The sequence below is a fragment of the Corynebacterium vitaeruminis genome, from assembly GCF_001054325.1.
GTDB classification, from domain to species: Bacteria; Actinomycetota; Actinomycetes; order Mycobacteriales; family Mycobacteriaceae; genus Corynebacterium; species Corynebacterium vitaeruminis_A.
Map to the genome: position 1 here is coordinate 1 of NZ_JVVM01000021.1, position 57,671 is coordinate 57,671.

The 57,671-nt window shown below is 58.1% G+C and carries 49 protein-coding genes and 2 tRNA genes (1 of these 51 running past the window's edge); 25 read left to right on the forward strand and 26 right to left on the reverse strand.

Annotated features, from left to right (window positions below):
- Positions 1-233: 233 nt before the first annotated feature.
- The 4 genes from ADA16_RS05740 to gyrA all read right to left on the reverse strand — a co-directional run bounded on the left by ADA16_RS05740 (position 234) and on the right by gyrA (position 3,468).
- Positions 234-306: transfer RNA gene (locus ADA16_RS05740), tRNA-Ala, on the reverse strand.
- 31 nt (positions 307-337) lie between these two features.
- Positions 338-411: transfer RNA gene (locus ADA16_RS05745), tRNA-Ile, on the reverse strand.
- Between the two features lie 203 nt (positions 412-614).
- Entirely contained in the window at positions 615-947 is a 333-nt protein-coding gene (locus ADA16_RS05750) for a DUF3566 domain-containing protein (RefSeq protein ID WP_048759990.1), read from the reverse strand.
- A gap of 4 nt (positions 948-951) precedes the next feature.
- Positions 952-3,468: a DNA gyrase subunit A gene (gene gyrA, locus ADA16_RS05755; protein ID WP_239659366.1), complete on the reverse strand. Its 2,517-nt coding sequence runs from the start codon at positions 3,466-3,468 to the stop codon at positions 952-954.
- Positions 3,469-3,740: 272 nt separating this feature from the next.
- Here gyrA and ADA16_RS05760 point away from each other — a divergent pair, with 272 nt between their 5' ends.
- Together ADA16_RS05760 and ADA16_RS05765 are read left to right on the forward strand one after the other, a co-directional pair.
- Positions 3,741-3,968, forward strand: a complete 228-nt coding sequence (locus tag ADA16_RS05760) for a CopG family transcriptional regulator (protein WP_048759995.1) — start codon at positions 3,741-3,743, stop codon at positions 3,966-3,968.
- Complete coding sequence (locus ADA16_RS05765) at positions 3,965-4,303, forward strand: hypothetical protein (RefSeq protein ID WP_048759998.1); 339 nt, start codon at positions 3,965-3,967, stop codon at positions 4,301-4,303. The genes ADA16_RS05760 and ADA16_RS05765 overlap by 4 nt, the downstream gene beginning before the upstream one ends.
- 13 nt (positions 4,304-4,316) lie before the next feature.
- Here ADA16_RS05765 and ADA16_RS05770 read toward each other — a convergent pair whose 3' ends face one another.
- The 7 genes from ADA16_RS05770 to dnaA form a co-directional block, all read right to left on the reverse strand.
- A complete protein-coding gene (locus ADA16_RS05770) occupies positions 4,317-6,269 on the reverse strand; it encodes an alkaline phosphatase family protein (RefSeq protein ID WP_048760081.1) in 1,953 nt (650 codons plus the stop codon).
- A gap of 47 nt (positions 6,270-6,316) precedes the next feature.
- On the reverse strand, positions 6,317-7,204 hold the full coding sequence (locus ADA16_RS05775; protein ID WP_048760000.1) for an alpha/beta fold hydrolase: 888 nt from the start codon (positions 7,202-7,204) through the stop codon (positions 6,317-6,319).
- Positions 7,205-7,306: 102 nt separating this feature from the next.
- A complete protein-coding gene (gene gyrB, locus ADA16_RS05780) occupies positions 7,307-9,346 on the reverse strand; it encodes a DNA topoisomerase (ATP-hydrolyzing) subunit B (RefSeq protein ID WP_048760003.1) in 2,040 nt (679 codons plus the stop codon).
- A gap of 288 nt (positions 9,347-9,634) precedes the next feature.
- Positions 9,635-10,297: a DUF721 domain-containing protein gene (locus tag ADA16_RS05785; protein ID WP_048760006.1), complete on the reverse strand. Its 663-nt coding sequence runs from the start codon at positions 10,295-10,297 to the stop codon at positions 9,635-9,637.
- A gap of 5 nt (positions 10,298-10,302) precedes the next feature.
- Positions 10,303-11,520 (reverse strand): DNA replication/repair protein RecF, encoded by a 1,218-nt coding sequence (gene recF / locus ADA16_RS05790; RefSeq protein WP_048760007.1) that lies wholly within the window; start codon positions 11,518-11,520, stop codon positions 10,303-10,305.
- A 9-nt stretch (positions 11,521-11,529) separates the two neighbouring features.
- Positions 11,530-12,720 carry a DNA polymerase III subunit beta gene (dnaN, locus tag ADA16_RS05795; RefSeq protein WP_048760010.1) on the reverse strand — a complete coding sequence of 397 codons (1,191 nt, stop codon included), beginning with the start codon at positions 12,718-12,720 and terminating at the stop codon, positions 11,530-11,532.
- 501 nt (positions 12,721-13,221) lie between these two features.
- On the reverse strand, positions 13,222-14,964 hold the full coding sequence (dnaA, locus tag ADA16_RS05800; protein ID WP_048760012.1) for a chromosomal replication initiator protein DnaA: 1,743 nt from the start codon (positions 14,962-14,964) through the stop codon (positions 13,222-13,224).
- Between the two features lie 692 nt (positions 14,965-15,656).
- Between dnaA and rpmH the strand changes: the two genes are divergently transcribed.
- From rpmH to ADA16_RS05835, 8 genes are all read left to right on the forward strand, one after another.
- Entirely contained in the window at positions 15,657-15,794 is a 138-nt protein-coding gene (gene rpmH, locus ADA16_RS05805; protein WP_005511646.1) for a 50S ribosomal protein L34, read from the forward strand.
- 20 nt (positions 15,795-15,814) lie between these two features.
- Entirely contained in the window at positions 15,815-16,195 is a 381-nt protein-coding gene (rnpA, locus tag ADA16_RS05810; RefSeq protein WP_048760013.1) for a ribonuclease P protein component, read from the forward strand.
- Positions 16,155-16,487, forward strand: coding sequence for a membrane protein insertion efficiency factor YidD (gene yidD / locus ADA16_RS10975; RefSeq protein WP_082150668.1), 333 nt, complete (start codon positions 16,155-16,157; stop codon positions 16,485-16,487). The genes rnpA and yidD overlap by 41 nt, the downstream gene beginning before the upstream one ends.
- Positions 16,488-16,573: 86 nt before the next feature.
- Positions 16,574-17,722 carry a membrane protein insertase YidC gene (gene yidC, locus ADA16_RS05815; protein ID WP_048760015.1) on the forward strand — a complete coding sequence of 383 codons (1,149 nt, stop codon included), beginning with the start codon at positions 16,574-16,576 and terminating at the stop codon, positions 17,720-17,722.
- Between the two features lie 328 nt (positions 17,723-18,050).
- Entirely contained in the window at positions 18,051-18,686 is a 636-nt protein-coding gene (rsmG, locus tag ADA16_RS05820; RefSeq protein WP_048760083.1) for a 16S rRNA (guanine(527)-N(7))-methyltransferase RsmG, read from the forward strand.
- A gap of 277 nt (positions 18,687-18,963) precedes the next feature.
- A complete protein-coding gene (locus ADA16_RS05825) occupies positions 18,964-19,920 on the forward strand; it encodes a ParA family protein (protein ID WP_048760017.1) in 957 nt (318 codons plus the stop codon).
- A 21-nt stretch (positions 19,921-19,941) separates the two neighbouring features.
- The gene (locus ADA16_RS05830; protein WP_048760019.1) at positions 19,942-21,219 is read left to right on the forward strand and encodes a ParB/RepB/Spo0J family partition protein; all 1,278 of its coding nucleotides are present in this window, start codon (positions 19,942-19,944) and stop codon (positions 21,217-21,219) included.
- Between the two features lie 11 nt (positions 21,220-21,230).
- Entirely contained in the window at positions 21,231-22,184 is a 954-nt protein-coding gene (locus ADA16_RS05835; RefSeq protein ID WP_048760021.1) for a hypothetical protein, read from the forward strand.
- Positions 22,185-22,212: 28 nt separating this feature from the next.
- Here the strand turns inward: ADA16_RS05835 and ADA16_RS05840 are convergent, their stop codons facing one another.
- The 7 genes from ADA16_RS05840 to ADA16_RS05870 all read right to left on the reverse strand — a co-directional run bounded on the left by ADA16_RS05840 (position 22,213) and on the right by ADA16_RS05870 (position 33,509).
- Positions 22,213-23,397, reverse strand: a complete 1,185-nt coding sequence (locus tag ADA16_RS05840; RefSeq protein WP_048760023.1) for an N-acetylmuramoyl-L-alanine amidase — start codon at positions 23,395-23,397, stop codon at positions 22,213-22,215.
- Positions 23,398-23,807: 410 nt separating this feature from the next.
- The gene (gene trxA / locus ADA16_RS05845) at positions 23,808-24,128 is read right to left on the reverse strand and encodes a thioredoxin (protein WP_048760025.1); all 321 of its coding nucleotides are present in this window, start codon (positions 24,126-24,128) and stop codon (positions 23,808-23,810) included.
- 415 nt (positions 24,129-24,543) lie between these two features.
- A complete protein-coding gene (gene trxB, locus ADA16_RS05850) occupies positions 24,544-25,482 on the reverse strand; it encodes a thioredoxin-disulfide reductase (RefSeq protein ID WP_048760028.1) in 939 nt (312 codons plus the stop codon).
- A gap of 163 nt (positions 25,483-25,645) precedes the next feature.
- Positions 25,646-26,245 (reverse strand): sigma-70 family RNA polymerase sigma factor, encoded by a 600-nt coding sequence (locus ADA16_RS05855; protein ID WP_239659364.1) that lies wholly within the window; start codon positions 26,243-26,245, stop codon positions 25,646-25,648.
- Positions 26,246-26,444: 199 nt separating this feature from the next.
- Positions 26,445-30,035: a murein biosynthesis integral membrane protein MurJ gene (locus ADA16_RS05860; protein ID WP_048760033.1), complete on the reverse strand. Its 3,591-nt coding sequence runs from the start codon at positions 30,033-30,035 to the stop codon at positions 26,445-26,447.
- Between the two features lie 27 nt (positions 30,036-30,062).
- The gene (locus ADA16_RS05865) at positions 30,063-32,645 is read right to left on the reverse strand and encodes a hypothetical protein (protein WP_239659365.1); all 2,583 of its coding nucleotides are present in this window, start codon (positions 32,643-32,645) and stop codon (positions 30,063-30,065) included.
- Positions 32,646-32,651: 6 nt separating this feature from the next.
- A complete protein-coding gene (locus ADA16_RS05870; RefSeq protein WP_193387490.1) occupies positions 32,652-33,509 on the reverse strand; it encodes an NUDIX hydrolase in 858 nt (285 codons plus the stop codon).
- A 160-nt stretch (positions 33,510-33,669) separates the two neighbouring features.
- On the opposite strand from ADA16_RS05870, the gene ADA16_RS05875 reads away from it, so the two are divergent.
- Genes ADA16_RS05875 through ADA16_RS05890 form a run of 4 tightly spaced genes read left to right on the forward strand, consistent with a single transcriptional unit; the run spans position 33,670 to position 36,892 of the window.
- A complete protein-coding gene (locus tag ADA16_RS05875) occupies positions 33,670-35,112 on the forward strand; it encodes a CCA tRNA nucleotidyltransferase (protein ID WP_048760089.1) in 1,443 nt (480 codons plus the stop codon).
- A complete protein-coding gene (locus tag ADA16_RS05880; RefSeq protein ID WP_048760035.1) occupies positions 35,112-35,753 on the forward strand; it encodes a YqgE/AlgH family protein in 642 nt (213 codons plus the stop codon). Before ADA16_RS05875 ends, ADA16_RS05880 begins: the two co-directional genes overlap by 1 nt.
- Positions 35,754-36,545, forward strand: coding sequence for an AzlC family ABC transporter permease (locus ADA16_RS05885; protein WP_152680733.1), 792 nt, complete (start codon positions 35,754-35,756; stop codon positions 36,543-36,545).
- Positions 36,542-36,892, forward strand: a complete 351-nt coding sequence (locus ADA16_RS05890) for a branched-chain amino acid transporter permease (RefSeq protein ID WP_048760037.1) — start codon at positions 36,542-36,544, stop codon at positions 36,890-36,892. The genes ADA16_RS05885 and ADA16_RS05890 overlap by 4 nt, the downstream gene beginning before the upstream one ends.
- Here ADA16_RS05890 and ADA16_RS05895 read toward each other — a convergent pair whose 3' ends face one another.
- From ADA16_RS05895 to ADA16_RS05905, 3 genes are all read right to left on the reverse strand, one after another.
- Positions 36,893-38,023 carry a DUF695 domain-containing protein gene (locus ADA16_RS05895; RefSeq protein WP_048760039.1) on the reverse strand — a complete coding sequence of 377 codons (1,131 nt, stop codon included), beginning with the start codon at positions 38,021-38,023 and terminating at the stop codon, positions 36,893-36,895. It lies immediately after the preceding gene.
- A gap of 121 nt (positions 38,024-38,144) precedes the next feature.
- Positions 38,145-39,128: a bile acid:sodium symporter family protein gene (locus ADA16_RS05900; RefSeq protein ID WP_048760040.1), complete on the reverse strand. Its 984-nt coding sequence runs from the start codon at positions 39,126-39,128 to the stop codon at positions 38,145-38,147.
- 87 nt (positions 39,129-39,215) lie between these two features.
- Complete coding sequence (locus ADA16_RS05905; RefSeq protein WP_048760042.1) at positions 39,216-39,827, reverse strand: SdpI family protein; 612 nt, start codon at positions 39,825-39,827, stop codon at positions 39,216-39,218.
- Between the two features lie 60 nt (positions 39,828-39,887).
- On the opposite strand from ADA16_RS05905, the gene leuS reads away from it, so the two are divergent.
- Positions 39,888-42,806, forward strand: a complete 2,919-nt coding sequence (gene leuS / locus ADA16_RS05910) for a leucine--tRNA ligase (RefSeq protein ID WP_048760044.1) — start codon at positions 39,888-39,890, stop codon at positions 42,804-42,806.
- A 155-nt stretch (positions 42,807-42,961) separates the two neighbouring features.
- Here leuS and ADA16_RS05915 read toward each other — a convergent pair whose 3' ends face one another.
- The 4 genes from ADA16_RS05915 to ADA16_RS05930 all read right to left on the reverse strand — a co-directional run bounded on the left by ADA16_RS05915 (position 42,962) and on the right by ADA16_RS05930 (position 46,603).
- The gene (locus tag ADA16_RS05915; protein WP_048760046.1) at positions 42,962-43,378 is read right to left on the reverse strand and encodes a hypothetical protein; all 417 of its coding nucleotides are present in this window, start codon (positions 43,376-43,378) and stop codon (positions 42,962-42,964) included.
- Between the two features lie 43 nt (positions 43,379-43,421).
- Positions 43,422-44,354 (reverse strand): universal stress protein, encoded by a 933-nt coding sequence (locus ADA16_RS05920; RefSeq protein ID WP_048760048.1) that lies wholly within the window; start codon positions 44,352-44,354, stop codon positions 43,422-43,424.
- Between the two features lie 159 nt (positions 44,355-44,513).
- Positions 44,514-45,005, reverse strand: coding sequence for a MarR family winged helix-turn-helix transcriptional regulator (locus ADA16_RS05925; protein ID WP_048760050.1), 492 nt, complete (start codon positions 45,003-45,005; stop codon positions 44,514-44,516).
- Between the two features lie 512 nt (positions 45,006-45,517).
- On the reverse strand, positions 45,518-46,603 hold the full coding sequence (locus ADA16_RS05930; RefSeq protein ID WP_048760052.1) for an inositol-3-phosphate synthase: 1,086 nt from the start codon (positions 46,601-46,603) through the stop codon (positions 45,518-45,520).
- Between the two features lie 245 nt (positions 46,604-46,848).
- Between ADA16_RS05930 and ADA16_RS11500 the strand changes: the two genes are divergently transcribed.
- The 10 genes from ADA16_RS11500 (at position 46,849) to trxA (ADA16_RS05975) (ending at position 56,921) form a co-directional block, all read left to right on the forward strand.
- A complete protein-coding gene (locus ADA16_RS11500) occupies positions 46,849-47,220 on the forward strand; it encodes a DUF5318 family protein (protein WP_414629651.1) in 372 nt (123 codons plus the stop codon).
- Positions 47,221-47,231: 11 nt separating this feature from the next.
- Positions 47,232-49,715: a transglycosylase domain-containing protein gene (locus tag ADA16_RS05935; protein ID WP_048760054.1), complete on the forward strand. Its 2,484-nt coding sequence runs from the start codon at positions 47,232-47,234 to the stop codon at positions 49,713-49,715.
- Positions 49,716-49,907, forward strand: a complete 192-nt coding sequence (locus tag ADA16_RS05940) for a hypothetical protein (RefSeq protein ID WP_048760056.1) — start codon at positions 49,716-49,718, stop codon at positions 49,905-49,907.
- A 352-nt stretch (positions 49,908-50,259) separates the two neighbouring features.
- On the forward strand, positions 50,260-50,547 hold the full coding sequence (gene rpsF, locus ADA16_RS05945) for a 30S ribosomal protein S6 (protein WP_005511978.1): 288 nt from the start codon (positions 50,260-50,262) through the stop codon (positions 50,545-50,547).
- Between the two features lie 123 nt (positions 50,548-50,670).
- Positions 50,671-51,237, forward strand: coding sequence for a single-stranded DNA-binding protein (locus tag ADA16_RS05950; protein WP_048760057.1), 567 nt, complete (start codon positions 50,671-50,673; stop codon positions 51,235-51,237).
- A 100-nt stretch (positions 51,238-51,337) separates the two neighbouring features.
- Positions 51,338-51,790, forward strand: a complete 453-nt coding sequence (gene rplI, locus ADA16_RS05955; protein WP_048760059.1) for a 50S ribosomal protein L9 — start codon at positions 51,338-51,340, stop codon at positions 51,788-51,790.
- A gap of 736 nt (positions 51,791-52,526) precedes the next feature.
- The gene (dnaB, locus tag ADA16_RS05960) at positions 52,527-54,119 is read left to right on the forward strand and encodes a replicative DNA helicase (RefSeq protein WP_048760061.1); all 1,593 of its coding nucleotides are present in this window, start codon (positions 52,527-52,529) and stop codon (positions 54,117-54,119) included.
- Positions 54,120-54,262: 143 nt separating this feature from the next.
- Positions 54,263-55,459, forward strand: a complete 1,197-nt coding sequence (locus tag ADA16_RS05965; protein ID WP_048760064.1) for an acyltransferase family protein — start codon at positions 54,263-54,265, stop codon at positions 55,457-55,459.
- A 90-nt stretch (positions 55,460-55,549) separates the two neighbouring features.
- Complete coding sequence (locus ADA16_RS05970) at positions 55,550-56,398, forward strand: fumarylacetoacetate hydrolase family protein (protein ID WP_048760066.1); 849 nt, start codon at positions 55,550-55,552, stop codon at positions 56,396-56,398.
- Positions 56,399-56,540: 142 nt separating this feature from the next.
- The gene (gene trxA / locus ADA16_RS05975) at positions 56,541-56,921 is read left to right on the forward strand and encodes a thioredoxin (RefSeq protein WP_048760069.1); all 381 of its coding nucleotides are present in this window, start codon (positions 56,541-56,543) and stop codon (positions 56,919-56,921) included.
- Positions 56,922-57,013: 92 nt separating this feature from the next.
- On the opposite strand, the gene ADA16_RS05980 is transcribed toward trxA (ADA16_RS05975), so the two are convergent.
- Positions 57,014-57,671: the 3' portion of a serine hydrolase gene (locus ADA16_RS05980; RefSeq protein WP_048760072.1), read on the reverse strand. Its footprint extends 632 nt past the window's final position; only the last 658 of its 1,290 coding nucleotides appear in the window; the start codon falls outside the window, past its right edge; the stop codon is at positions 57,014-57,016.

Below are 57,671 nucleotides of genomic sequence, written 5' to 3' on the forward strand. Positions count from 1 at the left end.
GCTGCAAATGTGAAACTGTGCGAGTTTATGACACTTTCAAGCCATTTTTCAGGCCATTTTTGACATAAATGCAGTCAGTAACTCGCATTGGGGTAAGTAGCCAGAGGCTGGATCAAATAATCACGACGCACACGGGAAAGACACACTTTTCTTTACTTAACCCCTTACCCCCCCTTTGCATTCCCAGAACGCAAAAATCCCCCGGCCTTACGACCGGGGGATTTTGTTCCTTGTGGAGCTTAGGGGAATCGAACCCCTGACCTCCTGCTTGCAAAGCAGGTGCTCTACCAATTGAGCTAAAGCCCCGTACACCGAGCAATTATACCTTGTTCGGTAGTGGGCCTAGGAGGACTTGAACCTCCGACCCCTTCGTTATCAGCGAAGTGCTCTAACCGCCTGAGCTATAGGCCCCGTGGAACGAGATATAACTTAACCCGTAACCATGACACTTCACAAATCGCCTGGTCAGAGGCCTAAATATTAGGTTAAAAAGCAGTCATTAAGTAGTCATTACAGCTACTCCATGACCATTTCACTAAAAACTCCTCTGAACCAAAGCGACCCCGGAGCCACCGAACGGGGGTGACACCGGGGTCAGCGGGAGGCAAAGCAGCCTAGCTGTCGTCGGCAAGCGAAATCTTGAGACCTCCGACGAGACCGCCGCACGCGTTGTAGATAACCGCGCCGAGGGCCATGAACCCAATCGACAGCACCCACCACAGCGCACCTACAGCGGCCGCCAGGCCAAGGACAAGACCCGCGCTGATGGAATCCTCCCCGCCGATCATTTCACTAATCGGAGCGAGCAATCCCATCCCGGAGAGCAAGAGGTAGAGCAGGCCGATCGCGGCAAGCCAGACGAGGAAGCCAATGAAGCCAGTGGCCGCCGTAATGCGCATGGCGGACCAGGGACTCACCTTGTCGACTACCAAGTTAGTTTCGGCCATGCGCTTACTCCTTCTCCGCCTCCGAGTCACCGGACTCGGCGGCACCGGTGCTCTTGGTGGCGCCGGTGCGCTTCGGGACTACGTCCAGGGTTCCGGCCTCAGAGACCTTCGAAGCGGTCTCCTCACCCTCATCCTCAACATTGCGGTCGATAGCCAGCAGTTCCACGCCGTCAGCGAGGTTGACCAGGCGCACGCCCTTGGTGGCACGCGAGGTGGCGCGAATCTCGTTGACGTTGGTGCGGATGATGTCGCCGGCGGAGGTGACAGCGAAGATTTCATCGTCGTTGTCGACCACCAGAGCGCCCATCAGCGGACCACGCTTCGGGTCGTATTTGAGCGTCAGCACGCCCATACCGCCGCGGTTCTGCGGGGCGTACTCACTGAGCTTGGTCTTCTTGCCGAAGCCGCCGGTCGTGGCGACCAGCAGGTTGTGCTCTTCCTCGACCACGACCATGCTGAGCAGCTTGTCGTCACCCTTGAAGCGCATGCCCTGGACACCGGCAGTGGCGCGGCCCATCGGGCGCAGCGCGTCGTCGGAGGCGGTGAAGCGAATGGCCTGTCCGCGCTCAGAGACAAGCAGCAGGTCATCGTCAGCAGAGCACAGACGAGCACCAATCAGGGAGTCGCCTTCGCGCAGGTTAATGGCAATCAGGCCAGCGGAGCGAGCGGACTCGTAGTCCTCCAGGCGGGACTTCTTGACCTTGCCCTCGCTGGTGGCCAGCACCAGGTACGGGCTGTCCTGGTAGCTCTGAATCTGCAGCACTTCGGCGATACGTTCTTCCGGCTGGAATTCCAGCAGGTTGGCGACATGCTGACCGCGGGCGGCGCGAGTGGCCTCCGGCAGTTCGTAGGCCTTGAGACGGTAGACACGCCCCTTGTTGGTGAAGAACAGAATCCAGTCGTGCGTGGAGCAGACGAAGAAGTGGCGGACAATATCGTCCTGCTTCAGGTCCGCACCGCGCACGCCCTTGCCACCACGGCGCTGTGCCTTGTAGGCATCGACCTTGGTGCGCTTGGCGTAGCCCGTGGAGGTAATGGTCACGACCACGTTCTCGCGGGCGATGAGGTCCTCTTCTGTGACGTCGCCCTCAGCGGCCACGATCTGGGTACGACGGTCATCGCCGTACTTCTCCACTACCTCGCCCAGCTCTTCCTTAACAATGGCGCGCTGACGCTCCGGCTTGGCCAGGATGTCCTTCAGGTCGGCGATCTCGAGCTCAATCTCAGCCAACTCGTCGATAATCTTCTGGCGCTCCAGAGCAGCCAGACGACGCAGCTGCATCGCCAAAATGGCGTCAGCCTGAATCTCGTCGATTTCAAGCAGACCCATCAGGCCCGTGCGCGCGGTATCGACCGTGGCAGACCGGCGAATCAGGGCGATGACCTCGTCCAACATATCCAGAGCCTTGACCAGGCCACGCAGGATATGGGCACGCTTTTCCTTCTCGTCCAGGCGGAACTGGGTCCGTCGGACAATGACCTCAATCTGGTGGGCGACGTACAGCGTCACCATCTGGTCAATACGCAGCGTGCGTGGCACACCGTCGACGATGGCGAGCATGTTCGCGCCGAAGCTGGTCTGCAGCTGGGAGTGCTTGTACAGGTTATTCAGCACCACACGCGGCACGGCGTCGCGCTTGAGCTTGACGACGATGCGCATGCCCCACTTCAGATCGGATTCGTCATCAATGGAGGCAATGCCCTGCAGACGACCATCCTTGACCTGATCTGCGATATTGGCAATCATGCGGTCCGGGTTGACCTGGTATGGCAGCTCAGTGATGACAATCGACTGACGAGTGCCCTCCTGCTCAATCGAGGTCACACCGCGCATGCGAATCGAGCCACGGCCGGTGGTGTAGGCCTCCTTGATGCCCTTGTCGCCGACAATCTGGGCGGCAGTTGGGAAATCCGGACCCTTGATGCGCTCCATGACCGCATCCAGCGTGGTCTTTTCATCCGCATCCGGGTTGTCCAGGCACCAGTTGATGGCATCCGCGACCTCACGAAGGTTGTGCGGCGGGATGTTGGTAGCCATACCGACGGCAATACCGCCGGAGCCGTTCATCAACAGCTGCGGGACACGCGACGGCAGAATAACAGGCTCTGTCGTACGACCGTCGTAGTTCGGCTGGAAATCAACGGTGTTTTCGCGAATGTCGCGCACCATTTCCATGGCCAACGGCGTCAGACGGGCCTCCGTATAACGCATAGCTGCGGGACCGTCGTCACCGCGGGAGCCGAAGTTACCCTGACCGTCGACAAGCGGATAGCGCATGGACCACGGCTGCGCCATGCGCACCATGGTGTCGTAAATAGCGCTGTCGCCGTGCGGGTGGTAGTTACCCATCGTGTCCGAGACCGGCTTTGCGGACTTCACATAACCGCGCTCTGGGCGGTAGCCGTTGTCGAACATGGCGTAGAGAATGCGGCGGTGCACCGGCTTGAGACCATCACGGATCTCCGGCAGCGCACGGCCAACAATCACGCTCATGGCGTAGTCGATATAGCTCGACTGCATCTCTTCATTGATGTCGATCGGGCGAACCTGGTGGCCCAATACTCCACTTCCGAAGGATGAGCCGTCGTTGTTGTTATCGTCGCTCAATGACTGCTTCCTTTACTTAAAAGAGGTTCGCACCCATTCTACAGGGCTTTAGAGCCCGCTTTACGACGCCGTGCGCAACTTTTCGATACCATTGTGGTATCAAATACTCGGTTTCTAAGCCTGATAGCGCGAAACAAACCAGCGCAGTTAGGAAGCGCGGCTAGGTAGCAAGGAGTAAATGCGCGATGGCGATGACCTTGAGGCTCACGAAAGAACAGGACACCGCCCTGGCACTGCTGGCGCAAATGGAGGGCGTATCCAAACACGAAGCAGCCATTCGCGCCATTGAATCCGCCGCCCGGAGAGCCCTTCAACAAGGCCAGGCCAGGGAAATTACGGCAAGCGTGATTGATACCGACATGGCGCTGCTGCGAAACTTGAGCTCCCCGAGGGCCCGCGGAGGACAAGAATGAGCGCACCTCAAATTCAACCTCTCAGCGAGGCCGCAATCCTGGCGGCTACCGACGAACTGGTGGTCAAAGTGTCGGAATTGACCGACGCTACACTTGCGCGACCATGGGCGATCAGCGCCATTGCCGCCGCCAGCTCAGGAGTCATCGCTGGTCACCATAGTTTCCCCACAGTCTCTGCGGCAGCACAGGCGGCCGCTTACGCAACGTTTCACGTGAAACCACTGAGTTTCGGCAACACCGCGCTGGGCACATTACTCGCGCATATACTCCTCACCGCCAACGGGGAAGAAGTGTCATTCGCAGAGACCTGGGAACTGGTCAAAAGCGGCATCTAGCCAGAGACGCGGCCTAGTCGATTTTTCGGGTGAACGGGCTCGTCGGAATGCGATTGCCGGACTCCAACCGACCCGTGTAGTACGCCGTGGCCTCACCTTCAGTCAGCTCGACCTCGTACCAGCCATCACGGACATAATCAGCCGTGCGGTCCTGCCCGCCAACTAGAACACGTCCCGCCGCGTGCTCCAAAGTAACCTCCGGCAACTCCTTCGCCGTCTTGCTGAAGACACGCAGGAAGCGGTCCGGGCCGCACACGGTAAGTTCGCGCTCCAGGAGCCCAACTCGCAGCTCTAACGTGCCGAGCACTGTGTGGTGCTCCACCCTGTTGCCACTATAGACAGCGAAAACAGCCTCGCGGGAACCGTCGTTGACCAGCACAAGGTTGCCGTCTTTAAGGTAGGCGTGGAGCCGGTACGGCGTTGGCAGCGCGGTCGCCTGCTCGGACTCCTGCACCGGATAGTCACCGGCCGGCTCCGCCTCCCAGCGCTTCACAAACTCCGGGGCTGGCCCCGGCTGCTCCGGAAGCTGCATTCCCGCCGACGCCGAGAAGTCCAGCGTGGATACCAAATCACCACAGACCCGACGACGCCAATCAGTAATGTTTCCACAGCCCACACCAGTAACCTGCTCCAGGAAACGGATTACCGAAGTGTGATCGAAGACCTCCGAGGACACCAGGCCACCCACCGACCACGGTGAAATGACAGTCATCGGGACGCGGAAGCCGAGCCCCTTCGGCTTGCTCAAGTACCACTCCCCCGGCTCATTCTTTGGCGGCAGCGGCGGCACCACATGGTCGAAGTAACCGTCAAACTCGTCAAAGTTAATCAGGAAGACCGTCTTGGCCCACACCTCCGGGTTGGAGGCCAGCGCATCCAACAGACGGTAGGTGATATTCGCCGACTGAATTGGCGACGACGCTCCGGGGTGCTCACTTTCCGCAGCCGAAGGCACAATCCAGGACACCTTTGGCAGCTGCCCGGATTCGATATCCCGTCGGAAAGCGTCGGCTAGTGTACCCGGCTGGCGGCGGTGCAGCGCGCGATTGAAGAGATCCCGTTCCGCATCAGGCAGCTTCTCCACAGCGGCATTCAAACGATCGACCATCTCCTGCTGCTCTGCAGTTGGCGGCATCCCATCGCCCAGCTCCAGTAGCTTCTCATGAAAACCCGTCATATCGAGCCCCGGCAGCCCGGCCTCACGAATGACCTTGCGGCCAATATTTCGAAACGCGGCAAAGAAATCCAGGTTGTTGTCCGTGTAGTTATCCCACTCCTGGTAGACGCGCCACGGCACCCCTGCCTCCGTGAGCTCCTCGGCATAAGTGCGCCACTTATACCCCGGGTGCGTCGGCTCATACGCCGCGTTGCCAACCGCTCCAGTCCCCCACGGTTCCTTTCGGGTGTCACCCGAAAACAGGTAGTTGCGGTTCGGGCTTGTCGACGTAGGCATCGAGGAAAAGTAACCATCACAGATGGTGAACGTCTCTGCGAGAGCGAATTGGAACGCGATGTCCTGGCGGTCATAACAGGCCATCGTGCCCTTGCCCTTGGCTTCAATCCAGCCGTTGCAGCGGCCGCCGTTTAGTGCAACCTGCCCGTCTTCCCAACCGTGAGGCAAACTTGCGATGTACTCCACCGAGAGATCACCGCGATTGGCAGCATTGCGAATCAAGTACGGAGTGATCCCGCTCTGGTTGAAAACACCCGGTAAAGCGGAATTGTCGTTGTACCCTCGCACCCCTCGGAGCGTGCCGAAGTAGTGATCAAAAGAGCGGTTTTCCTGCATCAACACGACGACATGCTCAATCTGGTCAAGAGAGCCAGCCGGTCGGGGCTGCGCGAGCGCGTGACGCAGTGATGGTGGCAGCAGCGTGCTCGCAGCGGTGACGGCACCGACTCCTGCAGCGGTCTGCAGGAAGTGTCGACGGGAAAACTCAGATATTTTTTTAGGTGATGTTGCCATAAGCATCTACGTTAAGAAGCGCAGATTACAGGTTGGAAAATTGCGGTTTAAATTTCTTCAAGGAACCGCTCGAAGCGGTCAACCACAGCCTGCGGCTCACGTGCCCACCGGTTATGTCCTAGGCGCTGCTCAATAAACTCGTATTTCGCCGAATTCGGCAACATCCGCGCCAACGCCTGCGCCGATGCCGCCGGGCAGTCACGGTCACCGCCACAGTTCAGCAGCAGCGCCGGGGTGGTCACCTTAGGCATCTCAGCGGCATAATCGATGTCCGCACCGCGCGGTCGCAGGAGACCCGTGCGCGAGAATCGCGCCCACTCCACCACATGGTTACGGGCCTGTCGGCCGTAGCCGGCCACATCAAACCTGCCCGCTGGCCAATAACCCAGAATCTGGGACACTACCTGCATAAACGGTGCGCCGTAGCGAAGCCGCTTGTACTCGTTGCCAGTAAAACACTTGTAGTGCGGAGTACCGGAGCCGACCATCACTACGCCAGCCACGTCCGCTTCCGGTCGAGCCAGATACAGCGAGGCAATCTGGCCGCCCATGGAATGACACAGCAGGTAGACCGGCAGCTTCTCCCCTGTGCTCTCCCCTGCCGCGAGGTGGTCGAACTCCTTACGCGCACGCGCCACGGCCAACGGGTAATCCACCGATGCAAGATCCTGGTAGCCCCAGTTGTGGCCACGAGTGGCCACCGCAGTCTGGTTACCCTGGCCGCGCAGCTCCGAGGTCAGGACGCAAAAACCTCGGCGCTGCAACTCTTGGGCAATCGGCCGGTAATAGCGAGCCCCCATGCCAAAGCCCGGCCAAATAACGACGATGCCCCGAGGCGTACCTTCGGGAGTCCGAAGCGCCATCGGGGTCACGGAGCCATCGGGCAATGTCTCCTGCACAATACGTGGCTCAGCCGGCGGTTCCCCGTTGACCATGCTTCCTCGAGTATCTTCCATTTCATAAACATTAATGGCTGAACTGAGGTTTTGTCAGGGGAACTGACAAGCCGATAACCAGACTACAAACCAAATACTGGTTTAGACGTCGAGGAAGCGAACGTCCTTCGCATTACGGGTGATGAACGAACGTCGTGAAGCAACGTCATCGCCCATCAGAATGGTGAACAGTTCGTCGGCCTTCTGCGCGTCCTCAAGAGCGACCTTACGCAGGACGCGGTGATCCGGATCCATGGTGGTATCCCACAGCTCAGCAGCATTCATCTCACCGAGACCCTTGTAGCGCTGGACGCCGTCGTCCTTGTTGATCTTGCGGTTGGCAGCCAGGCCTGCTTCCAGCAGCTGATCGCGCTCGGCGTCGGAGTAAGCGTAGCCCGGCTCACCCTTGGCCCACTTGAGCTTGTACAGCGGCGGCTGGGCGAGGTAGACGTGCCCCTCGTCAATCAGCGGACGCATCAGACGGAACAGCAACGTCAGCAGCAGCGTGGCAATGTGCTGACCATCGACGTCGGCGTCGGCCATCAGCACAATCTTGTGGTAGCGCAGCTTCTCGATGTCGAATTCATCGTGAATACCGGTGCCCAGCGCCGTAATAATGGCCTGGACCTCGTTATTCTTCAGCGTCTTATCCAGGCGCGCCTTTTCGACGTTCAGGATCTTACCGCGTAGCGGCAAAATGGCCTGGAACAGCGAGTTTCGGCCCGCCTTTGCGGAACCACCTGCGGAGTCACCCTCCACGATGAATAGCTCGGACTGCTTCGGGTCCTTCGAACGGCAGTCAGCCAACTTGCCCGGCAGGCCTCCGAGATCCGTTGCGGACTTACGACGCACCAGGTCACGGGCTTTACGAGCCGCCTGACGGGCATGTGCCGAAGCAATGGCCTTGTTAACAATGGCCTTAGCCTCAGCTGGGTTGGCCTCCAGCCAGTGACCGATGTGCTCATTGGTCATACGCTGGACGAAGGAACGCACCTCGGTGTTACCCAGCTTGGTCTTCGTCTGGCCCTCGAACTGCGGATCGGCGACCTTCACCGAAATGACGGCGGCAAGCCCTTCACGGCAGTCCTCACCGGAGAGGTTATTTTCCTTCTCCTTCAGCAGCCGGTGCTCACGGGCATAGCGGTTCATCAACGACGTCAGCGCAGAACGGAAGCCCTCTTCGTGCGTACCGCCCTCGATGGTGTTAATGGTGTTGGCAAAGGTGTGCACCGACTCGGAGTAGCCCGAGTTCCACTGCATTGCAATCTCGACCTCGTGGCCCTCACCTGCAGCATCGAAGGAAATGATGGTCGGGTGGATGATGTTCTTCGACTTGTTCAGAGACTCGACATAATCGCGCAGACCATTCGGGTAGTGGAAGACCTTGCGGCGCTCCTTCGGCTTCGTGGTCTTCTCGGCCTTTTCCTGCTCGGCAGCGGCCGCATCCTTGGCGACCTCAGCAGATTCGGTCTCCGCCTGCTCCGCCAGAGCCTCGGCCTCGAGCTCCTCCTCGGAGACGCGCTTGTCCACCAACGTGATGGTCAGGCCCTTGTTCAAAAACGCCATCTCGCGCAGACGGCGAGCAATGGTGTCGAACTTGAAATCGGTGGTCTCAAAAATCTCCGGATCCGGCCAGAAACGCTGCGTGGTACCCGAGCCGCGAGTCTTCTTACCGCGGATAATTTCTTCCGGAACTGCGTGGTCGAAGTTCTGGTACCAGATGTAGCCATCACGGATGACTTCGGTTTCCATGCGCGTCGACAGCGCGTTGACCACCGAAATACCCACGCCGTGCAGACCACCGGAAACGGCGTAGGACTCCGAGTCGAACTTGCCGCCGGCATGCAGCTGAGTCATAACTACCTGCACCGTCGGCATGCCCGACGGGTGCATTTCCACCGGAATACCACGGCCGTTATCGCGGACCTCCACGGCTCCGTCTTCCAGCAGCGTGACCTCAACATCGGTGGCGTAACCCGCCATGGCCTCATCGACGGAGTTATCTACAACTTCCCACACCAGGTGGTGCAGGCCACGCTCACCAGTCGAGCCAATGTACATACCCGGTCGCTTACGCACGGCCTCGAGGCCCTCGAGGATGGTAATCGATGAGGCGTCATATTGATGTTCGGTAGCAGCCACGGTTCGGCGCGTCTCCTATTCTTGGTTCTCTCCCCGCGCAACATTCGTCAGCGCGCGAAAAATAGGCCGGCGGTTAAGCGCTATCAGTGCTAGACAGAACTACCTAGGTCTACTAGATAGGACTGGCTAGTTAGGCGTCGATAGCGTTCCAAGAACCGCCTGCCGATATTCTCCTGCCCATCTTACCCCAACGTAGTCCCCTACTGTGGATATAGCTGATGCGCTCAAAGGACCAAATTTCGCAGTTTTACGCATACTGACGGTTATTCGTAGACCATTTACCGACCTTTACCCGTAAGTATCACGCGGACCTCGCCCCTCGATGTGCAATTTGCCCTTGCGCCAATTCGGCGCCTTCGGGCCCAACACCTTAATTTCCTCAACCACGCCATCACCGACACGCTCCGCAATCGACTTCAGCACCTGCCGCTGCGCCAACCGCAGCTGTGTTGCCCATGCCGTCGATTGGCACTCGACCACCAAAGTGCCGTCCTTAAACTCCTTGACCTGGGAGTGCTCCGCGACAACCTTGCCGACCATCGAATCCCACTCCGTCATAATCACACCGTGGGCAATGTGAATCTGCCAACCTCGATCAACGACGGCCTTATTCAGCACCGCACCAATCGGCGCAGGTCGACGGTCATATTTCCGATATAGCCGAATCCCCGATTCCTTCAACAGGCTCGGCGAAATCACCGTGCCGGCGCGATCTCGCACCACTGCCTGCACTGCACGCTGCTTATCGACGTCCGCGACAATCCCCTCCGCGGCCTTCACAGGCACACGACTATCGAGACCCGCCCACGAGCCCTTCTTCTTCGGTGGCCGCTGGAGATTCGGTAACTTGTGACCACCCTCTTTAGCGGCAGTACGCATGCGGAAGAAAGCGTCGCTGATTAGGTCGTTTTCCTCTTCCGGCGAGTTATCCGGTGCCATGTTCTCGACCATACCCGTCACTCTTCCGCGACTGGGGTTATGTCTGGGTCAGCATCAGCATCCAGCAGCGAGATTCGCCCCTCCTCAGTCTGCGTCACCGTCACCGTGTGATGGGTCACCGACGAGTCCTCCACCAGTGCCTGTGGCAACTCCTCTCCCACCGCCGAGGTAATCAACACCTGCTCAGCCTGCTGCGCAATGTCCATGAGTGCTTCCCGACGGTGCCGGTCGAGCTCCGCAAACACGTCGTCAAGCACCAAAACCGGGTCGGGCCCATCGGCGCGGAGCAAAAAGTACGCACCGAGGCGCAGCGCGAGCGCAAAAGACCAGGTCTCGCCGTGACTGGCAAAGCCCTTAGCGGGGTCGTTGCCGAGAATGAGATCGAGATCATCACGATGCGGACCGACAAGGCAGGAACCGCGCTCAATCTCCGCGGTGCGACGCGTGGCCATCTTAGTCAGCAGCAATGCCTCGAGCAGCTCCGGTTCGCTGGGCAATGGCCCGCCGTCCAGGCTGTCGACCTTCGGCGCATAGGCAATCGTGGCCGGCCGCGAGTGCGGTGCAAGGGTGGCATACGCCTGGCTGACATGCTCGGAGAGCTCGGCAATCAAGTCCATGCGCGCAGCCATTAACGCTGCTCCCACCTGGGCTAATTGCGCATCCCAGGTATCCAGTGTGCTCAGCGCGGCCTGCCCCTCCGAGGAAGAATAGCCACGGCGCAGCGTCGAGCTCGCCGACTTCAGTAACGCATTCTTCTGACGCAAAATCTTGTCATATTGAATGCGGATACCGGCGGACGGTGGCCGTCGTAAAGCGAGCAGATCGTCGATATAGCGGCGACGCGCGGCGGGCTCGCCCTTGACCAGCGTGAGATCCTCGGGCGAGAAAAAGACCGACTTGACGATTCCCAGTAGCTCCCGCGGGGACTTCAGCCGAGTGCGATTAATCTGCGCCTGGTTCGCGCGATGCGGATTGATGAGCAAATGCGCTGTCAGCTCGCGGCCGTCATTGACCGCCGTCGCTGAAATGCGTGCCGACGGGCTACCTGAGCGGACCAGCGGAGCATCCGTAGAAACTCGATGTGAACTGAGCGTGGAGAGATACCCAACGGCCTCGACGATATTGGTCTTGCCGTAGCCATTTTGCCCGGTAAATACGGTAATTCCAGGCGTGAACTCGACTTCCAACTCCGGCCAGGAGCGGAAGTCACGCAAGGACAAATACCGAATGTGCATAGTCGCAGACTAGCCCGGCAGGCGCACAGGCATCAGCAGGTAGGTGAAGTCAGTCTCCGGAGTTGGGTAAAAGCCGTCCTCACCGAGCTCCGGGATTTCCTCCGGTTCCGGAATGAGGATCGCAGGACGCGACGGCTGCGTGAAGCCCAGCAGAACGCGGTGGGAGCGAACAGCGCTGAGCCCCTCCAGCAGGTACTGCGGGTTGAAGGCAATCAGCAGCGGTTCCCCGTAGAAATCACAGGCCACGGTCTCTTCCGCATGGCCGACCTCGTCACCGTGGGCGGAGAGAACGACCTGACCGTCGGAGAAGTCCATGCGAATCTGCGCACCGTGATCTGCCATCAGGGACACACGGCGGATGGCATCCTGCAGCTGGTCAACACGGGCAACAGCCATGGAGGAATGCTGCTTCGGCAGCAGCGGACGGAACTTCGGGAACTCGGCATCCAGCAGTCGCGTGGTGGTGCGACGCGGATCGGCGAGAATCGCCAACAGACCTTCCGATCCGACCTCGCGGTCATCGGAGCCGTCGCCGAATGCCAAAGTCACGGGCTCGCTGGAGCTGGTGTCGAGAGTACGAGCAGTCTCCGCGAAGGTCTTGGCCGGGATGAGCAGCTTGGTCTCGCCCTCCGGGATCTGCTCCCACTCAAAACTGCGAACCGCCAGGCGGAAACGGTCGGTAGCGGCGAGGGTGACCTCGTTGCCCTCGGTCTCCATCCGGATACCGGTCAGCATCGGCAGCGATTCATCCTTGCCGGCAGCGACGGCGACCTGACCGATAGCCTCAGCCAGCAGAGAGGCGTCGACAGTACCGGTGGCGGCCGGAGCTTCTGGCAGCTGCGGGTAGTCCTCCAAGGTCAGGCTTGGCAGCTCGAAGCGGGAAGAACCACAGCGAACGATGACCTTAGTGCCATCAAAGTGCATCTCTACCTGCTTATTCGGCAGCTTAGAGACAATGTCAGAAACCAACTTGCCGTTGACGGCGAAGCGACCGGGCTCATCGACCTCAGCGCTAATACGAATCTGAGTGGAGACCTCGTAGTCATAGCCAGCGAGCTGCAAACCATTGTCATCCGCGAGAAAAATCATGCCACGCAGAATCGGCTGAGTCGGGCGTGCAGGCAGGTTACGAGCAACCCAGCTCACCGCACCCGCGAGATCGTCCTTAGCCGCGCGAATACGGACTTCGGTCTGCTCCATCGTTCCTCCACCGGTATTGGATGTCTGTTATTAGCCGTCTTTTGTATTGTCAGCGCGCGATGTCAGCACACATGACTGGAGTTACAAATATTCCATCGTACAACTCTACTGCAGACTGCCAAAGAGCTCATTGAGTTTGTTGCAGTCCGTTGAGTGCTTAATCGTAGGTCTTAGTCGTTCTTGGGATTTTCGAAGTTGTGCGCCAGAGGTTGTTCGCCCGAGGTTGTGCGCAGGCCTCCTTTTATCTAAAAGTTTCTAGAGATTTTTAACGTTGGGAGGAGTAATAGGGGGTGTGCACATTGTGAAATTACATGATTCCCGCTGGTCTTCAGGGGTTTCAGACTGTGGATAACCAGTGTGTCTAGCTGTGGATAACTAGAGGTGTCTGTGGACACTGTTCGGACTCCAACTTTTATCCACAAAATTTGCTAGTTGTCCACAGCTCTGTGCACGGAAAAACCGCAGTTAATAACAAGAATTCCGCACTCCGAGCTCGAGGTATTAGGCCGTCCCGCGAGCTCGATCCCGAATGCGCGTGGTCAGGTCGTTGACCTGGTCCTTTGAGGGTTTCTTTTCCTGGATTTCCTTAACGATCTTGCGTTCAGCGTGCAAAACCGTCGAGTGGTCACGATTTCCGAACTCTCGCCCAATCGACGGCAGCGAAAGCTCAGTAAAGGACCTCGTCAGGTACATCGCAATCTGGCGTGCATGGGCAACCGGGCGAGTCTTGCCTGGGCCCACCAGATCCGCAACTGTGAGGTCGAAGTACTCAGCCGTGGTGGAGATGATGATCTCTGGGGTAATCTGCACCTCAATCTCATCAGCGCCGAGAATCTCCTGCGCAAACTTCAAGGTCACAGGCTCATGAATCATGGATGCATGAGCGCTGATCTGCAGTAGACGCCCTTCGAGCTCACGAATAGAAGACGAAGTGTTTTCCGCGATGTACTGGAGTACATCATGTGGAACTACCAGGTCAGACAGCTGCGCCTTCTTTGACAGAATTGCGATTCGGGTCTCCAGATCCGGGTACTGCAAATCTGGGTTGAGGCCCCATTGGAAGCGGGTGCGAAGGCGATCCTCCAGGGTCTTGAGCTCTCGTGGTGGGCGGTCGGACGACAGCACAATCTGGTGATTGGACTGGTGCAGGGCATTAAAAGTATGGAAAAACTCTTCCTGCGTACCTTCCTTGCCCTCCAAGAACTGGATGTCATCAATGATGAGCATGTCCAGATCGCGGTAGCGACGCTTGAAGGATTCCTGGGCGTCGTCACGCACGGAATTAATAAAGTCGTTGGTGAACTCTTCAGAGGAAACGTAACGAACCCGCAGGTTAGGGTACAAATGCTTGGCGTAGTGACCAATGCCGTGGAGCAGGTGTGTCTTGCCGAGACCGGAACCGCCGGAGATAAACAGCGGGTTGTAGGTGCGCCCCGGGGACTCGGCAACAGCGACAGCGGCAGCGGCGGCGAACTTATTCTGCGGACCGATAACAAAGGTCTCGAAGGTGTAGTTCGGGTTGAGCGTAGGCTCCTCGAAAGGCATGCTCATTTCCGTCGGAGTGCCGTGGCTTTCAGATTGGAAAGGGCTTGTGACCTGGCGCTGATCAGCAATAGTCATCGGATTTTCGGCCGATGAGTGCGAAAGTCCCTGTGCCATGGAATCGACGGCATCCATTGGACGACGCTGTGACTGGGCACCCTGCTGACTGTGGACATTCGGCTGGTGCACCTGGTGAGTCGGCGCCGATCCCTGGTGCTGCTCATGGAGATTAAAGTCGTTCGAACCAGCGTTGGGGAACGGGTAATTACGGCCAGACTGCTGCTGATTTGGCCGCTGGCGCTGAGCTTGCGGTGGACGTGAGGCTGTAGATGAGACCTGTTCGGAGTGCTGTGGAGACTGCTGTCCAGATGGTTGGACAGCCTCTGTTGCCTGGCCCTCATCTGCATCATCGGCAGGATCGGCAACGGTGATGACCGTTTCCAATTCTTCGCCGGTCAACGAGGTTAAAACAGTCTCAATAATGCCTTTGAGCTCTTCTTTTACCAGGGCTTGGACAACTGGCGATTGGGTACTGAGCAGGAAAAAACCCGGAAAGTCACCAGTGTGCGTTACCGACCGCAGCAGCGCCTTGTGCGGAGGGCGGAGCGGTGCAATACCTAACTCCGGCGCACCTTCTGGTGAAGTCAGGATGGAAACTACCTGCTCCCAGAGTCCGCCTGGCAATTCTGGTTGTTCGCTCACTGTGTGAATGTCCTTTTACATGTTTACGTTCGTCAAATTTATCGTGGCGACCTGTTTTGTGGAGTGCTTTGGGCATAGCAAAAGTGCCATGGATTCCCATTTGGGGGCTATTTTTTGTAATTCGCCCTGTGGGGTGTTTCTGCACAAGGCGGTATAGGCCCCGAGCAGGACTTCCACATGTTTGTCCACACCTGTGGATAAACCTTGTCGCTAATTGACTAACAGCTTATCCACAGTTTGCCCACAATGAAAAACGACCCCCTAGTCTGCGTTTACCTAGGTAAACGCGATATTTCCCCTGCTCGCTGTGATTCCTGGTGTGGAAGTTATCCACAGCTCAGTTGATACATGGCCTGTGGATTGCGGTGTATTGACTAGCATTTCCACAGGTCAACATCGGTACTGTCGAAGAACTTGGAAAAAGTTAGTCCAGGTAATTCCGGCGTGTTGATTTGAATTTTTCGTTCGATTCGACGTACCCTATCTGGGTGTTTCATATCCATTGAGATATGAGTCCGAGCTCGTGCTTGGACCCGACAGAACGCTTGTAGCTTTTAATCTGTCGGCAAGTAATTTTTCCGTGCATCACGGGAATGCGTCAGGCGCACTACTGCTTCGCACTCAAAGCGAGGGGTTACTGCGGTGTGCTCAGCGTGGACTCGTGGTCGTTTGAGTTTCAAGGAGTGTCAACCGTGTCGAAGCGGACGTTCCAGCCGAATAACCGCCGTCGTGCACGCGTGCACGGCTTCCGTACCCGTATGCGTACCCGTTCCGGTCGCGCCGTTGTGGCAGCACGCCGCAGCAAGGGCCGTGCCCGCCTGTCCGCTTAAGTAAGAGGACGCCGATTTCGGTGCTCCCTCAGAGCAACAAGCTGCGTTCTTCGCGTGACTTCACGGTCACTGTACGACGTGGACGCCGAATCGGACGCAAGACCTTAGTCTTGCATATTCGTGACACCGCCATTCTTGGCGGTGAAAACAAGACCGACACACAGATTGCCAGGTTTGGTGGTCCGCGTGTCGGTCTTGTCGTATCTAAAGCTGTAGGCAACGCAGTGACTCGTCACGCAGTATCTCGCAAGCTTCGCCATATCATGGCCGCGGCTGCGCAGGATCTTCCGTCCACCATGGACATTGTCGTTCGCGCGCTGCCCGCATCTGCCACAGCCACCAGCCAGGAGCTGTCCCACGATGTGCAATCGGCACTCGCCGCCTACGAACGCCGGCGCTAATTCGCTTGACGACGGCCCCCTTGCCCAGGTCCCCGGTGCACGTGTGGCTGAGAGGGCGATTCTCTTCTACCGCCGTCGTATCTCCAATCTGAAGCCAACGAGCACTTGTCGTTTTGAACCGACATGCTCCGCTTACGGTCTTGAGGCCGTGCGTCGCTTCGGAGCGTTCCGCGGTTTGTGGCTGACTTTATTGCGTATCTTTCGTTGTGCACCCTGGCATCCCGGTGGCTGGGACCCGGTTCCTTCCACATTCCCCGGCCTGGGTTCGTGGTTGAAGCGAATGCACAGGTAACCTCTAGTAATGCTTAGCCTTTGACAAGGCTTCGTAGACGAAGGCGCAAGTGCGCTGTCCCCTAAAGAACGGAGTGATCTTAGACCGTGCTCAATTTCGTGTATTGGCCGATTTCGGCCATCCTGTGGTTTTGGCATAAAGCCTCAGGATTCCTATTTGATCCCTCCTCGGGTATCTCATGGGTGTTGGCCATTATTCTGCTTGTGGTTACCATCCGTATCCTCCTGTTTAAGCCGATGCTGAACCAGCAGCGTTCTGCCATTAAGATGCAGCAGCTCGCTCCTGAGATGCAGGCAATCAAGGAGAAGTACAAAAACGACCAGCAGGCTCAGGCTCTTGCTATGCGCCAGCTGCAGAAGGAAATGGGTGTCAACCCGCTCGGTGGCTGCCTGCCGATTCTGGTTCAGATGCCTGTGTTCATTGGTCTGTTCCACGTGCTGCGTTCGTTCAACCGAACCGGTACGTCCGGTAATGCGCTCGGGATGTCGGTGGAGCAGAACTGGAATACGCCTAACTACATCTTCGGTGTAGATGAGGTTCAGTCCTTCCTTCTGGCTCGTGTGTTCAACGCTCCCCTGTCCAGTTCGGTTGGCATGGGTGAGGATCAGTACGCAGCTTTTACGGTGCCTGGTACGCCTGCGGACTTCACCCGCATGGACATCATGGTCGTTGCCATCCCGCTGATTATTATCGCGGCACTGGCGACGCACTTTAACGCGCGCATGTCGGTCGAGCGCACGCGTGCTCGCCAGGAGGCTGGTCTGGTAAAGCGCCAGGAAGGCCCCATGGGTCAGCAGATGGACATGATGAACAAGATGATGCTTTGGTTCTTCCCAATCATGATTCTTGTTACCGGTGCTTTCTGGCACATTGGTCTTCTGGTCTACATGGTGACTAACAACGTGTGGACCTACTTCCAGCAGCGCTACATCTTCGGCAAGCTAGACGAGGAAGAGAAGGAAGCTGTCGCAGCTAAGAAGGCTGCTAAGCGTGAGGCACAGGAGAAGCTCGCTCCGAAGGTTGGCCAGAAGCCAATCAACCCGAAGAAGGGCGGCAAGCGCCAGGGAGCGCAGAACGCGCAGCAGTCGCAGTCTGGTCAGGCTTCTACCGCGAACAAGGCTTCTAACCACCTTCCGGATGGAAACTCAGCGAAGGGACAGCAGGGTCCGGCTTCTAAACCGGCGCCGGGACAGAAGCCCGCGAATCGGAAGAAGCGGAAGCGCAAAAAGAAATAACTGAAGTCGCACCGCGCTTCGTCTACATAAGTTAATAGAACCAAAACGCCCCGCACTGAGTGTGGGGCGTTTTTGTTTGCCTTGGTCCGTGCCAACGAAAACAACGTCGCTGGTATTACATAGGTGTAATTTGATTTTGAGCGTGTGGAGCTTGGTGCCCATCTGCAGCCAATGTTTCACGTGAAACATCGATGTCGCACTGTCGTACACTAGGTGTGTTGAAAGCTCGACGGGTGGCGGCACTGCTGTCCCCATTGCGCAAGAAAGGTTAGTAGAACTGTTGAGTAACACCTCTAAAAACGTCGATAAGCAAATTGATTCCGCGCAGGTGGGTGACGCCAAGTTACCTTCGGTTATTGAGTCGCTGTTTGGAGAGAACGCTGATCGAGCGTACCGGTACCACACATGGTTGGCTGAGGAAGCTACCGTCCGTGGCTTGATTGGTCCGCGTGAGACCCCGAAGTTGTGGGATCGGCACATTATCAATTCCGCAGTGGTCGGCGAAGCTATCGGTAAAGGTCTTGAAGTCGCCGACATTGGCTCGGGGGCGGGTTTACCCGGGATTCCGCTCGCTCTTGCGCGTCCCGACCTGAAAGTGATTCTTGTAGAGCCGTTGCTCCGCCGTACTACTTTTTTGAATGAAGTTGTGGCAGATCTGGATCTGGACAACGTGAAGGTGGTTCGCGGGCGTGCGGAGGAAAAGGCGGTTCGTGCAGAGGTTGGTCAAGTTGATGTCGTTACCTCCCGCGCGGTTGCCCCCCTGGGAAAGTTGGCTGGGTGGTCACTTCCATTAGTGAAATCTGGCGGTGCGATGGTTGCGTTGAAGGGCGGGACAGCCCAAGAGGAAATCGATCGCGACGCAAAGTTAATTGCGAAAGCTAAGGGACTTAATCCTCGAGTCGTAGAGGTCGGCGGTTCTGTGTTGGGCACCCCGACGTACGCCGTGATTATTCAGAAGAAGTAGGTTTTAGCTCCCACTCCCCTAGCCTGTTCTGGACGCTTCTGTTTTTGATTTCGACATTGAGCAGCATAGTGCCGACGGGCTAGAGTGGGATAAGTATCGCGGTATGGCAAAAGCCTACCGAACAAAGTGGATGTTTCACGTGAAACAATTCCAAAATCGTCGGTGCCTGGCGGTGGTTGGGGCTTGACGATTACGCTTTTGCAGATAGTTACTAAGTTTTTATCCGCACTCCAGTGGCCATAATTGGTGATTGCTGTGCTTGTAAGGGGAATAGTTAATGAGCCGGAAATCCTGGCAAGACACACCCATCGCTGCGGCAGCTCAACGGGCAGCGCAAGTTAAGGCCCCGAACCGCTTATCTCTTCCACGCCCCGAGCGCCCCCGGCGTATCACCATCGCCAACCAGAAGGGTGGGGTCGGTAAAACCACGTCGGCAGTCAACATTGCTTCGGCGCTCGCGCGACATGGGCTCAAGGTTCTAGTCATTGATAACGACCCACAGGGCAATGCTTCTACTGCTCTGGGGATTGAGCATGTTTCCGGGACTCCGTCGACGTATGAACTGCTCATTGGCGAGTTGCAGATTGATGACGTCATTCAGCGCTCCCCTGAGTCTGAGAACCTCTTCTGTGTGCCAGCAACGTTGGACTTGGCTGGCTCCGAGATTGAATTGGTCTCGCTGCTCAACCGTGAGCGTCGACTGCTTGATGCTGTCCCGGATCAGTATCTCATCGACAACGGCTTCGACTTTCTCATTATCGACTGTCCTCCATCGCTCGGTCTGCTGACGCTGAATTCAATGACCGCTGCCAACGAGGTGCTAATCCCAATTCAGTGTGAGTTCTACGCTTTGGAGGGCGTGACTCAGCTGATGAATAACGTGCAGATGATCCGTCAGCATCTCAATCCGGAACTTCATATTTCCGCAGTGCTGCTCACTATGTTCGATGGTCGTACCAAACTTTCGGAAGAAGTGGCCAACGAGGTTCGTAATTACTTCGGTGAAGTTGTTCTACGTAACCTCATTCCTCGATCCGTGAAGGTGTCGGAGGCACCCGGTTACTCGCAGACCGTAATCTCCTACGATCCAGGTTCTCGCGGCGCAGTTGCCTATCTCGATGCTGCGAAGGAATTAGCAACGCGCGGCGACTATTCAGCAGTTTCGGGCGGAAGCGCCATTGGTCGAAAACCAGCTTCCTCCCCTACCCCATCGAATTCCACTGAGACAAACTAAAGCCACTAGGAGTAGTAAGCGATGTCGAATCAGAAAAAGGAGAACCGCAAGGGAGGGCTCGGCCGCGGTATCGCCGCGCTGATCCCAACTGCTCCGGCGGCTAACCCATCGGTAGGCGAGAGTGCTGCGGATATTATCTTTGGCCCGCGCCGTACCCTGGAAACGGAAAAGTCTGGAAACAGCGGAGCTGCCGACGTATTGGGCGCTGCGACGTCGGGATCCGGTACCCCTTTGTCTCAGGGGGAAAAGGCCGGAAAAACTGCAAAAGTTAGTCAGAGTAAGTCTTATGAGAATGAGGCATCAAAACGTCACAGTGACAATAGGAACATCGGTAAATCTAGCAATGTTTCACGTGAAACAATTTCTCCGACAGAGCCGCGAGTAGCCGGTCATGCTAGCGCTGAGACTACCGATGTAGACGCTGTGGCCGCAGCTGAGTTCGGGGCGACCTATCGAGAGGTTGACCTGAAGCTCATCACACCGAACCCGAAGCAGCCACGTGAGGTGTTCGATGAAGAGCCGCTGAATGAACTCGCACATTCCATTCGTGAGTTCGGTCTACTGCAGCCGATTATCGTGCGACCAATCCCTGAGGATAGTCGTGCGGAGGCACTTGAAGCGGCGCGCAAGGAGGACCCGAACGCACCGCAACCCGAGTTTGAAATCATCATGGGTGAACGTCGCTGGCGAGCTTCCCAGCGAGCTGGAATCGACACGATTCCTTCTATCGTGCGCGACACTCCAAACCAGGATATGCTTCGCGACGCCCTGCTTGAGAACATCCACCGCGTCCAGCTGAACCCACTCGAAGAGGCCGCTGCATACCAGCAGCTACTCGAGGAGTTCGGTGTCACTCAGGCAGAGTTGGCCGATCGCATCGGTCGCTCACGACCCGTTATCACCAACATGATTAGACTCTTGCAGTTGCCGGTGGAGGTGCAGCGTCGAGTAGCGGTTGGTGTCCTGTCGGCGGGCCACGCGCGTGCATTGCTTGGAATCAAGGCCGGTAAGGAAGAACAGCAGCGCCTGGCGGAGCGGATCGTCGCTGAAGGTCTATCCGTCCGCGCGACTGAGGAAGCCGTCACGCTACTCAATGCCGGCGAGCGACCGAAGAAGCAGCACCGTGAGCCGACTCCGCAGCCAGAGGTTCTCCATGATTGGGCTGACCGCCTGTCCAATTCATTCGATACAAAGGTTACTGCCCAGATGGGTAAGCGTAAGGGCAAGATTGTTATCGAGTTCGGTAACCTCGAGGACTTTGACCGCATCATGTCATTGATGAACCTCGAAGAAGAATAACCTCGTTTATCGTGACTGAACCATACATCGAGAAAATCTCGCTGGCCGACATCGATGGCATCTACCCGGAGACGATGTTGAGCTTGTTTTGGGAACAGGGCATGGAGCACATTCATGCCGCCACTGCCCTATCCCACTTCCCGACTGACCCACGGGAAGCTGATTCGGGCACCCTCAGGCTTGGTGAGGATAAAGCGCTCAATGGTGATTTAAAGCATTCGGGAGAGCAATCCCCTACTGAGCCAGGAGAAGTTAGTGAAAGGCCCTTAAATAGCGATTTAAGCCCTGATTTAGCCGCTCAGGTACGCCTGGAGAAAGAAGCGTGGCTAAATACCGTCTACCTTTCCTGGGGGCCATGCGGATATTCGCTACGACGGAAGCCACCCGCGTCGCTTATCAATGGGCAACCTGAGACCGTCGGCACGCTGCTGTTCGCGCCCCCGCGCTTCTGTCCGACAACGTTTTCCATGCCCTCCGGACCAATTTCGCCGGATGCGATTGCACTGACGAGTTTGCACTACAACGCCCTAGAGGTCGACGACGACATGCTCCGCGTGCTCATTGTGACTGCCTTGCACAAGCTCGCGTTGCGCGGAATTTCAGCGGTGGAAGCGTTCGGTTGCAGTGGCAACGCGGACTCAATGTCGGCGCCAATGCCGTCGTCGGACGCGCCTGACGACGGTGCGGAGAATCTAATCGCCGATTTCGAAGCGCAGCTCGAAGAAAAGTTAAATCCAAAGCCCTGTATCTCAGACTCATTGGCGGCGATTAACCATAATGCCGGTGATTTAATTCGCACGCGGACACTTCTTAACTCCGGATTTCGGGTTGTGACGCCCCACCCAATCCACCCGAAACTCCGCATTGAGTTGGATGCGGAACTCGACTGGGATGAAGAGATGGGGCACGCGCTGGATTTAAGCGCGAAGGAGCCTTTTATGCGTTCAAAACTGTTCAGCCTATAGCGACAGGTTTAATTGAACGGGTGTTTCTTTACGCCTTCTCTTCTTCAATGAGCTGGGCGAAGCTGTAAGCACCGGTCATTGGCTGCTGCTCCTCCTCGCCCAGGTATAGGCGCTTAACCGCGACAACAATGGATTCGGCAATGATGTCCCGCTGATCGGGCGAAGACAGGATTGCCACGTCATCCTCATTGGTCAGGTAGCCAACCGCAACTTCTACAGTGGGCATCCTTGTCAGACGCAGGAGATCCCACGTGCGGGCGTGCGAGCGGCAGTCCACCAACCCAGTACGAGCAACGATCTCGCGTTGAATAAGGCCCGAGAGCTGCTCACCCAGAATTGAGTTGGACCCCTTCATGGAGCCGAAGTAGAAAGTGGCGATACCGCTCGCACGGTTGTTGTGATAGTGGTCAGCCTGCAGCGAAATGAGTATATCGGCACCGAATGCATTAGCTATCTCAGCGCGATTCTCAATCGATGGATTGTCAGTACGAGGACGAGACAGAATGGTCTCGGCACCGGCAGCAACAAGGCGACCTTCAATGCGCGAAGCCAAATCCCACAGAATCTCTTCTTCAGAAATTTGGCCATATGGGCCGTCGACCACGATGCCCGATTCCCCTGCCCCGAGACTGGGATCGATGACGATGCGCTTACCAGAGAGCTTCGGACCCATCGAACGGAGTACTTCCTTTTCGTGGAAAGCATTTACCGAGCCGCCAGTAACCCTTCTACCCAAGTAGCTGAGCGCACGAAGGGTAACGGGGCCACAGATACCGTCAGGTTCCAACCCGTAGTTGAGCTGGTATTCACGCACAGACGCATCGGTCTTCGGACCAAAATGTCCGTCAACTCGCGCATCGTGAAAGCCAAGTTCCTGCAGGGTAGCTTGGAGGACGCCGACGTCCTCCCCAGTCATCTGTGACAGCGGGTCGTAAGACAGTACGCGGGCACCTAGAGTGTACGAAGCTTCCCGCAGCAGCCGCAGTGTGTTGTCTCGGATAACGCCATCGGCGTAGACACCACGAGATTGCTGGAACGCTAGGAGCGCGTCGCGCAGGTCCTCATCGAAGAGGTCATCATCACCAGACCATTGAGGTGAGTCTTCCTCGGCAGCTGAGCCCTTCCAGTTAGGCAGAAGACCAAGACGGGCCAGGGTAGAGCGTACCTCGGCGACTCGAGGTGACCGATCGCCCACCTTCAGAAACTCTGGCACGAAAACTCCCTTCCGAACTCCACAATCATACTCAGGGCATTGTGGGAACACACCATCCTTAATCGGTACTACCGGCCAATGACCCAAACGGAACGTCGAGTAAGAAAAACCCGAAACTTCCTTAAGGGCTTGATCGGCAATAACTCCTAAGTTGGCGGTGACGTGGCCCTTTCACAATATTTATGAAGGCGTAAATCGCCTTTTCCAGCCAGAGTACCAGGTCGCTGGCCCAAATTGATTGTTACGGGCGCGCGTCGGTCAGCCCGACAGCAAAACCCCAGGTTTAACACTAAATCACAAACACAACTTCCGTCACATTCTAATGGAGCGTGCCCGGCGGAGTCGGAAGTAGGGAACTGACGGGTGGATAGTCGCGACCTTGTATCAAAAAGGAGCAACCCTAAGTTTTTCTAAAGGTGCTTTTCAATAAGCTTCACGATCTCGCCCTTCGGGCGAACACCGCGAATCTCTTCAACCTTCTTGCCACCCTTGAACAGGAGCAGGCTTGGGATGGACATAATCTGGAACATGCCGGCCAGTGCACGTTCCTCATCGACGTTGACCTTGGCAATGACGGCCTTGCCGTCGAGCTCGGCCGCTACTTCGTCGAGAACGGGAGCAATCTTCTTGCACGGGCCACACCACTCTGCCCAGAAATCAACGAGTACCGGCTTATCGGATTCGATGACATCGGACTTAAAGGTGTTTGCGGTCACGGTTACTGGAGCCATGAAGTACTTCTCCTCAGAATGAGCTCGGATGAGTTCTTAGTGGTTTTGGTTTGTGGTCTTGATTCTAATTTTTCAACCTAGTTTCTTCAGCTTCGCGTACCGATTAGAGCACTAGGAGCACTAAAAATTAGGGCTTCCGATGGTGCGAATGAAGTACTAAATTGTTAATTAATGGTGTTCTTGAGGGCACTGCGAGGGCACTGCGAGGACACTGCGGGGGCACTGCGAGAACACTGCACGTATCGCATCGTTCCGCTTCGCAATGCGCCTATTAAGTCCGAGTAGCCAACAATTGAGATGGCCGACTATCGGAAACCCCAACGATTGGATGCTGTCAACCATTGGGTGTAGCCAACAATTGGCGCTATCCAATTATCGGGTGTTCACGCAGCTAAATAAGGTTTCCAAGCGTCAGCTACCGCGCAACGGTTTCCAAGTAGTGCTCAGCATCCAGCGCAGCCTTGCAGCCGGAACCGGCGGCTGTAATCGCCTGCTGGTAATGCGAGTCAACGACATCGCCCGCTGCAAAGACGCCCTTGAGTGACGTCTGCGTACTCGGGGATGCGACCTGAATGTAGCCATTCTCATCGCAATCCAGCTGATCGCGAACCATCTGCGAACGTGGCTCGTGGCCAATTGCTACGAACATGGCAGTCACATCGAGGACGGACTTCTCACCGGTAACAGTATCCTCCAGCTCGAGGCCAGTAACCGATCCTTCGGCTTCACCAAGAACCTGGGATACAACCTTGTTCGTCGCAAAGCGAATCTTGTCATTGTTCTGAGCGCGGTCGACCATAATCTTGGATGCGCGGAACTCATCGCGGCGGTGGACAATCGTCACCGAACGGGCGAACTTGGTAAGGAAGGTCGCCTCTTCCATCGCGGAATCACCGCCACCGATGACGGCGATATCGTGGTCGCGGAAGAAGAAACCATCGCAGGTAGCGCAAGCGCTGACACCGTGGCCCAGCAGTGCCTGCTCACCCGGAGCGCCGACATAGCGCGGAGCGGCACCGGTTGCCAGGATGACGGCGTGAGCCTTGTGCTCTTCCTCGCCAACCCAGACGGACTTGATATCGCCGATGAGATCCATGCGGTCGACAATCTCCATACGCAGGTCAGCGCCAAAACGCTCAGCCTGTGCGCGCATCTGATCCATCAGCTCTGGCCCCATGATGCCCTCGGAGAAACCTGGGTAGTTCTCCACGTCGGTAGTCGTCATAAGCAGGCCGCCAAACTCGATGCCCTCGAACACCACAGGCTTCAGGTCGGCGCGGGCTGCGTAGGTGGCAGCCGTGTAACCGGCGGGACCGGAACCGACAATTATCAGGTCGTGAACGATATCGCTCATGAAGACTCCTATAACTTTTATTTCTCACATCACATCGCGCACAGTGATGCTCAGTAGTAAGCAAATTTTTCAGCTCCGGCAAAGAAACTACCGGAACCAGCTACCTCAACCAACATGAGCCCAGCTGTTCCTATTCCCCCAACCTCTCCCTACCCCGCCTTTCTTAGACCACCTGCACTTCTTCCAACTGGCGTCGAAGCGTACGCCGCGCCCGCGCTCGCCGAGACTTCAACGTTCCGCTCGGTTGCCCAATGCTCCGAGATGTCTCCTGCAGTGAATAACCGAAGATGTCCAAGTACAACAGGGCGTCCCGCTGATCCGAAGGCAACTGCTCCAGTGCTGCGGCCATAGTCACACGTAGCGGGACATCTGGGCATGGCACGGCCCGCGAAGTCAGAAACGTCTCAAAATCTTCATCCTTATCGCAGAGAGGGACCTCGCCGAAGCGACCGCGATTGTGGTCAATGCAAGCATTCTTCACGATGCATGTCAGCCACGTCGCTACCGTCGAACGGCCGCGAAAACTGGCAGCCCCCGCAATTGCTCGTGCCAACCCCTCCTGAACCCCATCCAAGGGGTCGAAATCATCTCGACGATAACGCCGCGCCATAGCTACCAACTGCGGGTAATAGCGCTGTGCCAGCACCGCAAACGCTCGCCGATCCCCCGCTAGGTGCGCCTTCAACAGTTCACGATCAATCTCGTCTGCCGTTGCATGCTTTCGCGTGCCGACGACGCCATAGTCCCCCAGTCGCCGACCCATGTGGGCCTTGCGGTGACTGTCCCCAATTCGTTTTCTTCCCCCAAAGTTCATGGCTCCTATGCAAACACGAAACCCGCACTCTCCGCTCGGCAAAACTGCCGTGGAGACCGCGGGCTGTGGATGAATTTCAAAACGTCCCAGTAGTTGTGGATAACTTGGGACAACTTAAACTGTTGCCGCTTAAGGCGAGTTCAGAACGTTATTCCGTACCACGCACCTGGATGTCGCCAATAGCAACTGGCAGCAACGAATCCGGAGATTGCTCAGCCAGATCTCGGTTACCGATAAGTGGGTTGTCGGCATCGGAATTCTGCATTTCAGCATCAGAATCAGTGTCGGAGTTGCTGTCGGCTACTGACTCCGCGGCCGTCGGCAAGCCGGAAATCCAGATAACAAGGTTCTCCCATTCGGTGTCATCGCTATCGATGTCGATGGTCGTCGTACCCGAGGTGGCGGTTGCGCTTCCGAGAACCGTGGTGTCGTCCAAGTTCGTTGTGCCAGCATCGCGAAGACCGCGGACCTCAATCTGTGCGCCCGGGGTCGCTACGACCTTGAGCTCACGGATGGTTGCCGGTCCATCCAAAGTGACCTGAATACCGACACCCGGTTTGAAGTCCTCCGGGCGATTGCCGAACTGGCTGAGGTAGTTGGAGGAAACCCAGAAGCTGTTCTCGTCATCATCGATGGTCAGCTTAGCCATGTCGGGATTGTCCGGACCGGCTGCCGGGTTATCGGTATCGGCTTGCCACTCGCTAGCGTCGGCAAGCGAAAGCGTCGTGACTGGAGCTGGGCCGCGTCGTACGGACTCGGAGTTAATCGGTGCGTCGGAGGAACGGTTGACCAGACCGAAGATACCGGCGGCGACAAGCGCGCCAACAATGACTACACCAACAACGATGGCGCCAGTGCTGAATGCGCTGGTGCGATTTTGGGTGCGGCCAGTAGGAGCCTTGGCTGCGGCGTTGGCATCGACGGATTCGCGCGCACCCGTGTCAGTGTTGATGGCGGGGAACTCCGAGGAATCGGGGCCGAGCGCTGCAGCGCGCAAATCCTCCGCAAGCGTGCGAGCTGGAGACACCTGCCCATGGAAATCCTCCGGACGTGTCTGCTTCGCGTGGTCGATAGCAGCAGAAATATCGGAGGGGATGTTCGGCACGTTGCAGAACAGTTCATCGATGACCGAGAGCAGCGCGTTGTAGTCCGAACGCTGCGAGCTATTGGGCAAAACGATGGGGAAAGCGTTGTAAATGTGGCCATCGCTACTAATGCGTAATTGTCCAGGCTTGTTTGTAAGGCCGAGGCAACGTCCGGATTCGTGGGCGTCGGCAATTGTCTCGGCAAGCGATGCTACTGCGAGTGCCAGAGCATCCGGGTGGGCGGCCTGATCGAACCGTTCAATACCGATACTGCTGGTCCAGTCGGCGACGATGAGCACTTCGGTGCGCGTCTTCGCGACACTGTGAATCCGTGACATACCGGCGCCGGCCAGATCACGCAGCTCATTGGTCGTCGTCGCAATTTTCTGAGCAGCGACCGACGGCGAAGTGTCGTAGTACGGCAGTGCAATCGTGTCGACGAAAACAAGGGCGACATCTGTGTTGTCGGGATCGCCCATATCCATGGCGCGCCACAGGCGCAGACCGGGATAGGTCGCGATTTCGGAACGCAGGCGGAAACGACCAGCTGAGACCATCTCGCCCGGCACATAGCGGGTGGGGCGAGAACCCTGCGTCGGCATCGGTGGCAGCAGCGGCGAGGCGGTGAAGCCCTCGTTGGCCAGACCCGTGGCCTCGCCGATGAGGTTCGACGGGGCAATCGAGAAGGCGTCAGCGGCGAAGCCACGCTCGCGCTCCATGTCGTCGCGGTCGGCGACGGCATTGTCAGCGGCATGGGGCTGTGGAGCAAAGCGACGAAGACCCGGAATGCGGCCGAGGAAGCCTCCCAGAACGCGAACCTCTTCCAATGGGGCCTGAGCGAGCACCACACCGGTACCAATGAGGAAGACCACGCCGGTGACGATGGTCTGCAGCAGCACGCCAAAGGAGCCGAAGAAATCGAACAGCCCGAGGTCGGTCAATGCGAATGCGCCCCAGGCAACGACGACACCGACAAGCGATGCCCCCAGCGCCCACAGCACGGTGTGAATGGTCGCTTTACTGTCCAAGTGTCCGAGTGTGCGGCGCAAGAGCAAGAAGCCAATTACTGCACCGGCGACGAAACCGAAACCGTTGGCGGCACCGAGCAACACGACGACGGTCTCGTCGTCAGAAGCCAGACGAGGGGCGAAGAACGAGAGAATTACCTTAACGGTGGTAATTCCGAGGATGATGAAGGTCGGTGTCCAGGCCTCTTCACGGGCGTAGAAAACGCGCAAGTGCAGAAGCACAATGGCGTATGGAATAAGCGAGAACGCCGAGAACGACAGCGTCCAACCGAGAATCTCCGCAGTTTCGCGGGGGAACTCCAGGTACGCGAAAAGACCGACGGCGATGGGGCGGCCGAATGCGGTGAAGAAAGCGACAATCGGCACCAACGCGATCATGGTCAGGCGAGTACCGATGGACAGATCGCGCACCACTGCTTCATCGTTGCCATCGGCTGCATTGCGGGACAGGCGCGGCATGATGGCGGTCAGCAACGTGACGCCGATGATGCCGTAGGGCACCTGCAACAGCAACCACGCCTGCTGGTAAATCGTCGGAGCTGCCTTGGAGGCGGTCGAGGCAATGTTGGTGGTGATGAAGTAACCGGCCTGAGAAATTGCCACGTAGGTGATGATCGCGACACCCATGCCGGTGAACTGCTTGATGCGGTCGTCGATACCCCACAGCGGACGCAAATCAATGCCCGCGCGTTTGAGGTACGGAATCATGATGGCTGCCTGAATGACGACACCCAGGGTGGTACCAAGACCCAAGAGCAGAATGTGCGGATCGGACAGGGAACCGTCCGAATCCGGACTCAATTGGCCGGGCAGGAGCAGATACAGCAAGAGCGTGGCAATGGCCACGACGTTATTGGCGACAGGTGCCCACGCACCGGGTTTAAAGATTCCCTTGGTGTTTAGCACCGCCATGAGCAGCGCAAATATGCCGTAGAAGATGATCTGCGGCAATAATAAGAACGCAAATGACGTCGCCAGCGGCACGTTGACCTTACCGGCCTCATTAAGGCTCAATCTGGTCAACAGCGGTGCACCTATCACCGCCAGCACCGTCACCACTGCCAGCAGTGTCATGGAGACGGTCAAGAGACGTCTAATGAAGGCGGCACCGTGATCCGGATCTTCCTTCTCCGCACGCACCAACACCGGCACCACCAGAGAAGTCAGCACCGCGCCGAGGACGATTTCCGTAATCAGGTTCGGCAGTGTGTTGGCGACGTTGAAGGCTGAAGCGACAGCCGGACCCAGCGTCGCTCCGATAAGCAGGTTTCGCAAAAAGCCCGTAATGCGCGAGATCAGGGTAGCGACCGCCATCGAGCCCGTAGAGGCGACGATGTCCGAGTTCGACTGTCCCTGATTTGCGTCCGGCGTCGAGCTCGCGGAGGAATCGCTGGAAGCGGTTGCTGTCGCAGTCGCTGCCTTTGCTGCCGAAGGTGACGTTGATTCCGTCTTCGCGTCAGCGGCGACACCGGCGTCTGTCTTATGGCCGGATACGCGAGTCAGATCCGGGGCTGCTTCGGCCGGCTGAGATTCAGCCGTTGGCCGCGCCGCCGGAACCGGAGCCGGTGGCGCAGGGCGCCGAATGCGGCCTCGAAGTCCAGATTTATGCGCGTCTGAGTCAGTCACATGTCCTATTGTTGCTTAAAAGGGGGTCTATTTCCGAAAGTACTGTGACCGTTTTGCGGCAAAAAACCCACCAACAGTGACGATGACGAGGGTTACGATGGCCAAAACCCCGACTGAAGCGCCCGATTGAACAGAAATACTCACTGATTGAGAAATGGGCGTGCCATTGGGTGATTCGAGCCACAGCAACAAGTTGTGGGAATTTTCCCCACTATCCCGTGGCCGATCCCCCTCTGGCGCATTGGTTGCCGGAGTGGATTCTGCATCATCCCCCGACTTCGGAGTGAACTGAATAGTCACCGCCCCCTTGGCGGGGATGGCGGCCTCATACTTCTCCTCCATCACCGAATCTCCAACGCCGACGCGCACGAATGCGGGAACCGGCAGTGGCAGGCCATTGCGTGCCAGCACCGCAATCGGTGACAGCTGAGTTGCGCGGGTGTAGACACCGCCGGGAGCTACCAACGTCACTGAATTGCGCAGGCGTCGAGTCATAATCAGTGTCTGGTCGCTGAGCTCTTCGCTATGCCTCTGCACGTCAGTTGACTGCAGCTGATTTCGACGGCCGAGAGTCGTAAACGAGCGCAGTAAGTCGTGTCGCAGTGGGCGGGTGAATTCATACCGTGTCAGCGCCACGTTGGAATCATTGGACATGATCGTGGTCAGGTCAGTGATTTCGCGGGAGGCCATCTGAGCCTTCTCCACGAGCGTCTCACTCACCGGAGCGGGATCGGCAATCTCGTCAGTTGGGGTGACAGGACCCGCATCCAGGTCGCGAGCAGCAGCGGTGATGGAGTCAGTCAGCGGGGTCGGCTCCGCCAGGTTGGCGTCCACTGCGTCCCGAATTGCGGCCATGAAATCCTCAGCGTCGCCTGCGCGTGGATCCCAGCCCGCTGGTGGGGCTGCCACGACAGCCGCGCGAGGGTCACTCGAATCGGTCAGTGATTGAAACAGAGTGCCAATCGCTGTTTGCATCCGCGCAGCCTCCGAGTCGATTCGGAAATCGTAGCGTCCGAGCAGATTCGAATACGCCACTGTCTGTGGGGAGCGTCCGGTCGCAGCCAGCGAGGCCGCCAATGTCCCGGGGAGAGCGAAGGCGCGGCTGCCGTCGACAAGCACGCCGCTGTGACCGGGCTGCAGTGTCTGACCATCGGCGGTGATTGCAGTGTTGTCCGCGACTAGCACGGTGGTGCCGTGTGCGGCCTCGGGTGGAGTGGGCGGAGGCGGGGTCGTTTCGCCGGTGTCTACGCGGTCTTCGAACGCGCGCTCCGGAGAGGTCCCGTTCAGAGCCGTTGCCGCTGAGTACAGCGGGGTGCTTTCCGACGTCACGAATCCCTCGGCCGGCAAATAGACACCCGGCAGTGCCTGGACGTTCAAATGCTTGCCGATAGTCTGCTGACCAGCGGCGAGTGCCTCCATGGAAAGCTCTCGATCCCCCACGCGAGCCACGGCGCTGGTATCAGTGCCGCCCCACGGCAGCGACAGTGTGCAGGTGTCCTGCGTGAGATTGTGCAGTCGATTGAGCCAGGCGGCGGCACTGTCACTGGCGGGCATATGCGTGAGATCGGTGTCGTCCGTGCTGCCCCAGGAATCACGCAGTCGCGGAGAAGCCTTCACAGGACTTGGACGACTGGTGCCAATCCAGTAGTCGCGGGTCATTCGGGAGATTGCATCAAGGGTCTCCGGATCGATGGCGATGCAGGTCGATTCCCGCAGCCTTTGCCCATCGGGACCGGCGAAGCCCTTTTCCAGCGAGGTGAGCAGGCCGTCAAGGCGGCCACCGCGCTCGAGAGAATCGGCCAAAGAATTGTCGGTGAGGATCAGATTCGGCGACGCGGGTGCGTCACCGGTCTCACCGCCGACCAGTGGCACTGGCTGGCTAATGGGCCAAATCAGAGAAAACGGCACTGGGCCGCGGCGGGTGGGCCCGTCGGAGTTGTCAGTACTGTCCTCGGCACCATCGCTGGAACCGTCTCCATCACCAGCTTCGGTATCGCCGTCAGTCTCATCATCGGCAGGTGGCTCCGGTTCGGCATCCGTGGCCTGCGGATCTGTCACGGGCAGTAACACACGCGTCTCTGCCAGGAGGCGGTCGATGTCATCGACCGGCCGACCATTGGCATTGATGAGCAAGGGAAATGTCCCGGCCTCCGTGATGTCGAGGCCTTCTGGGGTCGGTGCGGAAATAGGAACCTTCAGCGTAATCTCGCGTGTCTCCCCAGCCTTCAGCTTGATGGGAGCACTGAAATCCCCGGCCACATCGAACACCGATTCCGGCTCGGCGAGAATCGTCCGCGCATCCGCGGACGAAGCCAGCGCGTCGGCTCGCTGCAGGCGCAGGGAAACATTGCTGATATCCGCATCGGAGGTGTTGTGCACCTGCACCTTGATGGTCAGCGTCGAATGCAGAGCTGCGACACGCGGGCTGAAATCGGTTATCGAAAGCCGAAGGGGACCCTGTTCACCGACGCGATTGGTGGCACTGCCCCACAACTGCTCATCCTGCGCAAGAGCTGGGGGCGCAGCGGCCGTCGGCAAGCATAGTACGAGCGCTGCGGTAGCGGCCGTGACCTTACGAGCAACAGTCCTTGGCAATTGCAACCTGAACATGTGCAATCACCTCGGTGTCTGCCGACCTGCTCGCTTTTCCGCGCGGGCGAGATCGGGCAGCAGATTATGAGCGCGCCGGGCCAGTTTACGTTCGTCAGCGTAGGCCAACCGTTCCACGAGGGTATCCACAGGAACCCACATAACCTGGGTGACCTCGGGGTCTTCGTCGTTCAAATCGCCATCGACGTAGCGCAGAAGGTGATGGTGCACGGTCTTGTGAATCCGCGTGCCATCGGAGACAAACCAGTAGTCAATAACGCCGAGCTCTTCGATGACTTCGCCGCGAATGCCCGTCTCCTCCCAGACCTCGCGTTCGGCGGTGGAGTCGAAAGCTTCGCCGGGCTCGACATGGCCCTTGGGCATCGACCACAGCAGGCGCCCGCGGCGGTCGTGACGACCAATCAGCGCGACATAAATCCGCGACAGGTCGACCTTGCCGCCCTCGCCGACCGCCTCGGCCAGACCCGAGACGACCAGTCCGCCCGCCGAAGTCTCAATCGAGGTCTGCATCGGCGCTGCGTTCTGGGAGCGCGATGACTGCGCGCGGCGATTGTTCGTGCGCTTCGGCTGTGCCTTACGACGGCGATTGTGCCTATCCTGACCGTGTTTGCGGCCACCTCGATTGTTCGACTGCTGCGAGGCGCGTGTGGACTTAGGTGACTTGGAAGATCGCTTGGCATCGCCAGAGTTTGGCTTGGCCTTTTTGGAGCCCTTGGCGCCGGAGCCACTGCGCTTTGCGGAATTTCCGCTGGTAGTAGCGCTATTGGTGTTGGTGGACGCGGAAGCGCCACCCCCTCTGCGCGGTCGCCGACGACGTCGACGGTTCTTCGCCGCCGAGTTGTCATTGCGTACCACGTTGTTCATTCCCCTTAGACTACCGGGTTTACAGGTATAAGCGGGTATTGTGTCGGTCGTGACACAATCGACTCCTTCAACGACAAATGGTGACCAGCCCGTGGACACTGCGTCCCACGGCGCTAATTCGGCAGCTGCCGACGTGGATCCACAGGTGCGCAGGACCGCAATGCTGGCAGTGGCTGATCAGGCGATTGCCAAGGAGTCGGAGATCCTCGATTCGCTGGCGGCTGCGTTTAGTGCAGCCGGCCATCGCCTGTACCTCGTGGGCGGTTCTGTGCGCGATGCGCTTATGGGACGCCTAGGCGTGGATCTAGATTTCACCACTGACGCGCGCCCGGAGGTGACGCGCGCGATTCTCGATGACTGGGCCGACATCGTCTGGGATACCGGTATTGAATTTGGCACGCTGTCCGCAGAGCGCCATGGTCGTCAGGTGGAGATCACCACGTTCCGTGCGGATACGTACGACCAGGTCAGTCGCAATCCGGAGGTCACTTTCGGCGACACGCTGGAAGGCGACCTAATCCGACGCGACTTCCGTTGCAATGCCATCGCCGTTGAACTGCATGGCGACGGCACCCGCACCTTCCTCGACCCGCTTGGAGGTTTCGAGGATCTTGTCGCGGGTGTGTTGGATACCCCGGGTGCGCCGGAGGTGAGCTTTGGCGATGATCCCCTGCGTATGCTGCGTGCCTGCCGTTTCGCGTCCCAGCTCGGGTTCGATGTGGCACCGCGTGTGCTCAAAGCGCTGAAGGAAATGTCCAGCGAAATTGACCGCATCACGGTTGAGCGCATCTCCACCGAGCTGAACAAGCTCATCCTGGGGGCAGATCCCAGCCGCGGTATCGACCTGATGGTGGAATCCGGGTTGGCCGACCGCGTGCTGCCGGAGATTTCCGACATGCGCATGACGCAGGATGAACACCGCCAGCACAAGGATGTCTACCAACACTCCCTGCAGGTCATGCGTCAGGCAATCGACCAGGAAGAGCCCGGTGAACCGGACCTCGTGCTGCGCTGGGCGGCACTACTGCATGACTGCGGCAAACCAGCCACCCGCGCCTACAACGAGCAGGGCAATGTCACCTTCTACCAGCACGAGGTCGTCGGTGCGAAGCTGGTACGTCGCCGCCTGCGCAAGTTGAAGTTTCCGAAAAAGATCAGCCATGAAATCTCCCAGCTGGTTTACCTGCATATGCGCTTCCACGGCTATGGCGAGGGCAAGTGGACGGACTCGGCGGTGCGACGCTATGTCAACGATGCCGGAGATTTGTTGGAACGACTCAACAAGATCGTGCGGGCTGACTGTACGACGAGGAACCGTCGTAAAGCAGCACGCCTTGCGCGAGCCTGCGACAGTCTGGAAGCGCGAATCGAAGAGCTCGCCGAGCAGGAGGACCTCGCGCGCGTCCGCCCCGACCTGGACGGTAACGAAATCATGGAAATTCTGGACTTGAAGCCCGGCAAGGAAGTCGGACAGGCCTGGAATTACTTGAAAGAGCTGCGTCTGGAGTCCGGTCCGCTGGAGCGCGAAGATGCTATCTTGGCCCTGAAGAAATGGTGGTACGAGCAGTCCGGTGAGCAGGCTGAGAGCGAAAGTGAGAGCTAATGGCATCGATTAATCCGGAAAACCTCTATGGCGACCGGCTCTTTACCAGCCTCGAGCGCAACGACCCAGCCGCCGGTATGCTGCTGCTCGCAGCACCCGGCATGCTCTCACCGGAGTTTGCGCGCTCGGTGATTTTCCTCATTGAGCACGACGAACACGGCACTCTCGGTGTCGACCTCACGCAGCGTTCGCAGACGCCTGTGCACAATGTGCTCGAGCCCTGGGCACCGCTGATGGCTAAGCCGCCGGTGTTCTACGTCGGGGGGCCGGTCAACCAGACGCAGCCAATCTGCATTAGTGTGGTGCGAAATGGCGCTACCCTTCCTGATGAGACGGACAGTATTACTGGGGCACCGTTGATGGAACGCATCGCCCACCGGTTTGCGCTGGTCAACCTCGGTGTGGAGCCGGAGGACGTGCGCGACCGCATTGATGGCGCGCGTATCTTCGCCGGTTACGCAGGCTGGGATCCGGGTCAGTTGGAAGACGAACTCGACCGCGGGGATTGGTACGTCGCCCCTGCCCTGCCCTCCGATGTACTTGCCCCTGCTGCCGCTGACATCTGGGGTGATTGCATGCGCCGTCAGCCCTGGCCGCTGCCGTTGTATGGCACCTATCCCGTAGATGTCCGCGACAACTAAATGGGTGAGAACATCAATATAGAAGGAAATAGCGCCGAGGTAAACGCCACTGCAACTAGCGACCGCAGTGACATAGCCGCCGGTATTCGGCAGACACTGCCCGTCGGTATGGGGCTTATTCCGCTGGGGCTCGCATTCGGCCTGCTTATCGCACAGACTGGTTTTAGCTGGTGGTGGGCACCAATTTTCTCCATCGTGGTCTATGCCGGGTCGATGGAATTTCTCGCTGTTGGCCTGGTTATGGCCCATACGGGTCTGTTCGGCTGTGCCGTGACCTCGTTTATGGTCAACTTCCGCCACGTCTTTTACGGGCTGACGTTCCCACGCGACCGGATACGGTCCCGTCTCGGCCGCGCATACTCGACATACGCGCTAACCGACGAGTCGTATGCCATTGTCTCTGCAGCGAATCCAACCGAAAAGATGTCGGGCCGTCAACTGTTGACGATTCAGATTCTCTGCCAGTTACTGTGGGTGGGCTCCGGCATTATCGGAGCGCTGACGGGTGCAGCACTGCCCGAAGGTATCCGCGGTGCCGAGTTCGCACTGGTTGCGCTCTTTACGGTGCTGGCCATGGACGCCTTTGAGACCTCCAAGGACTGGTCACTACCCCTGACCGCTATCGTTTGCACGTTGGTCGGGTGGCTGATTAACCCGAACCAGATGCTGGTCATCGGGTTGTTGATGTACTTCGGCATGCTGCTATTGCGCGTGTGGTCACCACGAGTGGATCAAGTGATGCGCATGACGTCGGCAAGCGAGCAGCGTACGACGGAGGGAGAGCGAGCATGACCGCGTTGCCCGATACCGGATATGTAATTGCCGCGCTCTTTGCGATGGGTACGGTGACTCTCGCGCTGCGCGCGCTGCCGTTTGCATTCGTGCGTACTCTGAAGGGGTCTCCCCTGTTCGAGTTCCTCGGCACGACCATGCCGGTGGGAGTCATGGTTGCGTTGGTTGCCTACACCGTCTTTGGACGGTTGGGGCTCAGCGGCGAGGGTGGCGACCCCGGGGCTGCCTGGGCCGTGCCTGTGGCGCTGGTGGTCACCATCTTTTTGCACTGGTGGCGGCGCAACACCGTAATCTCGATATTTGTAGGCACGGCGCTGTATATGGTCCTCGTGAACCTTGTCGCGTGACTACACGCGCAGGTGACCGACGCGCTGCCAAGCTGGATCGTAATCGGTATCGACGACGTACTCGCCCTCGGTCCACGTCTCTGCAACAGCTCGCAGACCCGTCTCCGCATCAGATGCCGGGTCAATAAAGAAGTGCATCAGAGCCATACCATCGGACTGCTCAGTCGCGACAAAAATACCCTTGTCCTCAGCGATGACCTCAGCGGCAGCGGTATTGAACTCGGAGAGGGATTCCTTCGACGCGTCCGTCGGCAAGCCCTTGTCATCAATGTGAGCGAGCATAAGCTGAATCAGCACGTGCTGCGTCATAGTCGGGCTCACCAGCTGCGTAATCGGTGCGCGAGTGGCGACGAGAAGCGGCTGGCCGTTGGCTTCGGCATCAATGGTGAGCCACTCCGGGCACTCTTCCGCGAGCTGCCCGATGACGCCGCCCAGCTCCGGCAGCGGAATGGCATCCTCTGGCTCTTCGCCAGCGAAGGCGAAACCGCGCAGCCACAGGCCGAAGTCCTCTTCACCGAGAGCCAGCTGCAGCAGCGTGAAACCGAGCTGAGCAACCAAGCGCTCGCCGTCCTCCAACTGAGCAATTGCCGGGAACAACGGGTGGAACAGGCGAACGTCCACTGCCCCATGGCCAGTACTAACAGCGACGCGGGCATCTGCCGGATCGACCTCGGCCGGAGCGTCGGCGTCGAGAGCACCCTGTGCAACCAACGTGGCCGCGACATCTCCCAGCGACAGCTTCATCGTCGGATCCGCCTGGCGGAGGTCGGTGAAAGACCACACCGCGCCGTCGTCAGGCGCGGCCTCCAGCCAACGGCGAGCGACCGGGCGCAGCTCCGGGTCACCCGCAGCGCTCACAGTCAGAAGATGGCGAGAGTACGGAGCGCCGGCCTCAAAACCCCAAATGAGGCGGTCATTAATAGCGGCGATGCGGCCGCCGACTTCCTTCTGGACGTCAATAATTTCTACATCGGCAGCGTTCGGAGCGCCATCGACACCGAGCTGCACGCTAAACATTGCGTCGAGTGCATCGGCGCCAAAAGAGTTCCACCACGACCAGAACTCATTGATCGCGGTCTCTTCTGCGGCGCGCTGCTCCGGGGAGAATGGAGCCGGATTCTCATTAGCCATACTGGATTTCACACTTTCGTTTGCTCGTTTAAAACCGAACCTTATGTTGTGCGCCCCAGTATATGTGCGAAGCCGGATTCGTCTTCCAGCTATGTGTCTCGGCTATGTGCCCAAAACCGCGTTAAGCTGGCTGGCGCTCCGGTTCGGCTTCGGCTTCCTTGCCCCAACGAGCGGCGTAGACCGCACAGATCATCAGCTGAACCTGGTGGAAAATCATTAGCGGCAAAATGTAGAGGCTGGCATCGGTGCCGAAGATAACTGCGGCCATTGGCAGGCCGGTGGCCAGGGACTTCTTCGAACCGCAGAATTGAATGGCAATGCGATCCTTGCGGTCGAAGCCCATCTTCTTTGCGACGAAACCGGACAGCCGCAAAACGAACTCCACCAGCACTACCGAGAGCACACAGAGGATGACAATGTCGCCGGCCGGCACCTTCGACCAAATGCCCTGCACCATGCCCTCGGAGAACGCGGCATAGACAACCAGTGCGATGGAAAGTCGGTCGACGTTCTTGGTCGTCTTCGCTGCGGCGAACTTGAAGGTCCAGCGACGAGTGAGCTGGCCGATTGCAAATGGCAGCAGCAATTGCAGCGAAATATCCAAGAACACCGACGAATCAACGTGGATACCACCGCCGGTGGCCATCAACAGCATCACCAGCACCGGTGTGACTACGATACCCAGCAGGTTAGAAGCCGAGGCGCTGACGATTGCGCCGGCGACATTGCCCTTGGCGATGGAGGTGAAGTTCACACTCGACTGCACCGTTGACGGGGCCAGCGTCATGTACAGAATGCCCAGGTAGAGGCCAGGAGAGAGAATCCAATCCAAGGGTTTCATCAGCAGGCCGAGGATTGGGAACAGCACGAAAGTGAAAGCCAGAATGGTTATGTGCAGCCGCCAATGCTTAACACCGGCCAACGCATCCTGCGGGCTCAGGCGAGCGCCATAGAGGAAGAATAGGAAGCCAATGGCGATCTTCGTGGCCCAGCCGAAAACCTCAGCGGTAGTGCCGCTTGCAGGAAAAATAATCGCCAGTATCGCTGCAGCAACGATACCGACGATGAGGGGGTCTGGACGCCAATTCACAATTCGTTGCCACATGAACAAATAGTTTAGTTGGCAGCCAGATGTTGTCTTACTGTTTTTCTGTTTTACCGTTTTGCAGAAGCTTTTCTCTGCAATAACGTTTTACTTCTGCTGTTCAGCTGCCTTGCGCAGCGCATCCTTGTCCACAGGCTTGAAAGAGGCATTCGCGGATGAGCCCTTGTCCGTGCACAATCCTTCCAGGCCACAGGAGCTACAGCCACCGGAGACACCGCAGTCTGCTGCCGGATTGTCGGAGCAGCAGGCATCATCAGTCGCAGCGTCGGCGGCATCAGTGGCGGCGGAGCCACAGCCACAGCCGGCGTCACCGTCACCGCACCCACAACCGGAGTCGGACTCGGCGGAGACCTTGGCGTCGTAAAGCGCGATGGTGTGCGAGCCGATAGCCGCACCAACGCCGAGCATGGCGATACCGGCGAGCAGCGCGACGGCGTACCACAGCCACATCCAACCCGAGGCCTCCGGGCGGATGGCGAGGAAGCCGAGCATGGCGGCGCCGAGGAAAGCGATAGCGGACACAGCCCACGGCGGACCGGCAACGCGATGCGTAATATCCCAGTTTTCCTGGGACTTTCGAGCCTCGGGCGCGCGAATTCCGATCCAGTTATTACCCGGCAGTTTCGCCGACCATGCCAAACCAGCGACAACGGCTATGCAAACAGCCAGAACCAGGGTAATTACAGGGATGACAACCATGCCTCCAATTTATATAGGTGGTTGGGCACGTGCCAAACGCACCTATTAGACTGTGAGACCATGACCAACAGCGAAAAGTCCTCGTCCTCGGCAGAAGCCACCGACTACCGCTACTCCCCCGAGCTGGCGACTCAGCTAGAGGGAAAGTGGCAGGCGTATTGGAAAGATAACGGCACCTTCTACGCCCCGAACCCGGTGGGCGATCTAGCAGCTGCCGATGGCTCGACTCCGCCGAAGGACAAGCTTTTCGTCCAGGACATGTTCCCGTACCCGTCCGGTGTCGGCCTGCACGTAGGCCACCCGTTGGGATACATCGCGACTGACGTCTTCGCGCGCTTCCACCGCATGCAGGGTGCAAACGTACTGCATACCCTGGGCTACGATGCCTTCGGTCTGCCGGCCGAGCAGTTCGCCATCCAGACTGGTACGCACCCGCGCGTGACGACGGAAGCGAATATCGCCAACATGGAGCGCCAGCTGGGACGCCTGGGTCTCGGCCATGACCGCCGTCGTGTTTTCGCGACCACCGATTTGGACTACTACAAGTGGACGCAGTGGATTTTCCTGCAGATTTACAACGCCTGGTTCGATGAGGAGCAGAAGAAGGCCCGTCGCATCGATGAGCTGATTCCGCTGTTGGAATCCGGCGAGATGGCTACCAAGGACGGTCGCGTCTACGCCGAGCTCAGCGAGACTGAGCAGCGTGCAGCCGTCGATGAGTTCCGCCTGGTCTACCAGTCGAATTCGATGGTCAACTGGTGCCCGGGCCTCGGCACTGTGCTGTCCAATGAGGAAGTGACCGCCGAGGGCCGTTCCGAGCGCGGTAACTTCCCGGTTTTCCGCAAGCGGCTGGGCCAGTGGATGATGCGCATCACCGCTTACGCGGACCGCTTGGTCGACGACCTGGAGCTGCTGGACTGGCCGGACAAGGTCAAGTCCATGCAGCGCAACTGGATTGGTCGCTCCCGCGGTGCTGAGGTCGACTTCGCAGCCGAGGTTGGCCCGAAGGTCTCCACCAAGATCACGGTCTTCACCACTCGTCCGGACACTCTCTTCGGCGCCTCCTACATGGTGCTCGCTCCTGAGCACGAGTTGGTCGACAAGCTGGTCGAGGCCGGCAGCGGTTCCTACGAGGGCGTGGATGAGCGCTGGACCTTCGGCAACGAAACCCCAGCCGAGGCCGTCGCCGCTTACCGCGCCGCAATTGCCTCCAAGTCCGACCTGGAACGTCAGGAGAACAAGGAGAAGACCGGCGTCTTCCTGGGCGCTTACGCCACCAACCCGGTCAGCGGCGAACAGGTGCCGGTATTCATTTCCGACTACGTCCTGATTGGCTACGGAACCGGTGCCATCATGGCTGTCCCGGCCCACGATGAGCGCGACTACGAGTTCGCCACTGCCTTCGGCCTGCCAATCCGCGAGGTTGTCGCAGGTGGCAACATCGAGAAGGAAGCGTACGTCGGTAACGGCACGTGCGTGAACTCCGCTAATGACTCCGGCCTGGACATCAATGGCCTGGACAAGAACACCGCCATCGCCACCGTTATTGAGTGGTTGGAGAAGGAAGGCGCAGGCCACGAGAAGGTTCAGTACAAGCTGCGCGACTGGCTGTTCGCCCGCCAGCGCTACTGGGGCGAGCCCTTCCCCATCGTCTACGACGAGGACGGCCACGCCCATGCACTGCCCGAGTCGATGCTTCCGGTCGAGCTGCCAGAGGTCGAGGACTACAAACCGGTCACCTTCGACCCGGATGATGCCGACACCGAGCCAAAGGCTCCGCTGGACAAGGCCACTGACTGGGTCAATGTCGAGCTCGACCTTGGCGACGGCAAGAAGAAGTACCGCCGCGACACCAACGTCATGCCGAACTGGGCAGGTTCCTCGTGGTACCAGCTGCGCTACATCGACCCGAACAACGCTGAGAAGTTCGTCGACCTGGAAAACGAGCGCTACTGGACTGGCCCACACCCGGAGACCCACGGCAAGGACGACCCGGGTGGCGTCGACCTCTACGTCGGCGGCGTCGAGCACGCAGTGCTGCACCTGCTCTACTCCCGCTTCTGGCACAAGGTCCTCTTCGACCTCGGTTACGTGACCTCCAAGGAGCCGTACCGTCGCCTGTTCAACCAGGGCTACATCCAGGCCTACGCCTACACCGATGCCCGTGGTGTCTATCAGCCGGCGGATCAGGTTGTTGAGCGCGACGGTAAGTTCTTCATCCCCGGCGGCGCCGAAGACGGTTCTGACCTGGAGGTATTCCAGGAGTACGGCAAAATGGGCAAGTCCCTGAAGAATGCCGTCTCCCCTGACGAAGTCTGCGACAACTACGGCGCCGACACCCTGCGCGTCTACGAAATGGCCATGGGCCCGCTCGATACTTCCCGCCCGTGGGCAACGAAGGATCTGGTCGGTTCGCAGCGCTTCCTCCAGCGCGCTTGGCGCCTGGTAGTCAACGAGGACACCGGTGAGCTCGCCGTCACGGACGCAGCGCTTACCGACGACGACCTCAAGGCCCTCAACCGTACCGTGGAAGGGGTTACCTCTGATTACACTGAGCTGCGTGACAACACGGCCGTCGCAAAGCTCATTGAGTACGTCAACTACCTGACCAAGACCTACGGATCGGCCGGTGCACCGCGCGCTGCCGTGGAGCCGCTGGCCCTCATGCTTGGCCCGGTCGCGCCGCATATTGCGGAGGAACTGTGGAGTCGCCTCGGACACACCGAGTCCCTGGCACACGGTCCGTGGCCAGCAGTTGACGAGAAGTGGCTGGTCGACGACACCGTCGAGCTGCCGGTTCAGATCAACGGCAAGGTTCGCGCCCGCATTGACGTGGCAACCGATGCCTCCCGTGAGGACATTGAGGCCGTCGCGCGTGCCGACGAAAAGGTGGGTGCAGCCGTGGAGAACGCAGGTGGCAATATCGTGAAGGTTATTGTCGTTCCGGGCAAGATGGTCAACCTAGTTGTGAAGAAGTAGCCAAGGAGGCTAGTGCGGACAAGAAAGTGTCTGGGGTTATGGCAGTTTGAGGAATAAAATCGGCTCGAATTTGCCGTAAACCCGAGCACTTTCTCGCATAAGGCTTTCGCCAAAAAGCCTCAAGGAGTGGCAGCGAGGCTGGCGGCCTCTTGTCCCTACTTCACGCCCAGAATCAGGACGCCGAATGTGGAGAGCATCCACATCAAAGTGAAGGGCATGAGCACCCAGCACATGGCGAGCCACGGGCGCCAGTTGCGGAAGTTCTTCCACTCCACGTAGGTCTGCCAGAAACCAAAAAGGCAGCCGACCAGGGAGATTACGCCCGGGACGACGGGAAAGAGGATTTCCCAAGTGCGGGAGCAAATAAAGCTGGACTTGCCCGCATCGCAGGTGGGACCGCCAACGATTGCACCGGCAATGCCGATAATGAGGCCCGCGAGCAGGGTCGTAAGAATCACACCCGCGGTGTAGATGTAGGCGCGCTTGCCGGAATACATCTTGCGCTCAAGCTCGTCGAAGATTTCATCCTCGCTGCGCTCTGGTGTATTGCGCTCAGGTGTGTTGTCGACCATCTGCTCCCCTCGCCTCTAAATCCCTTCTGATGTGCCTGCCATACTAGGCCGGAGTGATCAGCATTGGCACCGGGCTATGACGAACAATGTGGTTAGTCGACGAGCCGATAAAAATTCGTCCGAATGGGCCAAGAGTAGACGAACCCAAAACGAGCAAGTCCCCCTTCTTCCATTTGATGGACTGAATGGCCTCTTCCCAACCGTTGCCGGAGGCCACGTCCGCATCGATGGACAGATCTGGGTAACGGGTATGCGCGCGGTCGGTACCGCGGTCGAGCAGCCCCATCGCCTGCTCGCGCCACTCAATCATCAGGTCCGAGGACGGACCGTAGCCGTTCTCCGTCGGGTACATGGTCGCACCGCGGGGCGTAAACGAGACCAGACGCAGGGGAACTTCCCAACGGTGTGCCAGGTCAGCAGCCTTATTCAATGCGTGGTGCGACTGCGGAGTGTCAATGTAACAAATGCTGACGCGGGTCACACCGTGCTTCGAAAGTTTCGCGCCGGGGATAGCCAGCCCCAGTGGAGTTGGCGAGTAGTGCAGCAGCGCATCCGAAGTCGATCCCGCGGTAAAGCGACTGCGGTTCTTGGCGGCCCAGTCCTTGGTATTGCTTCGGCGCGTGCCAAGCAGAACCATATCGGCTTCGAATTCTTCGGCCTCGTTACAGATAGTTGTAGATTCGCTGGAGGATTCGATGATCCGCACGGCATCGTCGTCAAGCATGCCCTTGCGCAGCCCTGCGAGCTTCAGTTCATCCTTGATGATTTTTTCCAGAGACTCGGTTTCGTGGGAAACCCAGGAGTCATTGGTGCTCAGCCGAGCTAGTGAGGTCAGCGGCCAGCCGCGCGACAGTGCGCTGACGACGCGAATCTGCACCTTCGTGGTGCGAGCCAACCAGGCGGCGTAAGCAAGCGTTTCGGTGCCGTACTCGCCTGGACGCCACGCAATCATGATACGAAGCGGGCGGGAAGCCATCGCTAATCCTCCTGTGATTAACCAGAATTATCCAAGTGGTGCTTCTGGGTAATAGCCTACGTGGATAGGCGGGCATATATAAAACGGCACTGATGACGTGTAAAAGCTATGTACCCTGCCTGTGGGCTTAAAGGGGGTAGGGCTAGCGGAGAAAAAAGGTTAGGCGCCTGGGTTTGCCTTCGGATGCTCCGGGTAGTTGTCGAGAATTTTGGACAGAATCGTCTCAAGACCAGCGCCAAATTCCAGCTCTTCCTGAGTCAGCGCGCTGAACATCTCAGCCATCTGCTGGTTGCGCTCTTCGGAAACACGGTGCAGCTCTTCACGGCCGCGATCGGTCAGTTCAACGCGGACGCCACGGCGGTCCTTGCTGTCACGCACGCGCTCCACCATGCCGGCGACCTCCAGGTGGTGCACGGCGTTAGAGGCGGTGGGCATGCGGATGGCCTCGGCCTCAGCCAACTGGCTGATACGGCAGGCACCCAGTGCCTCCAGGGTCATCATGATGGACAGCTGCGCACGGCTGAGCTGGGACTCCGACGAGCGGCGACTGTAGAGCAGCTCGGCGCGAGTCAGGAGAGGGCGAATGCGCTTTGCAAGCGACAGAGGAGTAACGGCATCAGGATTGCCAATCGAGCCCGAAGATAATGTCATAGCGACGATGTTATATGCGAACAGCGCTAGTTGCCAATACGAAATTTCTTTGGGGTACTATTTATTTTTCTACAACTGGTGATTTCGACAATAAAATCAACAGCAAATTGTCGACAGCCACCTAAAACCCCAGTACAAAGGGGTAAACCCATCGGTGTATGAGGTTTTTTCAGCGGGTGTAGAGCCCCCTAAAGTGTCACTTCTTCTGTACTTAGAACATTGGAATGGAGGTAGCCATATGGCTACTCGCGCGAACACTTTCGGTGTGTGATATATCTCGCAGCTTTATTCCCTCGGATGCTTTGCTGTCAGCTTTACGACGACGGCAGCGCACGTATCCATGTGGGGCGGCATTCGCACAACAGCGAATGGGGCGGGGAGGGGCACGGGAGGACAGGGGATAGGGAAGCATAAAAAGCGCCAGCGGCTACCGCACGGGTAACTGCTGGCGATTTTTGAAGGAGCATGCTCTCAGAGCTGCTCGCCTGTACTTTTTGATTGCTTGTGACTTTTTAGTCTTCGCCCTTGATGAACGCTTCGAGCTGTGCTCGCGCAACATCGTCGGCAAGCTGCTTTGGAGGGGACTTCATCAGGTAGGAAGAAGCGGCGTAGACCGGGCCGCCGATGCCGCGATCTTTGGCGATCTTGGCCGCGCGAACGGCATCGATGATGATGCCGGCGGAGTTCGGAGAATCCCAGACCTCGAGCTTGTACTCAAGGTTCAGCGGCACCTCGCCGAAGGCCTTGCCCTCGAGGCGGACGTAGGCCCACTTGCGGTCATCCAGCCAGTCCACCCAGTCGGATGGGCCGATGTGGACGTTGCGGTCATCGATTTTGCCGGCCAGCGGACCGTTGAGGTTAGAGGTCACAGCCTGGGTCTTGGAGATCTTCTTGGACTCAAGGCGCTCACGTTCGAGCATGTTTTTGAAGTCCATGTTGCCGCCGACATTGAGCTGCAGGGTGCGCTCGAGGCGGACACCGCGATCTTCAAACAGCTTGGCCATGACGCGGTGGGTGATGGTTGCGCCGACCTGACTCTTGATGTCGTCGCCGACGATCGGAACGCCTGCGTCTTCGAACTTCTTGGCCCACTCTGGGGCGGAAGCGATGAAGACCGGCAGGGCGTTGACGAAGGCTACACCAGCGTCAATGGCGCACTGTGCGTAGAACTTGTCGGCCTGCTCGGAACCAACCGGCAGGTAGGAGACCAGGACGTCGACCTTGGCGTCCTTCAGGGCTTGAACTACGTCGACCGGTTCAGCCGGGGACTCGTCGATGGTGTCCGCGTAGTACTTGCCAACGCCGTCCAGGGTCGGGCCGCGCTGAACCTCGACGCCGAGAGTCGGGACATCGGCAATTTTGATGGTGCAGTTTTCGGAGGAAACAATGGCCTCGGAGAGGTCCTTGCCAACTTTCTTGTCGTCAACATCGAAAGCTGCGACGAACTCGACATCGGAGACGTGGTAGTCGCCGAAGACGACGTGCATGAGGCCAGGAATGGTCTCGTCGGGCTTTGCATCGCGGTAGAACTCGACACCCTGCACCAGGGAGGAGGCGCAGTTGCCCACGCCGACGATAGCGACGCGAATTGAACTCATTTGGTAATTCTCCTTGAAACTATGTGCTCGGAGGCTTTGACCTCGCACCGGGAACTCGCATCAGGATCTCGCACCAGGCCTTGCGCCTGCGGTGCGGCCGTGAGTGGGTGCACGCATTGAGGTAACGAGCGTGACGTTATACCTTTATCCGTTTTTTGCCGATGCCCAAACCGCGAGGGGGCATGTGTTTACCGATCAAGCGGGGGTAAAATCCGCGTAGGTGCGCCTGCTAATCTGTCCTCGTGATGACATGGCAGGGCGAGATTGATCACTCCTTGCTCAAGAAGCAGTTATTGGAGCAGTGGCGTACAGGGGAGATTTCACGGAAATCGCTCTGTGATGCCGATGCTCGGTTGGTCGCTGCCGCGCGGTTTCACGGCAGAAAGTCCCAGGAAGAGTGCCCGGTATGTCGCAAATTTGACCTCCGACTCGTATTCTGGGTGTTCGGAGAAAACTTGGGCCGTCGTTCCGGCTCTGCTTGTACTGAAAACGAATTATCCGCAATAGTTAATGAGTATGGTTCGTGCACCGTCAAAGAAGTTGAGGTGTGCCCCGACTGCAAGTGGAGTTTCCTGACCCGGACACTTCAGGCAGCTCGAGAAGAGTCAGAAAACTAGGGAGAGCACCCGTGAGCAATGATCGACCCGATAGCCCAGGCGGTCCTAATAGCCCTCACGAGGGCCAGGGTTCTAATTCATCAGGCGAGTGGTGGGATCAGCCAGATGCTGATCTCTTCAACACGCCACGCTCCGACGACGCATCGCTGGACGACGATCCCAGCGACAGTATCGATGCTGTTTCGGTCGGTAACTATGACGAGAATCCAGCTACCGATTCAGAGATGACGTCGGCAAGCGAATCGGAGCCGGCGAAGGGGCAGGATGCTCCAGATGACGATGGACCAGATGACCATGAAGAGGAAAGCTCGATGGCGCAAGAAGAACAGCCGACTGACACTAAGCGGCGGATTTTAGCGTGGCTTGGTCTGGCCGTGGCGTTGGTCGTTCTGTTGCCGGTAGTCGTGTTCGGCGTTGCTTACGCGACAACGGACGTGCCGGAACCAGAGGAATTGGCCAATAGCCAGATTGCGGTGATTTATGACCGTAGCGGTGAAAAGGAAATCACACGCATCGTTCCCGAGGGCGGTAACCGAAGCAACATCACTATCGACAAGGTGCCGGATTCTGTACGCAATGCAGTGCTGGCAGCTGAGGATCGTGACTTCTATACCAACCCGGGTTTTTCCTTGACCGGTTATGGCCGTGCGGCGCTGGGACTTGTGACTGGTAATTCCAGTGCTGGTGGCGGCTCGACCATTACGCAGCAGTACGTCAAGAATGCTGTGGTGGGCAATGAGCGCACGATCACTCGTAAGGCCAAGGAGCTGGTGATGTCGGCGAAGATGGCGCGAGAGTGGACCAAGGACGAAATCCTCGAGGCCTACCTCAACACCATCTACTTTGGTCGCAATGCATACGGTATCGCGGCTGCGTCGAAGGCCTACTTCGGTAAGGAAGTCAGCGAGCTGAATGTTGAAGAGGGTGCTGTGTTGGCAGCCTCGATTCAGCGCCCATCCGCACTGGATCCGTGGACTAACCGTCCGGAGGCGGAACACCGTTGGAACTACGTCCTTGACGGTCTGGTCGAGATGAACATCATTTCGCCGCAGGAACGCGCAGGAATGAAGTACCCGGAGACCATCGATCCGGCGCTGGCGCCGAAGCAGGCTCCGGAGCCCGGTCCGGTGGCGATGATTAAGAATCAGGTGCTGGCCGAGTTGGAGCGCGAGGGAATCTCCGAGCAGGAAGTCAACACTGGCGGTCTGCGCATTACGACGACCATTGACCCGACAATGCAGCAGGCTGCCCTGGACGCGATGGACAACTACATCGACCAGGACACCGGTATGCGCGCCGCCATCGTTTCGGTGGAGCCGAAGACCGGTGCTGTCCGCGCCTACTACGGTGGCGATGATCCGACTGGCTGGGACTACGCAAATAGCGGTTTGCAGACCGGTTCTACTTTCAAGATCTTTGCGTTGGCAGCAGCGCTCGATCAGGGTATTCCGCTGACTGCGCAGTACTCTTCGGCACCTGTCCAGTCCGGTAACGCCACTCTGTACAATGCCGGCGGTGCCGGCGGTGGCGTCCTGCCAATCTACGAGTCCCTGAAGCAGTCGCTGAACACTCCGTTTATTCGCCTGCAGCGCGATTTGAAGAACGGCCCGGATGATACCGCCAAGATGGCTCACCGTCTGGGTGTGGCTGAGTCTATCCCGGGGATTGAAAAGACCTTGATGGATGACAACGGTCACTCACAGGACGGTATCGCGCTGGGACAGTACCTTTCGCGTCCGTTGGATATGGCCGTTGGTCTGGCGACGCTGACTAATGACGGCGTCTACCAGAAGACTCACTTCGTCGAAAAGGTCGAAAACTCCAAGGGTGAAATTGTTTACGAGTCCAATACCGGCAAGGGGGACCGTCGAGTTTCCAAGGCAGTGGCCACCAATGTGATTTCGGCCATGCAGCCAATTGCCGGTTACAGCAATAAGCCGTTGGGTGGCGGTCGTCCGTCGGCCGCCAAGACCGGTACCACGCAGCTCGGTGACACCGGACTGAACAAGGATGCGTGGATGATTGGTTCGACTCCGCAGCTGTCTACCGCTGTGTGGGTTGGCAACGTCGATGGTTCGGCACTCTACAACTCCTACGGTGGCATCATGTACGGCTCGCAAACCCCGGGCGATTTGTGGAAGTACACCATGGATAACGCGCTGGCTAACCAGGACTTTGAATACTTCACGAAGCCGGAGTCGATTGGTGGAGTCGCAGGCGCACCGCAGTACCAGGCACCGTCGACCTCTGACTATGGCTATGACCAGGGTTATGCCCCGGAGGTTACCGAAGAGGAGTCGGTCGAGGACTCGGCCCCTGAGTCCTCTGAGGAGCAGCCTGCACCGATTCCAGATGGTGGCAACGGGGGCGGAACCGGCGGTGGAATCGGCGGTGGAATCGCTGATTTGCTGCCAATCCCGATTCCGGGAGGCGGTGGTCTCGGCGGTGGCAATGAGGGCGGCGGAGACTCCGGTAACACTGAAGGTGGCGAATAAGTGGATACCTGGGTTATTTTCACCATCGTTTGTGTCGCGATTGGTTTCCTGATGTTCGGCACGGCCTTTTGGGGCTTCATGCAGAAGTGGAAGCCGGCCATCATCTGGGCTTTGTGCCTGGCAGCTTTCCTGTTCGCGACAGTCATCCCGGTGATTATCGCGTTGACACACGCCTCATCGACATCGATGTAGGGCGCAGGCAAGCCAGTTAGCTGTTCGACCGCCAATTGTCCGCAGCCTGCGCGACAACTTCACAATTCAAAGAGACGCGCGCAGTAGCTCTGTGTGCGTCTCTTTTTCTATGCATCATGTTGAGTCCGCTCACCGACGTGGGGTACTGGCGCCGCAGACCACCTTCACTTGCCAGTACTGCTTGCCGACGGCAATTGCGATTAGGACTTACCCCTCTGCCTGCGGTACCCTGGCAGGGTTGCTTGACGCAACGATCCTCCTGCTGCATAGCGGTTGGCATGAAAGATAGTGCCAGCGCATCACGCTGTGTAGCCGAAATACAAGAACTAGACCATAGGAGGTGATGAGGTCCGTGCGTCACTACGAAGTAATGATTATTATCGATCCGTCTCAGGATGAGCGCACCGTAGGCCCGTCCCTGGAGAAGTACCTCGACGTTGTCCGCAAGGAGAACGGCAAGGTGGAGAAGGTGGACATCTGGGGTAAGCGCCACCTCGCCTACCCGATCGAGAAGAAGGAAGACGGCATCTACGTTGTCGTCGACCTCACCTGCGAGTCCGCAACCGTGCTGGAGCTCGACCGTCGTCTGAATCTGAACGACAGCATCCTGCGCACCAAGGTGCTGCGGGTTGATCGTTAGTCTGCGTCGCAATCGCGTATCCGTTGGTGTCCGAATGGGGCACATCGGTAGTGCGAAAGCCGTAGGATAGCGGGCGAAAGCCCCCATCATCAGCTCGACAGAATTCAACCGAGGAGAAGAAGCATGGCTCAGGGAGACGTACAAATCACAGTGGTTGGCAACCTAGTTGCCGATCCGGAGCTTAAGTACACCCAGAATGGCACCGCCGTGGCGAACTTCCGCGTCGCGTCGACTCCGCGGGTGTATCGAGATGGCCAGTGGGTTGACGGCGAGGGTTTGTTCCTCACCTGCAGCCTGTGGCGTGAGGCAGCGGAAAACGCTGTCGAGAGTCTCTCCAAGGGCATGCGTGTCATCGTCCAGGGTCGTCTGCGCCAGCGCAGCTACGAGACCCGTGAGGGCGAGCGTCGCACTGTCTTTGAAGTTGAGGTCGATGAGGTGGGTCCGTCCCTGAAGTTCGCTCGGGCTCAGGTCACGCGAACTCCGCGCAATGGCGGTGGAAACTTTGGCGGCGGTAACCGCGGCCAGGGTGGCAACGCCGGTGGCGGTTTTGGCGGTGGCTTTGGCGACAACCAGGGCAACCAGGGTGGACAGAGCAATCGCGGTTTTGGTGGCGGAGCTCCCGCGGAAGATCCGTGGAACTCAGCTCCTCCGGCCGGTGGTGGCTTCGGCGGCGATGAGCCTCCGTTCTAAGCTCCATCCAGCCACGGCACTACGTGACTAGTTTGTAGCAGATTTAGCATCCACAATTCTCATAATCTTTTAAAGACATATCCAGCGAAAGGCAGGGATCATGAAGCTGATCCTCACCGCCGACGTTGACAAGCTCGGTGTCGCAGGCAACATCGTTGAGGTCAAGGCCGGCTACGGACGTAACTACCTGCTTCCTCGTGGACTGGCAATTGTTGCCACCCGCGGCGCAGAAAAGCAGATCGAGGGCATTCGTCGTGCCCAGGAGGCTCGCGCTATCCGCGACCTCGACCATGCACGTGAAGTCAAGCAGAAGATTGATTCGCTCGACAACGTCTCCGTTGCTGTGAAGGCTTCGGAAAATGGCAAGCTGTTCGGTTCCGTCACCAAGGGTGACATCGCCGATGCAGTTCGTAAGGCTTCCGGTCAGGCTATCGACAAGCGCGCAGTCGTGCTTGCTCCGAGCCAGATCAAGTCCCTTGGTAAGCACACCGTTGACATCGCGCTGCACCCGCAGATTACCGCGCATGTTTCCGTACAGGTCGTCGCCGCATAAGTTCGCGGTTTAAAGTTTCTACTTTGACGGCGGCCGACGAGCGCAGCGCCTAAGGATGTGCGCGTGCTCTGAGGCCCAATGACAACAGCACACGCGAAGCTCTGATCTTTCGTAATGAAAGGTCAGGGCTTTTCGTGGTTTAAGGCTGGTTTAAAGCCCTTTACGCAGGTGCCGGCGGGGACCTCTAAAACTTCTCCACAGGCTAACGACGATACCTGTGGATAAACATGTGGGTAACTTGTGTAGCCATCGTGGATAAACCTTCCCGGGTTCGCGAGAACTTTATTAATTTAGTGTTAATAACACCCCTATGAGCAGCATTGATGCTACTGGGGTGGCGCAGGGCGGAGTTTTCAGCACATTGAATAAAACTTCGGCTGACCTGCGAAAATACTATCTTCCCAGGTCGTATCTTTGTTACCCCCGTTAACGTTCAAGCGCTAGTTTAGAGTTACCGGTAGTTCACCTGGGTGTTTTCTAATTGTGCACACGTTCTCCCCAGGTTTATCCACAGGTGCTGTGGATAACTTCGGGGATAAACCCCTTTAAAGATTGTTTTCCGACACATTCAAGGGTACTTTTACAAGTCCGTCAATCCGCCCGAACGGGTATAACTGCGTTAGATAGTCAGGTGCCGACTGTGGCAGGTTTACAGAGACGTCTTCAGTCTGATGGTCAATCAGCAACGAGGTCGAAAAGGTGCCGAAGTGGTTCAGAAGGGGAGGAGTTGCTCACAATGAGTCAGCCTGTAGGTGATGGTGGTCAGGCAGGAGCGGGAAACGATGGGTCGTCCTACTCGGCGGGTTCCCATGATGATTCCTTCGATGACATTCCCTTGCCACCGGAACCACCGGTAGAGGATGCGCCACCGGAGGAGTACTCGTTTTCACAAAGCTCGGGCAACGGAGCGTCGTCAAGCGGGAGCGGGACTCGGGACTGGGAGCGAGACCGCGGACGTGGCGCTCGTGCGAGCGCCGTAGCTGGGGCGACTTTTGAGCGCACGCCGCCGCACAATATCGAGGCAGAGCAGAGTGTGCTCGGTGCAATGTTGCTGAACTCCGAGGTCGTTGCGGATGTGTATGAGCAGCTGACACCGGAGGATTTCTACCGCCCGGCGCACCAGACGATTTATTCTGCGATTCTGCACCTCTATGGTGAGTCGTCGGAGATTGACCCCATTCTGTTGGCAGGTCGCCTGGATCGTACAGGCGATCTGGAGCGCATCGGTGGGCCACTGTACCTGCACACGTTGGCCTCGCTGGTGCCCACGGCGGCTAATGCGCAGTTCTATGCGCGAATTGTTGCGGAGAAGGCCACGATCCGTCGTCTGGTGGAAGCCGGCACGAAGATCGCACAGATTGGCTATGCGGGCGCGGAGGACACGGAGCCGGAGCAGCTGGTGGATGAGGCGCAGCAGCTCATCTTCAGCGTTGGTCGTGAGAACACGAAGAACGACTACGTTCCCATTGCCGATGTCCTTGATGACACGCTCGAGGAACTGGATCTTATTACCCAAAACGGTGGTCTGGCGCAGGGTGTGCCGACGGGGATTACCAACCTGGACAAGCTGACGAACGGTCTTCACCCAGGTCAGATGGTGATTATTGCGGCGCGCCCGGGTGTGGGTAAGTCCACGCTGGCGATGGACTTCATGCGTTCGGCATCGATCCGCAACGGCATGACCAGTGCTATTTTCTCGCTGGAAATGTCGCGCAATGAAATCATGATGCGCATCATGTCCGCAGAGGCGAAGATCAACATGGCATCTTTGCGTTCCGGTGACCTGGATGAGCGGGACTGGACCAAGTTGGTCGAGGTCGGTGACAAAATCCGTGATGCTCCGCTGTTCATTGATGACTCGCCGAACCTGACCATGATGGAGATTCGTGCAAAAGCACGCCAGTTGAAGCAGAAGCACGATCTGAAGATGATCGTGGTCGACTACCTGCAGCTGATGAGCTCGGGTAAGAAGGTCGAGTCCAGGCAGCAAGAGGTTTCGGAGTTCTCGCGTCAGCTTAAGTTGCTGGCGAAGGAACTCGAGGTACCGCTGATTGCAATTTCGCAGTTGAACCGTGGCCCAGAAGCGCGTACGGATAAGAAACCGCAGGTGTCGGATCTGCGTGAGTCGGGTTCGCTGGAACAGGATGCCGATATCGTCATGCTAATCTACCGGCCGGACTCTCAGGAGGCTGACCATGAACGCGCTGGTGAGGCGGATATTATCGTCGCAAAGCACCGTGGCGGACCGACCGGAAGCATTGCTGTGGCCCACCAGCTGCACTACTCCAGGTTCGCGAACCTGGCAGAGGAGCCCAGCGGTTCTCTCTAGGAGGCTCGGCCTAGCACCCAAAATTAGTGCAATCCGGGTAGCTAGGTAAGGTGAGTGACAGTCAATGGGGCGAGGTTTCGCGCATTGATGGTTATGAGGATTTTTGAGGGTTACGTGGAGTCGCCGGGAAGCGGGGAAGCACAATGTCATCAACTGCCGCTCCCGTGGCAGCGGAGGCCAAGGCTAAGAGCCAGAAAAGCGCGCCCAAAAAGCGTGTCGGCTGGGTAGACGCGGCTAAGGGCCTGTGCATTCTTCTAGTTGTGCTCGGCCATGCCATTACAGAGTTGCAGGCGCACGGTTACTACACGGCACAGTGGGCGGGGTTCAATTTCTTCCTCGGGCCGATTCGTATGCCGTTGTTTTTCCTGCTGTCAGGACTGTTTGCGGGTAAGGCGCTCAAAGAGTCCTGGCATAAGTTGGCCAATCGCCGAATCTGGGTGATGGTCTATCTCTATGTGGTCTGGGTTCCGCTGCGTGACTTGGTGCTTTTCCTTATGCCGTATACGCACGTGGATGCCGACGGGATTGTGTACCCGCCGCCGATTACGGACCAAAGCGCGTGGGGGCCGCGGATTTATAACACACTCCACGCGACCATTGAGCCGACATCGTACTTGTGGTTCTTGTGGGCGCTGGCGCTATTTGCAATTCTCACTCGAGCATTCCGCTGGGTGCATCCGGCGATTCAGCTGATTGTTGCAGGCCTCATTAGCGCCTGGGCTCCTTTCGCATCATCCAGCTGGTCATGGGACTTCGTCAGCAAAATGCTGTTCTTCTACGTGCTTGGCATGTACGGTGCACCCTGGGTTTTCCGGATGGCTAACCGCCGCAGTGGCCTTTCGCTGCTGGTGACACTGACGGCGTTCCTATCGGTCGCAATCTGGGTGCAGGTCACCTACTCCAGCTTTAACGAAGGTAACGTGGGCTTCACTCGCGTGTACCTGTCCACCACTGGTGCTTTGGCTGCAATTAACGTCATGGCGATGCTGCAGAACACTCGCCTAGTTGTGCCTTTTGAAAAGGTAGGTGGCCGAACGCTGCCTATCTTCCTCATGCACATTCCAATGTTGGTTGTGGTCATGATTATTTTCGACCTCATCCTGCCGAAGGATCCACACTTGGTCATCATGACTCCGCTGGTGACCATCATCGCAGCGATGCTGTGTCTTGGGCTGCACAGGCTGTTGCTCGCCATTGGTGCTGGGTGGCTCTTTGCCCGCCCGGCGTGGGTAGTGCGCATGACGACGCCGGGGCAGCGTGTCTTTCAGTGCAGCCAGGATCCCGCTTCCCAGCCTGAAGATGAAGCCCGGCGTCAGCCGAAGAGTGAACCTGCTTCCTAATTCAGCTCCCCTAGGCGGTAGCGTGGAGGCGAGAGCTAATCAGACCGCAGAAGTGACACAGACAATAGCCACGAGGAAAATGAGAGAGCCATGCGTCTAGCAACATTGCGATACCAGGGTGGAACCCGCGCCGCTGTTCTCGGCGACGGTGTAGCGGTCCTTTTTGATGACCACTGTCTCGGGGATGTGTTAGCGCGGTCAACGTGGCGTCGTGAAGCGGAAGAACTCTTAGAGCAGGCGGGGAGTAATCCTGACAACATCATGGCGGAGAGCGCGTGGGCGTTCGCACCGCTGATTACGCGCCCGGGCAAGATTGTCTGCGTCGGCCTGAACTATGCTGCACACATCGACGAGATGGGGCACGAGCGTCCCGAGGTGCCGACGTTGTTCGCGAAGTTTGCCGATGCCGTCGCTGGCGCAAAGGATGACATCCGAGTACCTGAGGCCTGCGCCAATAAGCTCGATTACGAAGGTGAGCTCGCCGTTATCGTCGGCGAGACCTGCTTGCAGGTGTCGGAGGAGCAGGCGCATAAGGCAATCGCCGGGTACGCGATTATGAATGACTTCACGCAGCGTGATTTCCAGTACGCCACGGAGCAGTGGCTGCAGGGTAAGACTTTGCAGCGTGCCAGCGCTTTCGGGCCGTGGATGCTCACGGCTGAGGCGTTCGAGGAGGACTCCGCGCGTGTACGTACTTACGTCGATGACGAGCTACGCCAAGATGCGCCGATTGCCGACCTCGTCTTCTCCCCGGCGAAGTTGATTTCCTATATTTCGCAGTTCGTGCAGCTGAATCCGGGCGATGTCATCTCCACGGGAACGCCTGCGGGTGTCGGCCACGGCATGAATCCGCCGACATACCTTCAAGATGGCCAGGAGATGGTCATTACCATCGATGGCCTGGGCAAACAGGTCAACACCGTCCGCATCAATCACTAAAACACGCCGCTTTACGACGTCCCCGCGAAGCCTGCGGGAATGAATTGACCCCCGCGTGCGTTGTGGGGAACTAACGGGTAAAAACCTACCTAAAGAACGTGAAGTTAGAACGCGACGTTAAAGAGTAAAAGGAGTTAGTCCCATGGCAACTGTTGATATTACGAACGAGACTTTCGCTGAGACCATTCAGAACAACGACATTGTGCTCGTTGATGCCTGGGCATCCTGGTGCGGCCCATGCCGCCAGTTCGCCCCGATTTTTGAGAAGGCTTCGGAGCAGCACCCGGAGGTAGTGTTCGCAAAGCTGGACACCGATGCTAATCAGGAGGTTTCGGCAGCTCTGGGTATTCAGTCGATTCCGACGCTGTTTGTTTTCCGCGAGGGCATCCTGCTGTTCCAGCACTCTGGTGTGCTACCGGAGACCGCTCTGAGCGATCTCGTTGGCCAGGCTTCGGAGCTGAACATGGATGATGTCCGTGCGCAGATTGCTGAGCAGGCAGCACAGGACAGCGCTGCCGAATAAACTCTGCGGTTCAGCCCGCATATTGTGCGTTTCCGACTTGACTCGCCGACGTGCACGCCCCCGCGCCCTAGGCCCGCGGGGGCTCTTTGTGTCTAATCCGCGCGCTGGCCGCGAATAAGCCAGCCGATGCCAAAGCCCGCGAGTGCAGCCAATAGCGCCCACAGGGCTGGGTTGACTTGGCTAGACTCATCCTGGGCTGGCACCGGCGCACTGGTGTAGGCATACTTTGTTTTCTTTTTGTCTGTAGGCAGAACCTGCCCGCCCGGGAACACGTACTTGACGGCTTCGGTGAGCTCGTTGGCGGTCAGGTTGTTGCCCAGAACTGCGATGGCGAAACGGTCATCGTCGCCCAGGAATCCAGCAGTGGTGTGCTGCCCTTCGTACCAGCCAGACTTGTTGGCAATCGTTTCCTTCGGCAGCGCTGCGCGTAGACCGAAGTTCTGGTCTGCATCGCCGTAGGAGTAGCGCGGCAGTGAGTACATCAACTGACGCATGTATCTGGTCTCGGTGTCACTCAGTCCGCCCTCTTCGCTCAGCATGCGGTCAAAGTAAGCGACCATGTCGGCTGGTGTGCTGGTAGTAGCTCCCCACATAGGCGAGCCCTGGGTCTTATCTGACAGACCGTAGCGCTGTCTGACATTGTCAACGATGCGTACACCGCCGTAAGAATTCCACAGTGCGTCAGTTGCCTCGTTATTGGAGTAGCGAATCATGTCGTCGCGCAGCATGGCGTCGGGGTTACCCGTGACG

Excerpts from the sequence above, each read along its gene's own strand:
- trxB (WP_048760028.1), bottom strand. The coding sequence starts at position 25,482 with ATGAGCGATATCGTTCACGACCTGATAATTGTCGGTTCCGGTCCCGCC.
- ADA16_RS05785 (WP_048760006.1), bottom strand. The coding sequence starts at position 10,297 with ATGGTCGAGAACATGGCACCGGATAACTCGCCGGAAGAGGAAAACGAC.
- ADA16_RS05905 (WP_048760042.1), bottom strand. The coding sequence starts at position 39,827 with ATGGTTGTCATCCCTGTAATTACCCTGGTTCTGGCTGTTTGCATAGCC.
- ADA16_RS05900 (WP_048760040.1), bottom strand. The coding sequence starts at position 39,128 with ATGTGGCAACGAATTGTGAATTGGCGTCCAGACCCCCTCATCGTCGGT.
- ADA16_RS05760 (WP_048759995.1), top strand. The coding sequence starts at position 3,741 with ATGGCGATGACCTTGAGGCTCACGAAAGAACAGGACACCGCCCTGGCA.
- ADA16_RS05970 (WP_048760066.1), top strand. The coding sequence starts at position 55,550 with ATGCGTCTAGCAACATTGCGATACCAGGGTGGAACCCGCGCCGCTGTT.
- ADA16_RS05890 (WP_048760037.1), top strand. The coding sequence starts at position 36,542 with ATGACCGCGTTGCCCGATACCGGATATGTAATTGCCGCGCTCTTTGCG.
- ADA16_RS05825 (WP_048760017.1), top strand. The coding sequence starts at position 18,964 with ATGAGCCGGAAATCCTGGCAAGACACACCCATCGCTGCGGCAGCTCAA.
- yidD (WP_082150668.1), top strand. The coding sequence starts at position 16,155 with ATGTGCAATCGGCACTCGCCGCCTACGAACGCCGGCGCTAATTCGCTT.
- ADA16_RS05865 (WP_239659365.1), bottom strand. The coding sequence starts at position 32,645 with ATGTTCAGGTTGCAATTGCCAAGGACTGTTGCTCGTAAGGTCACGGCC.
- trxA (WP_048760069.1), top strand. The coding sequence starts at position 56,541 with ATGGCAACTGTTGATATTACGAACGAGACTTTCGCTGAGACCATTCAG.
- ADA16_RS05765 (WP_048759998.1), top strand. The coding sequence starts at position 3,965 with ATGAGCGCACCTCAAATTCAACCTCTCAGCGAGGCCGCAATCCTGGCG.
- ADA16_RS05855 (WP_239659364.1), bottom strand. The coding sequence starts at position 26,245 with ATGGGTCGGCGACTGGGGGACTATGGCGTCGTCGGCACGCGAAAGCAT.
- recF (WP_048760007.1), bottom strand. The coding sequence starts at position 11,520 with ATGCACATTCGGTATTTGTCCTTGCGTGACTTCCGCTCCTGGCCGGAG.
- ADA16_RS05750 (WP_048759990.1), bottom strand. The coding sequence starts at position 947 with ATGGCCGAAACTAACTTGGTAGTCGACAAGGTGAGTCCCTGGTCCGCC.
- ADA16_RS05920 (WP_048760048.1), bottom strand. The coding sequence starts at position 44,354 with ATGGCTTCCCGCCCGCTTCGTATCATGATTGCGTGGCGTCCAGGCGAG.
- leuS (WP_048760044.1), top strand. The coding sequence starts at position 39,888 with ATGACCAACAGCGAAAAGTCCTCGTCCTCGGCAGAAGCCACCGACTAC.
- ADA16_RS05775 (WP_048760000.1), bottom strand. The coding sequence starts at position 7,204 with ATGGTCAACGGGGAACCGCCGGCTGAGCCACGTATTGTGCAGGAGACA.
- ADA16_RS05880 (WP_048760035.1), top strand. The coding sequence starts at position 35,112 with ATGGCATCGATTAATCCGGAAAACCTCTATGGCGACCGGCTCTTTACC.
- ADA16_RS05875 (WP_048760089.1), top strand. The coding sequence starts at position 33,670 with ATGCTGGCAGTGGCTGATCAGGCGATTGCCAAGGAGTCGGAGATCCTC.
- ADA16_RS05885 (WP_152680733.1), top strand. The coding sequence starts at position 35,754 with ATGGGTGAGAACATCAATATAGAAGGAAATAGCGCCGAGGTAAACGCC.
- ADA16_RS05770 (WP_048760081.1), bottom strand. The coding sequence starts at position 6,269 with ATGGCAACATCACCTAAAAAAATATCTGAGTTTTCCCGTCGACACTTC.
- ADA16_RS11500 (WP_414629651.1), top strand. The coding sequence starts at position 46,849 with ATGACATGGCAGGGCGAGATTGATCACTCCTTGCTCAAGAAGCAGTTA.
- dnaN (WP_048760010.1), bottom strand. The coding sequence starts at position 12,720 with ATGGAGCAGACCGAAGTCCGTATTCGCGCGGCTAAGGACGATCTCGCG.
- ADA16_RS05870 (WP_193387490.1), bottom strand. The coding sequence starts at position 33,509 with ATGAACAACGTGGTACGCAATGACAACTCGGCGGCGAAGAACCGTCGA.
- dnaB (WP_048760061.1), top strand. The coding sequence starts at position 52,527 with ATGAGTCAGCCTGTAGGTGATGGTGGTCAGGCAGGAGCGGGAAACGAT.
- ADA16_RS05830 (WP_048760019.1), top strand. The coding sequence starts at position 19,942 with ATGTCGAATCAGAAAAAGGAGAACCGCAAGGGAGGGCTCGGCCGCGGT.
- ADA16_RS05925 (WP_048760050.1), bottom strand. The coding sequence starts at position 45,005 with ATGACATTATCTTCGGGCTCGATTGGCAATCCTGATGCCGTTACTCCT.
- gyrA (WP_239659366.1), bottom strand. The coding sequence starts at position 3,468 with ATGCAGTCGAGCTATATCGACTACGCCATGAGCGTGATTGTTGGCCGT.
- ADA16_RS05915 (WP_048760046.1), bottom strand. The coding sequence starts at position 43,378 with ATGGTCGACAACACACCTGAGCGCAATACACCAGAGCGCAGCGAGGAT.
- trxA (WP_048760025.1), bottom strand. The coding sequence starts at position 24,128 with ATGGCTCCAGTAACCGTGACCGCAAACACCTTTAAGTCCGATGTCATC.
- ADA16_RS05930 (WP_048760052.1), bottom strand. The coding sequence starts at position 46,603 with ATGAGTTCAATTCGCGTCGCTATCGTCGGCGTGGGCAACTGCGCCTCC.
- ADA16_RS05895 (WP_048760039.1), bottom strand. The coding sequence starts at position 38,023 with ATGGCTAATGAGAATCCGGCTCCATTCTCCCCGGAGCAGCGCGCCGCA.
- ADA16_RS05950 (WP_048760057.1), top strand. The coding sequence starts at position 50,671 with ATGGCTCAGGGAGACGTACAAATCACAGTGGTTGGCAACCTAGTTGCC.
- ADA16_RS05965 (WP_048760064.1), top strand. The coding sequence starts at position 54,263 with ATGTCATCAACTGCCGCTCCCGTGGCAGCGGAGGCCAAGGCTAAGAGC.
- rplI (WP_048760059.1), top strand. The coding sequence starts at position 51,338 with ATGAAGCTGATCCTCACCGCCGACGTTGACAAGCTCGGTGTCGCAGGC.